The 55,800-nt window shown below is 72.0% G+C and carries 41 protein-coding genes and 2 pseudogenes; 31 read left to right on the top strand and 12 right to left on the bottom strand.

Features of this window, described 5'->3' with window-relative positions; all coding sequences use genetic code 11:
* Positions 1 to 144: 144 nt before the first annotated feature.
* Positions 145 to 1,185 (bottom strand): class II fructose-bisphosphatase, encoded by a 1,041-nt coding sequence (glpX, locus tag ACFC1F_RS04120; RefSeq protein ID WP_148643103.1) that lies wholly within the window; start codon positions 1,183 to 1,185, stop codon positions 145 to 147.
* 197 nt (positions 1,186 to 1,382) lie between these two features.
* Between glpX and ACFC1F_RS04115 the strand changes: the two genes are divergently transcribed.
* Entirely contained in the window at positions 1,383 to 1,937 is a 555-nt protein-coding gene (locus tag ACFC1F_RS04115; protein WP_376155506.1) for a DUF4245 domain-containing protein, read from the top strand.
* A gap of 70 nt (positions 1,938 to 2,007) precedes the next feature.
* Here ACFC1F_RS04115 and ACFC1F_RS04110 read toward each other — a convergent pair whose 3' ends face one another.
* The 4 genes from ACFC1F_RS04110 to ACFC1F_RS04095 form a co-directional block, all read right to left on the bottom strand.
* Positions 2,008 to 2,610 carry a malonic semialdehyde reductase gene (locus tag ACFC1F_RS04110; protein ID WP_376155504.1) on the bottom strand — a complete coding sequence of 201 codons (603 nt, stop codon included), beginning with the start codon at positions 2,608 to 2,610 and terminating at the stop codon, positions 2,008 to 2,010.
* Between the two features lie 168 nt (positions 2,611 to 2,778).
* A complete protein-coding gene (locus ACFC1F_RS04105; RefSeq protein WP_148643100.1) occupies positions 2,779 to 3,030 on the bottom strand; it encodes an exodeoxyribonuclease VII small subunit in 252 nt (83 codons plus the stop codon).
* Positions 3,031 to 3,331: 301 nt separating this feature from the next.
* Positions 3,332 to 4,612 (bottom strand): exodeoxyribonuclease VII large subunit, encoded by a 1,281-nt coding sequence (xseA, locus tag ACFC1F_RS04100; RefSeq protein WP_376155502.1) that lies wholly within the window; start codon positions 4,610 to 4,612, stop codon positions 3,332 to 3,334.
* 67 nt (positions 4,613 to 4,679) lie between these two features.
* The gene (locus tag ACFC1F_RS04095) at positions 4,680 to 6,023 is read right to left on the bottom strand and encodes an APC family permease (RefSeq protein ID WP_376155500.1); all 1,344 of its coding nucleotides are present in this window, start codon (positions 6,021 to 6,023) and stop codon (positions 4,680 to 4,682) included.
* 87 nt (positions 6,024 to 6,110) lie between these two features.
* Between ACFC1F_RS04095 and ACFC1F_RS04090 the strand changes: the two genes are divergently transcribed.
* Complete coding sequence (locus tag ACFC1F_RS04090; RefSeq protein WP_148643097.1) at positions 6,111 to 7,085, top strand: 4-hydroxy-3-methylbut-2-enyl diphosphate reductase; 975 nt, start codon at positions 6,111 to 6,113, stop codon at positions 7,083 to 7,085.
* Positions 7,086 to 7,243: 158 nt separating this feature from the next.
* Positions 7,244 to 7,990 carry a polyphosphate--glucose phosphotransferase gene (gene ppgK, locus ACFC1F_RS04085; protein WP_209417172.1) on the top strand — a complete coding sequence of 249 codons (747 nt, stop codon included), beginning with the start codon at positions 7,244 to 7,246 and terminating at the stop codon, positions 7,988 to 7,990.
* 55 nt (positions 7,991 to 8,045) lie between these two features.
* On the opposite strand, the gene ACFC1F_RS04080 is transcribed toward ppgK, so the two are convergent.
* Positions 8,046 to 8,615 carry a DUF6542 domain-containing protein gene (locus ACFC1F_RS04080; protein ID WP_376155498.1) on the bottom strand — a complete coding sequence of 190 codons (570 nt, stop codon included), beginning with the start codon at positions 8,613 to 8,615 and terminating at the stop codon, positions 8,046 to 8,048.
* Positions 8,616 to 8,880: 265 nt separating this feature from the next.
* Here ACFC1F_RS04080 and ACFC1F_RS04075 point away from each other — a divergent pair, with 265 nt between their 5' ends.
* Both ACFC1F_RS04075 and ychF read left to right on the top strand, forming a co-directional pair.
* Positions 8,881 to 9,273 carry a glyoxalase gene (locus ACFC1F_RS04075; protein WP_376155496.1) on the top strand — a complete coding sequence of 131 codons (393 nt, stop codon included), beginning with the start codon at positions 8,881 to 8,883 and terminating at the stop codon, positions 9,271 to 9,273.
* A gap of 75 nt (positions 9,274 to 9,348) precedes the next feature.
* A complete protein-coding gene (gene ychF, locus ACFC1F_RS04070) occupies positions 9,349 to 10,422 on the top strand; it encodes a redox-regulated ATPase YchF (protein WP_209417170.1) in 1,074 nt (357 codons plus the stop codon).
* 185 nt (positions 10,423 to 10,607) lie between these two features.
* Here the strand turns inward: ychF and ACFC1F_RS04065 are convergent, their stop codons facing one another.
* Together ACFC1F_RS04065 and ACFC1F_RS04060 are read right to left on the bottom strand one after the other, a co-directional pair.
* Positions 10,608 to 10,868 (bottom strand): Txe/YoeB family addiction module toxin, encoded by a 261-nt coding sequence (locus tag ACFC1F_RS04065; RefSeq protein WP_376155494.1) that lies wholly within the window; start codon positions 10,866 to 10,868, stop codon positions 10,608 to 10,610.
* The gene (locus ACFC1F_RS04060; protein ID WP_376155492.1) at positions 10,865 to 11,122 is read right to left on the bottom strand and encodes a type II toxin-antitoxin system Phd/YefM family antitoxin; all 258 of its coding nucleotides are present in this window, start codon (positions 11,120 to 11,122) and stop codon (positions 10,865 to 10,867) included. The genes ACFC1F_RS04065 and ACFC1F_RS04060 overlap by 4 nt, the downstream gene beginning before the upstream one ends.
* Positions 11,123 to 11,345: 223 nt before the next feature.
* On the opposite strand from ACFC1F_RS04060, the gene ACFC1F_RS04055 reads away from it, so the two are divergent.
* Positions 11,346 to 14,237, top strand: a complete 2,892-nt coding sequence (locus ACFC1F_RS04055) for an SCO7613 C-terminal domain-containing membrane protein (RefSeq protein ID WP_376155490.1) — start codon at positions 11,346 to 11,348, stop codon at positions 14,235 to 14,237.
* Between the two features lie 120 nt (positions 14,238 to 14,357).
* Here the strand turns inward: ACFC1F_RS04055 and ACFC1F_RS04050 are convergent, their stop codons facing one another.
* Entirely contained in the window at positions 14,358 to 15,524 is a 1,167-nt protein-coding gene (locus tag ACFC1F_RS04050) for a serine hydrolase domain-containing protein (protein ID WP_376155488.1), read from the bottom strand.
* Positions 15,525 to 15,940: 416 nt separating this feature from the next.
* On the opposite strand from ACFC1F_RS04050, the gene ACFC1F_RS04045 reads away from it, so the two are divergent.
* Together ACFC1F_RS04045 and ACFC1F_RS04040 are read left to right on the top strand one after the other, a co-directional pair.
* Positions 15,941 to 17,308: a M20 family metallopeptidase gene (locus ACFC1F_RS04045; protein ID WP_376155486.1), complete on the top strand. Its 1,368-nt coding sequence runs from the start codon at positions 15,941 to 15,943 to the stop codon at positions 17,306 to 17,308.
* Positions 17,309 to 17,312: 4 nt separating this feature from the next.
* Positions 17,313 to 18,224, top strand: a pseudogene (locus ACFC1F_RS04040) (IS5 family transposase).
* A gap of 117 nt (positions 18,225 to 18,341) precedes the next feature.
* Here ACFC1F_RS04040 and ACFC1F_RS04035 read toward each other — a convergent pair.
* Entirely contained in the window at positions 18,342 to 18,983 is a 642-nt protein-coding gene (locus tag ACFC1F_RS04035; protein ID WP_376155577.1) for an HAD-IA family hydrolase, read from the bottom strand.
* Between the two features lie 131 nt (positions 18,984 to 19,114).
* Positions 19,115 to 20,253 (bottom strand): annotated as a pseudogene (locus ACFC1F_RS04030) (dihydrofolate reductase family protein).
* Positions 20,254 to 20,423: 170 nt separating this feature from the next.
* Between ACFC1F_RS04030 and ACFC1F_RS04025 the strand changes: the two are divergent.
* From ACFC1F_RS04025 to ACFC1F_RS03915, 23 genes are all read left to right on the top strand, one after another.
* Complete coding sequence (locus tag ACFC1F_RS04025; RefSeq protein WP_376155484.1) at positions 20,424 to 21,806, top strand: hypothetical protein; 1,383 nt, start codon at positions 20,424 to 20,426, stop codon at positions 21,804 to 21,806.
* 154 nt (positions 21,807 to 21,960) lie between these two features.
* Complete coding sequence (locus tag ACFC1F_RS04020) at positions 21,961 to 22,779, top strand: methyltransferase domain-containing protein (RefSeq protein WP_376155483.1); 819 nt, start codon at positions 21,961 to 21,963, stop codon at positions 22,777 to 22,779.
* A 294-nt stretch (positions 22,780 to 23,073) separates the two neighbouring features.
* A complete protein-coding gene (locus ACFC1F_RS04015; protein ID WP_376155481.1) occupies positions 23,074 to 24,642 on the top strand; it encodes a DUF4190 domain-containing protein in 1,569 nt (522 codons plus the stop codon).
* Between the two features lie 381 nt (positions 24,643 to 25,023).
* Positions 25,024 to 25,431 carry an NUDIX domain-containing protein gene (locus ACFC1F_RS04010; RefSeq protein ID WP_209417192.1) on the top strand — a complete coding sequence of 136 codons (408 nt, stop codon included), beginning with the start codon at positions 25,024 to 25,026 and terminating at the stop codon, positions 25,429 to 25,431.
* 278 nt (positions 25,432 to 25,709) lie between these two features.
* Positions 25,710 to 28,454, top strand: coding sequence for a SpoIIE family protein phosphatase (locus ACFC1F_RS04005; RefSeq protein ID WP_376155479.1), 2,745 nt, complete (start codon positions 25,710 to 25,712; stop codon positions 28,452 to 28,454).
* A gap of 308 nt (positions 28,455 to 28,762) precedes the next feature.
* Positions 28,763 to 31,375: a SpoIIE family protein phosphatase gene (locus ACFC1F_RS04000; protein WP_376155477.1), complete on the top strand. Its 2,613-nt coding sequence runs from the start codon at positions 28,763 to 28,765 to the stop codon at positions 31,373 to 31,375.
* Positions 31,376 to 31,468: 93 nt separating this feature from the next.
* Positions 31,469 to 33,250: an ABC transporter family substrate-binding protein gene (locus ACFC1F_RS03995; RefSeq protein ID WP_376155476.1), complete on the top strand. Its 1,782-nt coding sequence runs from the start codon at positions 31,469 to 31,471 to the stop codon at positions 33,248 to 33,250.
* A gap of 286 nt (positions 33,251 to 33,536) precedes the next feature.
* Positions 33,537 to 35,405, top strand: a complete 1,869-nt coding sequence (gene typA / locus ACFC1F_RS03990) for a translational GTPase TypA (RefSeq protein WP_376155474.1) — start codon at positions 33,537 to 33,539, stop codon at positions 35,403 to 35,405.
* 429 nt (positions 35,406 to 35,834) lie between these two features.
* Positions 35,835 to 37,469 (top strand): ABC transporter substrate-binding protein, encoded by a 1,635-nt coding sequence (locus ACFC1F_RS03985; RefSeq protein ID WP_376155473.1) that lies wholly within the window; start codon positions 35,835 to 35,837, stop codon positions 37,467 to 37,469.
* Between the two features lie 89 nt (positions 37,470 to 37,558).
* Positions 37,559 to 38,503, top strand: a complete 945-nt coding sequence (locus ACFC1F_RS03980) for an ABC transporter permease (protein WP_209411120.1) — start codon at positions 37,559 to 37,561, stop codon at positions 38,501 to 38,503.
* The gene (locus ACFC1F_RS03975) at positions 38,496 to 39,437 is read left to right on the top strand and encodes an ABC transporter permease (protein WP_209411121.1); all 942 of its coding nucleotides are present in this window, start codon (positions 38,496 to 38,498) and stop codon (positions 39,435 to 39,437) included. Before ACFC1F_RS03980 ends, ACFC1F_RS03975 begins: the two co-directional genes overlap by 8 nt.
* A gap of 19 nt (positions 39,438 to 39,456) precedes the next feature.
* Positions 39,457 to 40,506 (top strand): ABC transporter ATP-binding protein, encoded by a 1,050-nt coding sequence (locus ACFC1F_RS03970; RefSeq protein ID WP_209411122.1) that lies wholly within the window; start codon positions 39,457 to 39,459, stop codon positions 40,504 to 40,506.
* Positions 40,499 to 41,518: an ABC transporter ATP-binding protein gene (locus ACFC1F_RS03965; protein WP_148643076.1), complete on the top strand. Its 1,020-nt coding sequence runs from the start codon at positions 40,499 to 40,501 to the stop codon at positions 41,516 to 41,518. Before ACFC1F_RS03970 ends, ACFC1F_RS03965 begins: the two co-directional genes overlap by 8 nt.
* A gap of 172 nt (positions 41,519 to 41,690) precedes the next feature.
* Positions 41,691 to 43,310 carry an ABC transporter substrate-binding protein gene (locus tag ACFC1F_RS03960; protein ID WP_376155471.1) on the top strand — a complete coding sequence of 540 codons (1,620 nt, stop codon included), beginning with the start codon at positions 41,691 to 41,693 and terminating at the stop codon, positions 43,308 to 43,310.
* 139 nt (positions 43,311 to 43,449) lie between these two features.
* A complete protein-coding gene (locus ACFC1F_RS03955) occupies positions 43,450 to 44,376 on the top strand; it encodes an ABC transporter permease (protein WP_209411125.1) in 927 nt (308 codons plus the stop codon).
* Positions 44,377 to 44,452: 76 nt separating this feature from the next.
* Complete coding sequence (locus tag ACFC1F_RS03950) at positions 44,453 to 45,367, top strand: ABC transporter permease (protein ID WP_376155575.1); 915 nt, start codon at positions 44,453 to 44,455, stop codon at positions 45,365 to 45,367.
* Between the two features lie 15 nt (positions 45,368 to 45,382).
* The gene (locus tag ACFC1F_RS03945) at positions 45,383 to 46,435 is read left to right on the top strand and encodes an ABC transporter ATP-binding protein (protein WP_209411127.1); all 1,053 of its coding nucleotides are present in this window, start codon (positions 45,383 to 45,385) and stop codon (positions 46,433 to 46,435) included.
* On the top strand, positions 46,425 to 47,621 hold the full coding sequence (locus ACFC1F_RS03940; RefSeq protein WP_376155469.1) for an ABC transporter ATP-binding protein: 1,197 nt from the start codon (positions 46,425 to 46,427) through the stop codon (positions 47,619 to 47,621). The genes ACFC1F_RS03945 and ACFC1F_RS03940 overlap by 11 nt, the downstream gene beginning before the upstream one ends.
* Positions 47,622 to 48,031: 410 nt before the next feature.
* The gene (locus ACFC1F_RS03935) at positions 48,032 to 49,675 is read left to right on the top strand and encodes an ABC transporter substrate-binding protein (protein WP_209411128.1); all 1,644 of its coding nucleotides are present in this window, start codon (positions 48,032 to 48,034) and stop codon (positions 49,673 to 49,675) included.
* A 93-nt stretch (positions 49,676 to 49,768) separates the two neighbouring features.
* Positions 49,769 to 50,713: an ABC transporter permease gene (locus ACFC1F_RS03930; RefSeq protein WP_209411129.1), complete on the top strand. Its 945-nt coding sequence runs from the start codon at positions 49,769 to 49,771 to the stop codon at positions 50,711 to 50,713.
* Positions 50,706 to 51,713: an ABC transporter permease gene (locus ACFC1F_RS03925; RefSeq protein WP_376155466.1), complete on the top strand. Its 1,008-nt coding sequence runs from the start codon at positions 50,706 to 50,708 to the stop codon at positions 51,711 to 51,713. The genes ACFC1F_RS03930 and ACFC1F_RS03925 overlap by 8 nt, the downstream gene beginning before the upstream one ends.
* Before the next feature lie 15 nt (positions 51,714 to 51,728).
* Positions 51,729 to 52,820, top strand: a complete 1,092-nt coding sequence (locus ACFC1F_RS03920; RefSeq protein ID WP_209411131.1) for an ABC transporter ATP-binding protein — start codon at positions 51,729 to 51,731, stop codon at positions 52,818 to 52,820.
* The gene (locus tag ACFC1F_RS03915) at positions 52,813 to 53,832 is read left to right on the top strand and encodes an ABC transporter ATP-binding protein (RefSeq protein ID WP_376155464.1); all 1,020 of its coding nucleotides are present in this window, start codon (positions 52,813 to 52,815) and stop codon (positions 53,830 to 53,832) included. The genes ACFC1F_RS03920 and ACFC1F_RS03915 overlap by 8 nt, the downstream gene beginning before the upstream one ends.
* 61 nt (positions 53,833 to 53,893) lie before the next feature.
* On the opposite strand, the gene ACFC1F_RS03910 is transcribed toward ACFC1F_RS03915, so the two are convergent.
* Positions 53,894 to 55,603 (bottom strand): ABC transporter family substrate-binding protein, encoded by a 1,710-nt coding sequence (locus tag ACFC1F_RS03910; RefSeq protein WP_376155462.1) that lies wholly within the window; start codon positions 55,601 to 55,603, stop codon positions 53,894 to 53,896.
* Positions 55,604 to 55,800: the final 197 nt, after the last annotated feature.

Raw genomic sequence — 55,800 nt, 5'->3', positions numbered from 1 at the left:
GCCCTGGCACGACCCCCCCCCCACCACCCCGGGCGACCACCCCCCCCGGCGCGCCCACCCCCCCGCCGCCCCCCCCCCCCCGGGCCGCGCGCTGGGGGGTTTGCCCCGCGCCCGCGGGCGTGGCCGTCGCGGGTGCGTCCGGGGTCAGTTGGCGCGGTCGAAGTCGATCGCGCTGTAGGCCCGCAGCTTGGACAGCTTGTGGGTGGAGTGGATCTCCCGGATGGTGCCGCTCTTGGAGCGCATGACCAGCGAGCTGGTGGTGGCGGTCTCCTGGCGGTAGTGGACGCCGCGCAGCAGCTCGCCGTCGGTGATGCCGGTGGCGACGAAGAACACGTTCTCGCCGCTGACCAGGTCGTCGGTGGTGAGGACGCGGTCCAGGTCGTGGCCGGCGTCGAGGGCCTTCTGGCGCTCGGCCTCGTCCTTGGGCCAGAGGCGGCCCTGGATGACGCCGCCCATGCACTTCATCGCGCAGGCGGCGATGATGCCCTCGGGGGTGCCGCCGACGCCCATCAGCAGGTCGACGCCGGTGCCCTCGCGGGCGGCCATGATGGCGCCGGCGACGTCGCCGTCGGAGATGAACTTGATCCGGGCGCCGGCCTCGCGGATCTCCTTGACCAGGCCCTCGTGGCGCGGGCGGTCCAGGATGACGACGGTGACGTCCTCCACGGCGCTGCCCTTGGCCTTGGCGACGCGACGGATGTTCACGGCGGCCGGGGCGGTGATGTCGACGAACTCGGCGGCCTCCGGGCCGGCGACGAGCTTGTCCATGTAGAAGACCGCGCTGGGGTCGAACATGGTGCCGCGGTCGGCCACGGCGAGCACCGCGACGGCGTTGTTCATGCCCTTGGCGGTCAGGGTGGTCCCGTCGACCGGGTCCACCGCGACGTCGCACTCGGCGCCCGTGCCGTCGCCGACCCGCTCGCCGTTGTAGAGCATCGGGGCTTCGTCCTTCTCGCCCTCGCCGATGACGACGACACCGTTCATGGAGACGGTGGAGACGAGCGTGCGCATGGCCTTGACGGCGGCGCCGTCGGCGCCGTTCTTGTCGCCACGGCCGACCCAGCGGCCGGCCGCCATGGCGGCGGCCTCGGTGACCCGGACGAGTTCGAGCGCGAGGTTCCGGTCGGGAGCCTCGGGCGCGACCTCCAGGGCGCTGGGGAGGTTGTGCGGGTACTGCGTGGTCATCGTCGTTACCTCTCTGTACGCGACGGCCAGTGAGCGCCCGACTACTGCCAGGTCGAACGCCGTGGTGAGGGTCCTGCGATCGTATCTGCCCACGAGATGACTGTCTGTGGCGCGGGTCGCCGCCCCCTGTCGGAAACATCGGCTTTGCCCCCGTTCACCCGTACGTGGCCACCCCGGGTGTCGGTGGCCGGGACCGGATGAGTCACCATGTGGGGGTGGCTGGAGAGAGCAGAGGCATGAGGGGCCGGCAGACGGTACGGGACATGGTCCTGTCGATGCTGGCGGTCGGCGCCGTGGTCTGGATCGGGTACCTGTTCCTGCCGCACGACGCGAGCGGTGACGGGGTCCACACGAAGGAGTACCGGGTGGCCGCGGCCTCGGCGAAGCGCGCCGCGCCGTACACCCTGCTCGTCCCGGAGGGCCTCTCCGACAAGTGGCGGGCCACCTCGGTGACCTACGACCCGGCGTCGCTGGGCAAGGGCAAGGGCAACGCCTGGCACCTGGGCTTCGTGACCCCGGCCGGCCAGTACGCGGCGATCGAGCAGAGCGACGTCGCCCGCGACATCCTGCTCGACGCGACGGTGGCCGGCGGCAAGCCGGACGGCACCTCCGAGGTGGCCGGGCAGTCCTGGGAGCGCCTCCAGGGCCCCAAGGAGCGCGCCCTCACGATCCAGACCGGCGGCGCCACCACGGTGCTCACCGGCACCGCCTCCTACGAGGAGCTGGCCGAGCTGGCGCAGGCCCTCAAGTAGCCCCGGACGTACGAGAAGGGCCCCGCACCGGACGGAACCGGTGCGGGGCCCTTCTGTACGCGTCACCGCATCAGACGGTGGTGACGACCTCGTCGTAGGCCAGGCGCGGCGAACGCGGGAACCAGGCGTCCTCGCCCGCCTTGCCGATGTTGACCACGGCCAGCACCGAGTGCTCGCCGTCGCCGAAGAACTCCTTGTTGATGGCGGCGGCGTCGTAGCCGGTCATCGGGCCGGCGGCCAGGCCGGCGGCGCGCACGCCGATGATGAAGTAGCCGGCCTGGAGGGCGCCGTTCATCGACGCGGAGGCCTCGCGGACCGGGCGCTCGGTGAAGAACATGTCCTTGGCCTGCGGGAAGTGCGGCAGCTGGGTCGGCAGCTCCTCGTGGAACTCGTTGTCCACGGCCAGGATGGCGACCAGCGGGGCGGCGGCGGTCTTGGCCTTGTTGCCGTCCGCCATGTGCTGCACGAGGCGCTCGCGGCCCTCGGCGGAGCGGACCAGGACGACGCGCAGCGGCTGCTGGTTGAAGGCGGTCGGGCCGAACTTGACCAGGTTGTAGATGGCCTGGATCTGCTCGTCGGAGACCGGCTCGTCGGTGAAGGTGTTGGCGGTGCGGGCCTCGCGGAAGAGCAGGTCCTGAGCGGCGGCGTCGAGTACCAGGGCGTCGGTGGTCATGCTTGTCTGCACCTCATGCGTCATTCGGGACGGGGTTCGTCTGGGCGACCGGCCGGGGCCGATCACAGGTTCCCAACATGTGTGAACATTCAACTGTTCCCTACGGAAATGTGATGTGCATCACTTGTCCGGCGCCCGACCCGCCCGTCCGGCGCCCGTCGGCCCGCTCTACTCGCCGGCGGGCCCGTCCTCCTCGGCCGCCAGCGCGGCGTCCAGCCGGGCCCGGGCGCCGTCCAGCCAGCGCTGGCAGACCTTCGCCAGCTGCTCACCGCGCTCCCAGAGCGCCAGCGACTCCTCCAGCGACGTGCCGCCGTTCTCCAGCTGCCGGACCACCTCCAGCAGCGCGTCCCGGGCGTGCTCGTACCCCAGCGCGTCGTCCGGCGTTGCGGGAACGGCCTGTTCCTCCTGCTGATCTGCCATTTCTCTCCTTACGGTGGGCCGCGCCTTCAGGTCGCGAGGAAAAGCATCGTTCGCCCCCGAGGGCCGTGGAACGGCGCGTCAGGCCGTGACCCCGCCCTCGGGCCGCGGGTCAGGGCCCGGCCGTCACGAGGCTCTCCGGAGCCGGGTGGGAGGCCGCCCCGTCCACGGGGTGGAGGAGCCACGGGAGCCAGCGTAGGGGCTGGCACCAACAGCCGGCCGCCCGCCGGGCGGATCCGCCCCGCACCCCGGCAAGGGCGGCGGGAAGCTCGGCCGCCGGCGCTCGCACCGCGTGCCGGAGCTCCTACCGGTCCGGGTCCTGAGCCCCCGCCGGGTCCTGAGCCCCCGCCGGGTCCTGAGCCCCCGCCGGGTCCTGAGCCCCGGCCACCGTCACGCCGAAGCCGCCGCCCGCCACCCGGGCGTGCAGCGCGTCGCCGGCCGCCACCTGTGCCGGGTCGGTCACCACGGTGCCGTCGGCCCGCTGGAGCACCGCGTAGCCGCGCTCCAGGGTGGCCGACGGGGAGAGCGCGACCACCCGGGCCAGCGTGTGCCCGAGGTCGCTCTGCGCGTGGTCCAGCCGGTGCCCGAGGGTGCGCCGGGCCCGCTCCAGCAGGGCCGCCACCTCCTGGCCGCGCCCGTCCAGCATCCGGTGCGGCACGGCGAGCGCCGGGCGGCTGCGGACGCCGTCCAGCCCGTGCTGCTCCCGGTCGACCCGGCCGAGGACGTGCCGCCGGGCCCGGTCCCGCAGGTTCCGGACCTTGGCCAGCTCCTCGCCGACGTCCGGGACCACCCGTTTGGCGGCGTCGGTCGGGGTGGAGGCGCGCAGGTCGGCGACGAAGTCCAGCAGCGGCTGGTCGGGCTCGTGGCCGATCGCGCTGACCACCGGCGTCCGGGCCGCCGCGACCAGCCGCACCAGCCCCTCGTCCGAGAACGGCAGCAGGTCCTCGACGCTGCCGCCGCCGCGGGCCACGATGATCACGTCGACCTCGGGGTGCTCGTCCAGCTCCCGCACCGCCGCGCTCACCCGCTCGACCGCGCTGACGCCCTGCACGGGCACGTTGCGCACCTCGAAGCGGACGGCGGGCCAGCGCCGCCGGGCGTTCTCCAGGACGTCCCGCTCGGCCGCCGAGCCGCGCCCGGTGACCAGCCCGACGCACTGCGGCAGGAACGGCAGCGGCCGCTTCCGGTCGGCCGCGAACAGGCCCTCCCCGGCGAGCCGCCGCTTCAGCTGCTCCAGCCGGGCCAGCAGCTCGCCCAGCCCGACCAGCCGGATCTCCGCCGCCCGCAGCGAGAGCTGGCCGCGTGCCGCGTACCACTCCGGCTTGGCGTGCACGACGACCCGCGAGCCCTCCTGCACCACGTCCGCGACCTGGTCGAAGACCGAGCGGAAGCACGTGACCGTCAGCGAGACGTCGGCCTGCGGGTCGCGCAGCGTCAGGAACACCACGCCCGCGCCCGGACGCCGGCTCAGCTGGGTGATCTGCCCCTCCACCCAGACCGCGCCGAGCCGGTCGATCCAGCCGCCGATCAGGGCGGAGACCTTGCCGACCGGGAGCGGGGCTTCGGGGGAGCTGGTGTTGGCCATGCGTACGAGGCTAGCGGCGCGCGCCGACACCGCCAGACCCGCGGCCGCGCTCCCCGGCGCCGTCGCCCTACCGGCGGATTCCCACGGCGGAGGTGCCCTGCACGACGAGGACGAGCAGCCCCACGCCCAGCCAGACGGCGCCCGTGATCTGCGCCGTCCGGGAGGCCTCGTAGACCACCGCCCCGATCACCGCGATGCCCAGCACCGGCACCACCACGTGCCGCAGCCAGTCCCGCGAGCCGTGCTTCACCGCGTACCAGCCGATGACCGAGGCCTGCAGCAGGGCGAAGCCGGTCAGCGCGCCGACGTTCACCACCGAGGTCAGCTGGTCCAGGCCGTCGTCCCGGTTGGCCGCCCAGACCGCCGCCCCCATCGTGATCACCGCCGCCACCAGCAGCGCCCGGCGCGGCACCGCGGTGGCCGGGTCCACCGTGCCGAGGGCCCGCGGCAGCCGCCCGTCCCGGCCCATCGCGTAGACCAGCCGCCCGGCCGCCGCCTGCCCGGCCAGGGCCGCGAACGCCGCGCCGACCGCCTTGCTCGTGGCGACCAGGACGTGCAGCCAGTGCCCGACACCGCTCTCCACCGTGTCGTAGAAGGCCGAGCCCTGGGCGGCCGGGTCGGCGGCCAGTTGCTGCGGGGTGACCGGCTCCAGCAGCGCCGCCAGGTAGGTCTGCGCCACGAACAGGACGCCGGCCAGCACCAGGCACCAGAGCAGGGCCCGGGCCACCGCCGCCGAGGCGCCGACCGCCTCCTCCACGAAGGTCGCGATCGCGTCGAAGCCCAGGTAGGAGAGCACCGCCACCGAGACCGCGGAGACCACCGCGGTCAGCGAGAAGCCGCCGACCGCGGTGAGCGGCGTGTCCCAGCCGCGCTGCGCGCCGTCCCGGACCAGCACCACCGTGGCCGCCACCAGGAACACCGCGAGCACCGCGACCTCCATCGCCAGCACGGCGAGGCCGGCCACCGCCGCCGTCCGCACCCCGGCCAGGTTGAGCGCGGTGGTCACCACGACGGCCAGCGCCGTCCACACCCAGCGGGACACGTCCGGCACCAGCGAGTGCAGCGCGATGCCGGAGAACAGGTACGCCACCGCCGGGATCAGCAGGTAGTCGAGCATCACCATCCAGCCGGCGATGAACCCGGGCGCCTCGCCCAGGCCGGCCCGCGCGTACGCGAACACCGAGCCGGTCTGCGGCACCGCCCGCACCATCTGGGCGTACGAGAAGGCGGTGAAGCCCATCGCGACGGTCGCCACCAGGTAGACCGCGGCCACCGCGCCGTGGCTCTTGACGTCCAGCACGCCGAACACGCCGACCGGTGCCATCGGGGCGATGAACAGCAGCCCGTACACCATCAGGTCGCGGACACCCAGGCTGCGCCGCAGGCCGCCGGCTTCGACTCGCTCGCTCATAACCTCCACATTTGAGCATCGGCGGCCGTTTCCGGTCCGAACGCGGCGCCCGTCGGCGCGGCTCGCCTCCGCCCGTACGATGGAGCCATGTCCAACACCGCGCAGCGCCGTGTCCTGCTCGCCGCCCCCCGGGGCTACTGCGCGGGCGTCGACCGCGCCGTGATCGCCGTGGAGAAGGCCCTGGAGCAGTACGGGGCGCCGATCTACGTCCGCAAGCAGATCGTCCACAACAAGTACGTGGTGCAGACCCTGGAGAAGCAGGGCGCGATCTTCGTCGACGAGACGGAGGAGGTGCCGGAGGGTTCGATCGTGGTGTTCTCCGCGCACGGAGTCGCGCCGTCCGTCCACGACGAGGCCAAGGCCGGCAAGCTCGCCACCATCGACGCCACCTGCCCGCTGGTCACCAAGGTGCACAAGGAGGCCGTCCGCTTCGCCGACGAGGGCTTCGACATCCTGCTGGTGGGCCACGAGGGCCACGAGGAGGTCGTCGGCACCATGGGCGAGGCCCCGGACCGGATCCACCTGGTGGACGGCGCCGAGGACGTCGCCAACGTGGAGGTCCGCGACGAGTCCAAGGTCGTCTGGCTCTCCCAGACCACGCTCTCGGTGGACGAGACCATGGCCACCGTCGGCGAGCTGAAGAAGCGCTTCCCGCTGCTGGTCAGCCCGCCCAGCGACGACATCTGCTACGCCACCCAGAACCGCCAGGTCGCCGTCAAGCAGATGGCGCCCGAGACGGACCTGCTGATCGTGGTCGGCTCGAAGAACTCCTCCAACTCCGTCCGCCTGGTCGAGGTCGGCCTGGAGTACGGCGCCAAGGCCGCCCACCTGGTGGACTTCGCCGAGGAGATCCAGGAGTCCTGGCTGGAGGGCGTCACCACGGTCGGCCTCACCAGCGGCGCCTCGGTGCCGGAGATCCTGGTCGAGGGCGTCCTGGACTGGCTGGCCGCCCGCGGCTACGGCGACGTGTCGACCGTCAAGACCGCCGAGGAACACCTGACCTTCTCGCTGCCCAAGGAGCTCCGCCGCGACCTGCGGTCCGAGGCCGCCGGCAAGCTGTAGACCCGACCCTCCGGAGAGCCCGGCGCCCTGTGGGTGCCGGGCTCTCCGCTGTGCGCGGCCGGGTGGGCTCTCGTAGTTTTGTGCCCAGGTGTGCACAGGCTGTGGAAAACCCCGGCCCGTGCGCGAACGGCTTCGGGTTGCGGCGGAGGGCGGTCGTCATGACGGCGGTATTCGGTGTGGACATCGGCGGTTCGGGCATCAAGGGCGCCCCCGTCGACCTCGGCCGGGGCGTGCTCGCCCAGGAGCGGCACAAGGTCCTCACCCCGCGGCCGTCCGCACCGGAGGCCGTGGTCGCCGCGGTCCGGGAGGTGGTCAGGCAGTTCGGCCACCGGGGCCCGGTCGGGCTGACCTTCCCCGGTGTGGTGGTGAACGGGCAGACCAGAACGGCGGCCAACGTCGACAAGGGCTGGATCGGCCTGGACGCCGCCGGCCTGTTCCGCGAGGCGCTCGACCTGCCGGCCACCGTCCTCAACGACGCCGACGCGGCCGGCTACGCCGAGCTCACCCACGGCGCCGGGCGCGACCAGGCGGGCGTGGTGCTGGTCCTCACCTTCGGCACCGGGATCGGCAGCGCCCTCTTCGTGGACGGCGTGCTGGTGCCCAACACCGAACTGGGCCACCTGGAACTGCGCGGCAAGGACGCCGAGCGGCGCGCCTCCTCGGCGGCCAAGGAGCGGCACGGGCTGAACTGGGAGCAGTGGGCGGGCCGGGTCGACGAGTACCTCGACCTGGTGGAGATGCTGTTCTCGCCGCAGCTGATCGTGATCGGCGGAGGGGTGAGCCGCAAGCACGAGAAGTTCATGCCGCTGCTGCGCGAGCGCGGGGCCAGGGTCGTCCCCGCGGAGCTGCGCAACGACGCGGGGATCGTCGGGGCGGCCATGGCGGCGGCGCGCGCCTGCGCCTGACCCTTCGCACCGCCCGGCCGGTCGTGCTGACGGGGGTGGCGGTCGGGCGCCCCCGTCAGCGGGCCCGGTGGATCCGGCGCTGGGCCACGAACCGGGCGAGGACGATCACGGCCGCCAGACCGGTGCCGGAGAACAGCCAGCCCGCCCGCAGGGCCAGGCCCGTCGCCAACGCCACCACGTGCGCGGTCACCCCCGAGGAGGCGATCGGGCCGAGCATCAGCAGCGAGACGGCGAAGGCGATCGGCCCGCTGATCGGCGCGGCCAGCAGGTCGGCGAAGCGGACCCGGACGGCCAGCTGGAAGCAGACCACCAGGTAGCCGATGCCGAACAGCACCCCGAGCCCGCCGAAGACCAGCCGGTCCAGGCCGGCCACCGCGACGGTGGCGACCAGGGCGGCCACGCCGGTGCCGACCGCGGTCAGCCGGGTCGGCCGTCCGGTGCGCCGGCGCCCGTAGAGGCGGCCGTTCGGGCGGCCGTCACCGCGGGCGCCGGTGCGTTCGGCCCCCTGTCCGTCGGTGCGCCCGCCCGCCCGTTCCCCGGTCCGGTCGCCGGGGTGCGGACCGAACGACAGGCGCAGCCGGGACCGGGCCCCGCCGGGGCGGGCGCGGTCGGGCGTGCCGGCCACGGGGCGTAGCCGGGAGGCGGGGGCCGCGGGGTCTCCGGCCGCCCCGGTGGTCTCGGGGGCCCGCCCGGGCCCGGGGACGGCGGCCCCGGCCGCGCCGTTCGGCGGACGGCGTCTGGGCCCTGGCGGCTGGGTTCGGATGCTCTGCTCCACCCGCCCAACGTACGGTCCGATCATCGCCACACTGTGTAATGGCCCCCCGGGCCTTGATCCGTGTCTTCGAACGGAGTACTGGTGTGATCATTGCCCGACCACTTCAGGGGGACGCGTGACCAGGGAATTCGCCTTCGAACGGCTGCACCACGTCCAGCTCGACATCCCGGCCGGCGCGGAGGACGACTGCCGCGCGTTCTGGCACGGCGTGCTCGGCATGACGGAGCTGGCCAAGCCCCCGGTGCTGGCCGCCCGCGGCGGCTGCTGGTTCCGCGGCGGCGGGGTCGAGGTGCACCTGGGCGTGGTGCCGGAGTTCCGGCCCTCCCGCAAGGGGCACCCGGGCATCCAGGTGCAGGCGCTGGACGCGCTCGCCGAGCGGCTGGCCGCCCGTGGTCACGAGGTCGTCTGGGACGACAACCTGCCCGGCCACCGCCGCTTCCACTCCAGTGACGGCCTCGGCAACCGCCTGGAGTTCCTGGAGCCGCTACCGGCGGACGCCGACGTCTGACCGGCTGCCCGTAGACTGGGCGATCGGCCCGCACGGTGCCGACCCAACTCCTCCAAGCCCACGGGACTGCGCTTCATGTCGCTCACGATCGGAATCGTCGGCCTGCCGAACGTCGGCAAGTCGACCCTGTTCAACGCCCTGACCAAGAACGACGTGCTGGCGGCCAACTACCCGTTCGCCACCATCGAGCCGAACGTCGGCGTCGTCGGCGTCCCGGACGAGCGGCTGGCCAAGCTGGCCGAGATCTTCGGCTCGCAGCGCATCCTCCCGGCCACCGTCGACTTCGTCGACATCGCGGGCATCGTGCGCGGCGCCAGCGAGGGCGAGGGCCTAGGCAACAAGTTCCTCGCCAACATCCGCGAGTCGGACGCGATCTGCCAGGTCGTGCGCGCCTTCACCGACCCGGACGTGGTGCACGTGGACGGCAAGGTGTCGCCCAAGGACGACATCGAGACCATCCACACCGAGCTGATCCTGGCCGACCTCCAGACCATCGAGAAGGTGCTGCCCCGGCTCCAGAAGGAGGCGCGCCTGAAGAAGGACACCGCCCCCGTCCTGGCCGCCGCCGAGGCCGCCCAGGCGGTCCTGGAGACCGGCAAGACCCTCTTCGAGGCCGGCTTCGACACCGCCCCGATCCGCGAGCTGCACCTGCTGACCGCCAAGCCCTTCCTCTACGTCTTCAACGTGGACGAGGACGAGCTGGGCGACGAGGACTTCAAGAACGCCCAGCGCGAGCTGGTCGCCCCGGCCGAGGCGATCTTCCTCAACGCCAAGATCGAGTCCGAGCTGATCGAGCTGGACGACGCCGAGGCCCTGGAGCTGCTCCAGTCGATGGGCCAGGACGAGCCCGGCCTCGCCACCCTCGCCCGCGTCGGCTTCAACACCCTCGGCCTGCAGACCTACCTCACGGCCGGTCCGAAGGAAACCCGCGCCTGGACCATCAAGAAGGGCGCCACCGCCCCCGAGGCGGCCGGTGTGATCCACACCGACTTCCAGAAGGGCTTCATCAAGGCCGAGGTCATCTCCTTCGCCGACCTGGTCGAGACCGGCTCCATCGCCGAGGCCCGCTCGAAGGGCAAGGCCCGCATCGAGGGCAAGGAGTACGTCATGCAGGACGGCGACGTGGTGGAGTTCCGCTTCAACGTGTGATGGACCGTCGGGGACTTCGCCCGGCCTTCGCGCAAGCGGGCCTGGCGTCGTTTCCGGTCCGCGCGGGCGGAACGCCGCGGCGGCCGTAGCGGCGCACCGTCCTGGGGTGGCAAACGGGAGGCGCCCCGGGCATCGGCCTGGGGCGCCTCCCGTCCTCGTCGTGGTCGACGACTCGCGTCGCCGGCTCAGCTCTCGTAGTGGTAGCGGCACTGGGCGATCAGGATCGAATCGTCGGTGACCTTGTAGATCAAGCGGTGCTCGTCATTGATCCGACGTGACCAGTACCCCTGGAACCCGTGCTTGAGCGGTTCCGGTTTGCCGATTCCCTCGTTGCCGTTGCGCGCGACGTCGGCAACGAGCGTGTTGATCCGTTTGAGGATCTTGCGGTCCTGGACCTGCCACCACAGGTAGTCCTCCCAGGCCCGGGAGGCGAAGGTGATCTTCACTCCGGGTCCGCCAGATCCCGTACGACCCCTCCGCCGTTCTCCAGCTCCTCGATGGAGGCCAGGAGGCGGCGGGCGTTCGCAGGGCTGCGCAGCAGGTAGGCGGTCTCCTTGAGGGACTGGTAGTCCTCCAGCGAGACTATGACCACCGGTTCGTGCCCGGCGCGAGTGATCACGATCTCCTCGCGGTCGTCCGTCACCGCGTTCAGTACCTCGGCGTAGCGTGCGCGGGACTCCGAGTAGGTCATCGTCTTCATGGCGCGGCTCCTCCGATAGGTACAGGAAATTGTACGTCCGGGCTTCAGTGGCGACAAGGGTGCCGGCGCCGCTGCGCCCTCCAGGACCCGCCCCTTCCGCTGCGCCGCCCCGGCCTCTTTTCCGTGCGGGCCCCGGCCCGGAGTGTCCCCCGGGCCGGGCGGCGGGGCAGATGAGTACGCGTACTCATGTGCGCGGCGGGTGCCGCTCGGCAGACTCCGTGACATGGAGAGCCAGCCTTCGGACCGCCCCGCACCGCCCGGTGACGGGCCGTCACGCCCTTGGGAGCCCGGCGGGGCGTCCCGCTGCCCCGACTGCGGGGCCGAGCTCGGCGAGCGGCCGCCTGCGCGGTGCCTCTCGTGCCGGCTGCCGCTGCGCGGTGACGTCGCGGCGCGGCTCTGGCGGGTCGAGCAGGGCCTGGCGGCGGTCGAGGAGCGTCGGGGGCAGTTGCTGGCCCAGCGGGAGGAACTGCTCGTCGCACTCCGCGCGCTCAGGTACGCCCCGGACCCGGCGCCCGTGCCGGGGGCCGGGTCGGTGTGGGCCGGCCCGCAGGGCGGGCGGCAGGCCGAGGTCTCCGGGCGGTCCGCGCAGACCGCGCTGCTGGTGCTCGGCGGTGCCCTCGTGGTGGTCGCCGCGCTGGTGTTCACCGTCGTCAGCTGGGGCCACCTGGGGATCGGCGGCCGTGCCGCCGTCCTGTTCGCGCTGACCGGATGCGCCCTCGCCGCGCCGCTCCCGCTGCGCCGCAGGGGACTCGCGGCCACCGCGGAGACCTGCGCCACCATCGGACTCGTCCTGGTGCTGCTGGACTGCTACGCCATGCGCGCCGGGGGCCTGGCCGGCGCGGGCGCCGTCGGGGCGCCCGGCTACTGGGCGGCGTGCACCGCCCTGGTCGCCGCCGGTTCGGCGGTGTACGGCGGTGCGACGCGGATGCGGGCGCCGCTGGTGGCGGGCTTCCTGCTCGGCCGGCTGCCCGCACTGCTCGCCGTCCACGCGGTCGGGCTGGGCGGTCTCCTCGGCAACGCCACCGCGCTGGCCGCCACGACGGCCGCGGACTACGGGGTGCTCCGCTGGGCGTCCGCCCGCGACGGGCTGCGCGGCCGGCTCCGTCTCGACGGGCTGCTGCCGCCGGCCGGCGCGATCGCCGCGTTGTGGGGCCTGGCGGGCGGCGCGCTCGCCGTGGAGGCGTCGCTGGTGGCCGTGGTGCGCCGGACGGCGGCCGCCGTGGACGGCGGGACGATGGCGCCGGTCTGGGCCTGGCTTCCGCTCGGCGTACTCGCGCTGGTGGCGCTGGCCGTGGCGCGGCCGTACCCGGGGCCCGGGATTCCCGGGCTGACCGTCGGCGCCCGGGGGCTGGCGGCCGCTGTGGCCGGGGCGGCCGTCCTGGCGGCCGCGGGGGGACCGCTCGGCGCGCTCCTGCCGGCCGACTGGTGTGCGGTCGGCTACATGGTGCCGGCCGCGCTGCTCGCCGTCGGCGCGGGCGCGGCGCTCTCCCCGCGGGGCGCGCGTCCGTCCGGTGGGCCGGGAGCGGGCACCCCGGGCGTCGTCCCGACCGGACTGTTCCGGGCGGCGGGGCTGGTCCTGCTGGCCGGGTCGTTCCTGCCGCTCACCCGGCTGGTGCCCGCCCTCTTCGAGCCGCTCGCGCACCTCGCCGCCGCCTGGACAGCCCCGGCCCCGGCCGCACCCGCCTGGGCCTGGAAGGTCCCGGCGGCCGGGCTGACCGGCTACTGGCTGCTGATCGGGACCCTCGCAGCCCTCCGGGCGCTCGACGCCGAGGTCCTCCGGCCCGTGAGGCCCGAGCAGTCCGTGCAGTCCGTGCAGTCCGAGCACCCTGAGCACCCTGAGCAGTCCGCCAAGCCTGAGCTCCCCGTGCAGCCCGCGAAGTCCGAGCGGCCCGGGGCGCCCGGGGCCACGGCCCGGCCGGAGGGGCCGCCGGCCTGGACGGACCCGGTCCTCGCGGTGGCCGCAGTCCCCGGGCTGGCCCTGCTGCCGGTGGCGTTCGGGCTGCCGTACGGCGCGGCGGCCGGCACCGCTGCCGCGCTGGCCGTCGCCGCCGCCGGGTGTGCGGTGCTCCGCCCGGCCAGGCCGGCCGGACCGGCCGCGCTGGTGGTGGCCGCCGCCCTCGCCCTGCTCTGGGCGCTCGCCGACCGCCCGGCCACGATCCTCGTGCTCGCCCTGGGCGCCGTCCTCGCCACGGCCCTGACGGTGACCCTGGCATCGACCAGGATCTCGGCCCGCATCTCGGCATGGATCACGGCCCGCAACCCGGCGGCGGGGGCGGCGCGCGCCACCACGGCAGGCGGGCTGCGGGCCGACGTCACGGCGGTCTGCGCCGTGCTGGCGCTGGGCGGGGAGGCGGTGGCCGCCGGGGCGACGGCGGGGCTCGCGCTCCCCGACATCGTGCTCGCCCTGCTCGCGGTCGCCGTCGGCTCGGCCCCGGTCGCGGCCCGGATCTCACCGCGACAGGTCTCCCGGGCGGTCGAGGGCACCGGCTACCTCCTGGCGGCCGTCGCCTGCACGCTGACGGCCGGCCACCCCGAGCGGCTCGCCCTCGTGCTGACCGTGGCCGGGGTGGCCGGGCTCGGGGTCGCGCTGCGCGCCGACCGCCGCCGGGCGGCCACCGTCACGGCGGTCGTCCTGCTGATCGCCGCCTCCTGGCTGCGGCTGGCGCTCTGGGACGTGCGGACGCCCGAGGCCTACAGCCTGACGGTGGCGTCGGCGGCCCTGGTGCTCGGCGTGCTCCGGCGCCGGCGTGATGCCGGTGCCAACTCCTGGGCGGCGTACGGTCCGGGGCTGGTGCTCGGGCTGGCGCCCAGCCTGGTCGCGGTCTGGGCCGACGGGCACTGGCTGCGTCCGCTGCTGCTGGGCGGCGCGGCCGCCCTGGTGACCGTGCTGGGGGTCAGGCACCGGTTGCAGGGCCCGCTGCTGCTGGGCGGTGCGGTGCTGCTGCTCGTCGGCGTGCACGAGTTGGCGCCCACGGTCGTCCAGGTGCTCGGCCTGGTGCCGCGCTGGGTGCCGCTGGCCGCCGTCGGACTCCTGCTGCTCGCCCTGGGGGCGACGTACGAGCAGCGGCTGCGGGACGCCCGCCGCCTGCGGGCGGCGCTCGGCCGGCTGGGCTGACGGGGACTCCCCGCCCACGGGACGAACGGCGGACGGGCCGGGACGGAGCAGGTGCTGCCGTCCCGGCCCGCCGGCCCGCCGGCCTCGTGCGGAGGGTGCGGTGCGGAGGGTGCGGTCGGCTCAGCGGTCGCAGAGGGCGGTGGTGACGAGGCGGGTCATCGCGTCGCCGGCCGCCGCGGGAAGGGTGACGCTGGCGTTGACGGCCAGGGTGAGCTGCCGGCGTCCGTCCTTCGAGGTGAAGCTGAAGGTCGTGTAGCCGGCGACGCTGCCGGTGTGGCCGACCACGCGGCTGCCGTCCGCGCAGGCGGGGCGGGCCTCCAGGCCGAGCCCGTAGGTGCGGTGGTCGTCCCGGTCGGTCTGCTGCATCTCCTGCATCGCGCGCAGCTGCTCCGGCGGCAGCAGCTCGCCGCCGAACAGGGCCCGGTAGAACCGGTTCAGGTCGGAGGTGGTGGAGACGATCCCGCCGGCCGCCCAGTAGACGGAGGGGTTGAAGGCGGTGAGGTCGACCGGCGCGGCGCCCGGTCCGGCGAGCCACTCGTAGCCGTGCAGCTGCGGGCCGGGGAGCCGGTCGGAGCCGGGCAGCGACGTGTTTCTCAGGTGCAGCGGGTGCAGGATCCGCCGGGTGATCTCCTGGCTCAGGGAGCGGCCGGTGGTGTGCTCGACCAGCAGGCCGAGGACGAAGTAGTTGGTGTTGGAGTAGCCCCAGGAGGTGCCCGGCGCGAACTTCGGGCCGTGCTGCACGGCCAGGCCGATCAGCTGCTCCGGGGTGTAGGTGGTGTGCTGGGCGGCCTGCACGGCGCCGGGATCGGCCAGCAGCAGCTCGATGAAGTCGGTGAGCCCGGCGGTGTGGTTGAGCAGCCGGCGGACGGTGATGTGGTCGCCGTTCGGCAGCAGGCCGGGAAGGTGGCGCTCGATCGGGTCGTCCAGCCCGATCCGGCCCTCGGCCACCAGCTGGAGCACCACGGTGGAGGTGAAGCTCTTGGTCACGCTGCCGGCGCGGAACCTGTCCGAGGCCTGCGGGCGCTGCCGGCCGGCCAGGTCGGCGTATCCGCTGACGCCCTGCCAGGTGCCGCGCTCGTCCCGGATCTCGGCGATCGCGCCGGGAGCCCCGCCGGCCACCGCCGCGTCGAGCGCCTGCTGGAGCGCGGCCCGGTCGGCGGCCCGATCGGCGGGGCGGCCCTGCGCGACGGCGGAGCCGCCGAGCGGCGCGGCGACGGCCGGTGCGGCGGCGGGGACGAGGACGGCGGCGGCTATGAGCGCCGCGAGTGCCGCGGACTTGCGGTTCATCTGGGACCCCCCGTGGTCGTTGTCGGTACGGCACCAACGTAGGGCACCGGGGGCCGCCCGAGGATCATGGAAGGAGGAGCCGCGGGCCTGGTTTCCCCCTGATACGGGGTCATGGTTCCGTCAGGGGTGGCCCTGATGGTCCAGGCCGGAGCGGGTGGCCGGGGCGCGGATGTCGCCGGCCGCCGGCCGCCCCGGTGACGGGTGGAAATCGGAATGTCGTCTCTTACTTCTCCTGCGCCGTAGGCGAGTTGATCAATCCGTGTGACCATGTCGCTGGCTGCCGATCATCGACTCGGGGGCGGACGCACGGCCGTGACCACGCCGGCGTCGTCACCCCGGCCGGCGGCCTCCGTATCTCCGCCGCCCGTCGCAGCGATGCGCGGGCGCGTACTCCGCGCGATCACAGGGGGAATTTCATGACTCGTCCGAACAGGCCTGCCCTGAGCCGCCGCACACTCCTGGGCGGCACCGCGGCGGCCGGGGTCGGCGCCGTCCTGGCGTCCGGCACCGCTGCCGCGGCGGACTCGGAGCGTCGGCGCAACCCGATCGACCAGGCCGCGGTCGACGCCGTCGCAGCCCGGCTCGACGGCGACCTGATCGCGCTGCGGCGCGACCTCCACCAGCACCCGGAGACGACGGGGAAGGAGACGTACACCGCGGCCGCGGTGGCCGCGCGGCTGCGCGCCGCGGGCCTCGACGTGACCACCGGGGTGGGCCGCACGGTGAAGGACGGCAAGGAGGTGCCCGGCACCGGGGTGGTCGCGGTCCTGAGGGGCTCGCGCCCCGGGCGGACGGTGGCGTACCGGGCCGACATGGACGCGGTGCCCGGTGACGGGATCGTGCCCAAGGTGCCGGGTCCTCCGGCGCCGAACCAGCCGCCGGCGCACGCCTGCGGGCACGACCTCCACACCACGGTGGGCGTCGGCGTCGCCCAGACGCTGGCGCAGCTGCGGCACCGGTTGAGCGGCACGGTCGTGTTCTTCTTCCAGCCGGGCGAGGAAGGCCTGGTGGGCGCCCGGGCGATGATCGACGACGGGGTGCTGGAGACCACCGGCGCGGAGGAGATCCACGCCCTGCACTGCGGGCCGTACCCGGTGGGGCAGTTCGCCGTGACGCCGGGCAGCGGGCTGCCGGGCCAGGACTGGGCCGCCGTCACGCTGGCCGGGCCGGACGCGACCGCGGCGGCGGGCCGGCTGAAGGCCGAGATCGGCCGGCTCAGCACGGTCGCCCTGCCGCAGGGGCCCGCGGACCTGGAGAAGATGGTCGCGGACGTGCAGACGCCGGACGGGCCGCTGGCCCGGTTCGTGGTGACCGGGGGTAGGGTCAACGACCCGGATGCCGAGGGTCGGGTCAGGCTCGACGTGAAGTTCCGCTGCTGGCCGCAGGAGCGCAACGTCGAGATCCGGGAGAGGATCCGCCAGCTGGCGCAGTCGTACCCGGGGGCGGTGGTCACGTATCCGCGGGATCCGTTCCCGGCCCTGGTCTGCCCCGAGGACGACGCCAACGCCCTGGCCCGGCACCTGCGCCGGACGCTCGGCTCCGGCGGGGTGACGGTGAACCACGCCGCCTTCCCGTTCAACGGGGAGGACTACGCGCTGTTCATGGAGCGCATCCCGGGGACCTACACCTTCCTCGGGGTCCGCACGCCGGGCAGCGGGATCGAGACGAGCTACCCGCACTACGAGACGTTCGCCCCGGACGAGCGGGCCATCGGCGTCGGCGTCCGGGCGATGGCCGGCTGGCTCGCCACCCGCACCCGTCGCTACGGCGTGTCTGATAATTGATCTTGTGGCAGGTCGAGGCGAGTTGACGGATGCGGCGTGGGAGCGGATAGCGCCCTTGTTGCCGCAGGTGGACGGGCGTGGCCGTCCGTGGCGTGATCACCGGCAGGTGGTCAACGGTGTGCTGTGGCGGCTGCGGACCGGGGCGCCGTGGCGCGATCTCCCGGAGCGGTACGGGCCGTGGCAGACCGTCTACGAGCGTTTCGCCCGCTGGGAGGCGGACGGCACGTGGGCGAAGCTGCTGGAGCACGTCCAGGTCCGCGACGACGCGGTGGGCCGGGTGGAGTGGACCGTCGCCGTCGACTCCACGGTTAACCGAGCCCACCAGCACGCCGCCGGCGCCCGCAAAAAGGGGCCGCAGACGGGGACGAACTGGAAGATCCGGGCCGCTCGCAGACGCGCCAGGCCCTCGGCCGGTCCCGAGGAGGGCTGACCACCAAAGTCCACCTCGCCGTCGACGGCCGCGGACTGCCGCTGTCGATCGTGCTCACACCGGGCAACATCAACGACGCCACCGCGTTCGGCCGGGTCCTCGACGGGATCCGTGTCCCGCGCGCCGGCACGGGCCGCCCGCGCACGAGACCGGAGCGCGTGCTGGGCGACAAGGCCTACTCGAGTCGGGCGATCCGCCACCTGCTGCGGCGCCGGGGCATCGCCGTCACGATCCCCGAGCGCCGCGACCAGGTGGACAACCGCCGACGGCGCGGAGCCCTCGGCGGCCGGCCGCACACCTTCGACCGGGTCCTCTACCGCGACCGCAACGTGGTCGAACGGTGCTTCGCCCGCCTCAAGCAGTTCCGCGCGATCGCCACGCGCTTCGACAAACTCGCCGACCGCTACCGCGCCGGAGTCGTCCTGGCCTCACTGATCCTCTGGCTCCGCGAACCAGGCAGATGATCATTTGTCAGACACGCCTTAGGGGCCCGTCCCCGGGCTCCCGTCGGCCGGGCGCTTGAACTCCCGCATGCCGGGCGCTTGAAGACGGCACCCGGGCTCCGCAGGGCCGGCGCCCGGGTGCCGGCCCCGCGGGTGGGCGTCAGGCGATGTGGACGGTCAGGGTGCCGTCGCCGGCGGCCGTGACGGTCACGCCCTCCAGGGTGGCGGCGTGTGCGGTCGGGTGGTGGGCGGCGGCGCGGGGGCCGATGCCGACGACGGGGATGCCGGCGGCCTTGGCGGCGGCGATGCCGGCCTCGGAGTCCTCGAAGGCGAGGCAGTCGGCGGGGGAGAGGCCGAGGGCGGCCGCGCCCTTCAGGAAGCCCTCGGGGTCGGGCTTGCCCGCGCCGACCGATTCGGCGGTGATCAGGACCGGCGGGAGCGGGAGGCCGGCGGCGGCCATCCGGACCTCGGCGAGCGGCTCGTCGGCGGAGGTGACCAGGGCGTGCGGGAGGCCGGCCAGCGCGGCGAGGAACGCGGCGGCGCCGGGGACGGGTACGACGCCCTCGGTGTCGGCCCGCTCCTCGGCGAGCATGCGGCGGTTCTCGGCGAGGTTGACGTCGGCCGGGCGCCCGGGAAGCAGGACGGCCATGGTGGTGTGGCCCTGGCGGCCGTGGGCGATGCGGAGCACCTCGATCGGGTCGAGGCCGTGCTCCCGGGCCCAGCGGCGCCAGCAGCGTTCGACGACGGCGTCGGAGTTGACCAGGGTGCCGTCCATGTCCAGCAGGAGGGCGCGGGTGGCCATCGGCAGGCCGGGGGTGGCGGGGCCGGGGCCGGAGGCGGTGGCGAGCGCGGGGGTGGCGGTGGGCATGGGGCGGCTCCTCGCGGGCGGGGCCCAGAGAGTGCGAGTCGATTGTTCAGCCAGGATACAAAAGATCAGCCCAGCAGGTGGGCGTTGACCGCGCGGGCCTCCTCGGCCAGCTCCGGCAGCTCCACCACCTCGACCCCGGCCGCCTCCAGCAGCGCCGTCCCCTGGGTCTCGGCGACGAAGGTGGCCGGCTCGCTCCAGGCGACCACCACGCGCGGGACGCCCGCGGCGACCAGCAGCCGGGCGCAGGGGTGCGGCCGCGAGGCGCGCTGGCCGCAGGGCTCCAGCGAGCTGTAGACGGTCGCGCCGCGCAGCCGGGGGTCGCCGGCCGGGAGCTTGGCCAGGGCCGCCTCCTCGGCGTGGTCGTGCGGGTCGCTCTCCCGGCTCCAGCCCTCGGCGAGCACCTCGCCGTCCGCGCCGACGATCACCGCGCCGACCGAGAACGCGGTCGTGGACGGCGGGCAGCGGCGGGAGAGCTCGACGGCCCGCCGCAGGAAGCGGAGGTCGGACGGGTCGGTGGTCACGGGGCGGGCTCCTTCGGGGCGTACCTGAGCAGGACGACGTCGCCCACCGTACGTGCCTCCAGCAGTCGCATCCGGCGGGCCGGACCGCCGGGGAAGGCCGCCGGGTGGACGAAGCGCGGCGCGTCCGCCTGACCGACCAGCAGCGGGGCGACGACCAGCTGGAGTTCGTCGGCCAGCCCCAGGGCGAGGAACTGGGTGTGCACGCTGCCGCCGCCCTCGACCATCAGCCGGCGCACCCCGCGGGCGCCGAGGTCGTCCAGCACCGCCTCCAACCCGACCGCCGTGCCCAGTGCCACCACCTCGGCCAGCCCGTCCAGGGCGGGCCGCAGCACGGCGGCGCCCGCGTCCGTCGAGTAGGCCAGCCGTTCGCCGCCGGTGTGCCAGAAGCGCAGCGACCGGTCGAGGGCGCCGCTCGCGCTGAGCGTGACCTTCAGCGGGTACTCGGGCCGGCCGGCGGCGAGCCGGGCGGCCCGCCGGGCGGGGTCGTTGACCAGCAGCCGGGGGTTGTCCGCGCGCAGCGTATTGCCGCCCACCAGGATCGCGTCGCTGGCAGCACGCTCCTCGTCCACCCGGTCGAAGTCGGCCGGGTTGGAGAGCAGCAGCCGCTCGGGGGAGGCGTCGTCGAGGTGCCCGTCGAGTGACATCGCGGCACTCAACAGGACGAAGGGGCGGCGGCCGGGCATGGTGGGAACCGTTCTCTCGGGTGCCCGTCCACCGTACGGCCCGGCCGTGTGCGCCGGACGCGCGAGGGCTGCTGTTCGTCCGGTGGCCCGGTCCCGGAGGGGCGGCGTTCGCCGGGGGGCTCCACCCTGGTTCGGACCTCGCACCGCCCCCACGTCGAAGGGTCGTCCCCGTGTCCCGTCTCTCCCGCGGTCTGCTGCCGCTGGCCGTCGCCGTCGCCGCACTGCCGGTCCTCGCACTGCCCGCCGGCTCCGCCGCCGCCGTGACGTACGGAACCCCCGTGATCACCCTCTCGGCCGGGTACCTCTCCGGCGCGGTCGGCGCCACCGGTGACCCGACCGTCACCGTCACCGTCTCGCAGAGCGGCGCGGCGGCCTCCGCGCTGACGGTGGCCGCCTCGGCGACCACCCGCAGCTCGGTCGCCCGGACCGGCGACGTCACCGTCACGGGCACCGCGGGCACCCGCACCCTCGCGGTGGCCGCCCAGGGCGTCGGCTACACCGACCTCACCGTCAAGGTCACCGGTCTCGGCGGCAGGACCGCGACGAAGACGCTGCACTACGCGGCCTCGGCCGCCGTGCAGCACGCGGCCGACAGCCGCTACCTGACCGGCTCCAGCGACGCCTCGGCGGCGGTGGACGCGGGCGGCGGCTACATCGTGGTGGCCGACGACGAGTCCAACGTGCTGCGGCTCTACGACCGCAACGCCTCCGGCGCGCCGGTGCGCACCTGGGACTTCAGCTCGGCACTCGGCGTCTCCAAGGAGATCGACATCGAGGGCGCCACCCGGGTCGGCAACACGATCTACTGGACCGGCTCGCTGGGGAACAACAAGGACGGCGTGGTCAAGCCCGACCGGCACACCGTCTTCGCCACCACCGTCAGCGGCTCGGGCGCGGACACGCAGCTGGCGCTCGCGGGCAGGTACACCGGCCTGCGCGACGACCTGATCGCCTGGGACCGTGCCAACGGCAACCGCTACGGCTTCGCGGCCGGCGCGGCGGACGGCCAGGTGCCCAAGCAGATCGACGGGTTCAACGTCGAGGGCCTGGAGTTCGCGCCGGGCAGCTCCACCACCGCGTACGTGGGCTTCCGCGCGCCGCTCGCCCCGGCGGTCACCGGCGGCCGGGCGCTGATCGTGCCGGTCACCAACTTCTCGTCGCTGCCGGGCGGTTCGGCGCACGCCGCGTTCGGCGCCCCGATCGAGCTGGACCTCGGCGGGCTCTCCGTCCGCGACCTGCGCCGCAACGCGCTCGGCCAGTACCTGATCGTGGCCGGCTCCTGGGCGGCGGACGACAACTCCGACCCCTACGCGCTCTACCGCTGGGACGGGCGGCCCGGTTCGCAGCCGGTCAAGGTGCTGGACCTGCCGACCAGCGACGCCGGCGGGTGGGAGGCCGTGCCGGACGTCCCGGACCTCACCGCCCCCGGCGCCCGGGTGCAGCTGATCACCGACGACGGCTCGGCCGACCTGTACGGCGACGGGACCGCGGCCAAGGACCTCACTCACCCGGAGTGGAAGAAGTCCCGCACCACCTGGTTCACCGTCAACTAGGCGCAGGAGAGCCACGGAAGCCCCCGACCGCAGGCCGGTCGGGGGCTTCCGCGCATTCCGGAGTGATCGAAATATGAGACGAATCTTCTCGCCATGCGGGACGAGGAGTAGCGTCGGAGGCGTCGGAGAACCGAGACCGCCTCAGGGGGACGCCATGACCGGACCGCAGCCCGCCACCGCCTACACGCACGGCCACCAGGAGTCGGTGCTGCGCTCGCACCGCTCCCGCACCGCCGCCGACTCGGCCGCCTACCTGGTGCCCCACCTGCGACCCGGACAGGCCGTGCTGGACGTCGGCTGCGGCCCCGGCACCATCACCGCCGACCTGGCCGAACTGGTCGGCCCCACCGGGCGGGTGGTGGCCGTGGACACCTCGGCCGAGGTGCTGGAGGCGGCGGCCCGTCACGCCGCGGGGCGGGGCCTGTCCAACGTGGTCTTCGAGGTCGCCGACGTGCACGGACTGCCCTACGCGGACGGGGAGTTCGACGTGGTCCACGCCCACCAGGTACTGCAGCACGTGGGCGATCCGGTGGCCGCGCTGCGGGAGATGCGCCGGGTGACGGCGCCGGATGGCGTGGTCGCGGCCCGGGACGTCGACTACGCGAGCATGACCTGGTACCCGGAGGTGCCCGAACTGGACCGCTGGCTGGACCTGTACCGCCGGATCGCCCGTGCCAACGGCGGCGAGCCGGACGCCGGGCGGCGGCTGATGTCCTGGGCCGGGGAAGCGGGCTTCGCCGAGGTCACCGCCTCGTCCAGCACTTGGACGTTCGCGACGCCCGAGCGCCGGGAGTGGTGGGGCGGCATGTGGGCCGACCGGACGGTGGCCTCCAGCACGGCCGGGACGGCGGTGGCGGAGGGGCTGGCGGACCGGGCGGAGCTGGAGCGGATCGCGGGCGGCTGGCGGGAGTGGGCGAAGGCGGAGGACGGCTGGTTCGCGATGCTGCACGGGGAGGTGCTGGCGCGCGGGTAGGCAGGGGCCGGCGGGCAGGGAAAAGAACGGGAGGGTGTTCGGCAAGATCGGGTAAAGTCGCGCGTCCGTTCCCATCGCAGCAGTGTGCTCCGCCTGCGGAACGTTCGAGTCGAACCGCAGAGCTGATGCCCGTGACCGGCGGGCGGGGGAGTCCACGTGTCCAAGCCCGAGCCCGACGCGCCCGTTCCCGCGCCGGACGTTCCCGCGTCGGACGTTCCCGCGTCGGACGTTCCCGCGTCGGACGTTCCCGTGACGGAGGTTCCCGCGGCCGGTGGCCCGGTGACGGACGTTCCGGTGACGGGGGTCCCGGCCGCGGACGCCCCCGCACCGGACGCCCCCGCACCGGACGCCCCCGCACCGGACGCCCCCGCACCGGACGCCCCTGCACCGGAGGCCGCTCCGGCCGGCCGCGTGGAGCTGACCAAGCCGGCCGCAACGGACACCGAGCCGCCGGTCCCGGCCCTGCCCGCACCGGACGCCGCCCCGGCACCGGACGCCGCCCCGGCACCGGACGCCGCCCCGGCACCGGACGCCGCCCCGGCCCCGGACGCCGCCCCGGCCGGGGACGCGCCCGCGGCGGACGCCCCGCCGGTCCCGGACACCCCGCCCGTCCCGCCCGCCGAGCCCGTCGACCCGTGGGCCGTCCCCGGCCCCACCGCGACCGGTGCGCCCGCCGGCGCCCCGGTGCCCCCGGCCTTCGGGCCGCCCGTCGGTCCTCCGCCCACCGGTACGGGCTGGGCCGCCGTCCCGCCCGGCTCGATGTCCGGTTTCCAGCCCGGACACCCCTACCTGCCGGCCTCCGAGGCCACCAACGGCTTCGCCGTCGCCTCGCTGGTCACCGGCCTGCTCTGCACGTGGCCGCTGGCCATCGCCTTCGGCATCGTCGCGCTGGTCCAGATCCACAAGCGCAACGAGCGCGGCCGCGGCATGGCCGTGACCGGCTTGGTCTTCGGCTCGCTCGGGGCGCTCGCCGTCCTGTTCGGCGTCATCGCCGTACTCGTCGCCGGCGTCGAGGCGCGCGACGACGCCGCCGACCGGCCGGCCCGCACCCCGAAGGCGCCGGCGGGCTCCGTGCTCTGGTCCTCGCTCAAGTCCGGCGACTGCTACAACCCGCCGGGGGACCAGGCCGGCTCCGACCCCTCGGAGGTCGACCAGACGGTCTTCTGGGTGATGAAGGTGCCGTGCATGCTCCCGCACCACGGCGAGGTGGCCGGCACCGCCCGGATCCCGGAGAGCGACGGCCCGGCCTACCCGGGCGAGACCCACGTCCGCGACCGCGCCGCCACGCTCTGCGGCCCGGTGCTCGACGAGTACGCCCTCGACTACTGGGCCGTGCCGGACGGCATGGACGAGGTCTACCTCTACCCGAGCCGCGCCAACTGGAAGTCCGGCGAGCGCTACGTCACCTGCACCTACGAGGACCGCGACGCCCAGCACCGCGGCAGCGTCCGGACCGACCGCGCCGTCCTGAACCCGGCCCAGCTCGCCTACCTGGAGGCCGCCCGGGCCTTCAACAACGCGTACTGGAACGAGCCGCAGACCGAGATCGCCGAGTCGCACTCCGCGTACTCGGCGTGGGCCCGGCAGATGGCGGACGCCTCCCGCAAGGAGGCCGAGGACCTCTCCAAGGGGTCGACACCCTGGCCGGAGGGCGCCAAGGCCAAGGTGGCCGAGCTGGTGGCCGCCCAGCGGGAGGCCGCCACGGCCTGGGACACCGCGGCCAGGTCGGCCGACGACACCGCGCTCGAACGCGAGGTGCGGCGGGCGAAGACGCTGGTGACCAAGTCGGCCAGGCTGACCGTCGAGATCCGCCGCAGCCTCGGCCTCTCGACTGGCGAGCAGGTCGGCGAGATCCAGACCTGACCACCCGTCCGGGCCTGCCCTGTCCGGCCCGGCCGGCCCCGGTGCGGGGCCGGCGCCGGCGGTCACGTCTTACCGGCCGTTAACAGGGCCCGTACCTGCCGGTAGCGGGCCGGGCGTAGCGTCCGGTGGACGCCGCCCCCCGGCCCGACCCCCACGCGGGCCGGGGGCGTTCCCGCGGCCACCCGTCGGACACCCCCTACGCTCGCAGGCATGGACACCTTTCGGGTGATGCGGCAGGACGACAACGGCAACCGCTTCCTGGTCGCCGGCGGGCTGGAGCGGGCCGGGGCCGAGCGGCTGGCCGCCGAGTTCGAGGCGCGCGGCCACAAGCAGCTGTACTGGGTGGAGGGCGGGGCGCCCGGGGGTTCTAAGGTCGGGGCCATGGAGAACCGGATCGTCGTCGGCGGCGCCCTCGTCCACCGTGGCCGGGTGCTGGCCGCCCGTCGTAGTGCACCGGCCGAGGTGGCGGGGCGCTGGGAGTTCCCGGGCGGCAAGGCCGAGCCCGGCGAGACCGAGGAGCAGGCCCTGGAGCGGGAGCTGCTGGAGGAGCTGGGCGTCCGGGCACGGGCGGTGGAGCGGCTGCCCGGAGCGTGGCTGGTCCGGCCGGGCCTGGAGCTGCACATCTGGGGGGCCGAGCTGCTCTCGGGCGACCCCCGGCCGCTGGAGGACCACGACGAGCTGCGCTGGCTCGGCCCGCAGGAGCTGGACGACGTCGACTGGCTGGACCACGACCGGGCCGTCCTCCCGGACGTCGCCCGGCTGCTCGACGCGGCGCACACCGCCCCCTGAGCGTCGCACCGCCCCCTGGCCCGTGACCGTCGCACCGCCCCCCGGCGCGCACCCCTCCGCCGCCTTCCGCCGCCCGTCCGCACCCGCGGAGGCGGGGGGGCGGAACAGTCGTGGCCGCGACGCGCAATACGCCAGGTAGGTCAATCGGAAAAGCCGACCCAGAAGCCGGGATAGCCTGGGTTCTGCTGGGTATGTCACTTTTCGGCACTATTCGTCACCATCGGTGAGCCGCCCCCAGCCGGCGCCGCCGATCCCGACCAGAGCCGGAGGCCCCGTCGGTGTCGAGTACCGGTAACGGCGGCGGGGGAGCGCGACGCGCGGGCAGCGGGGGGAGCGCGGCCGCCCGCGCCCGGCTGCGCCGCGGCCCGCGCCCGGCCCAGCCGCAGCCGCCGGCCGGCCGTCGCCGCGGGGAGGCCCCCGCCCCCGACGCCCCGCCGCCGGACCAGGCCGCGCCGCCCCTGGTGGTCGTCGACGCGGCCCCGCCGGCGGGCATCCGCAGCCGCCCCGGCCGGCCCTTCCCCGGCGGCCCCGGCCCGGAGCCGGGCGCCCCGGGCGACCACAACGAGGGCAACCTGCTCGACGTGGTCAGGGTCGCCATCGCGATCCTCGACACCGCGGGCCGGGTGGTCCTCTGGAGCCCGGCCGCCGAGGAACTGCTCGGCTGGCCGAGCGAGCTGCTGGTCGGCCGCCGGATCGACGAGCTGATCCCGGACGAGGAGCAGGTCGGCCGGATCCGCGCGGCGATCCAGGACACCCTGCGGCACGGCCGCTGGGCCGGCCCCGCCGAACTGCGCGACCGCGACGGCGCACCCGTCGCCCTCGACGCCCGGATCTCCCTGCTGGTGGACGGCGACGGCACCCCGTTCCTCCAGGTCAACCTGGCCGAGGCGGGCGCCGTCCGGGCCGTCGAGCGGGACCTCGCCGTCCGCGACGCGCTGTTCGAGCAGTCCCCCCTGGGCATCGCCATCCTCGACACCGACCTGCGCTACACCGCGGTGAACCAGACCCTGGCCGAGATGAACGGCATGGCCACCGAGGACCACGTGGGGCTCACCACCGGCGAGACCCTGCCCGAGCGGGCCGCCGACGAGATCACCGCGATCCAGCGCCAGGTGCTGGCCACCGGCGAGCCGGTCATCGACGTCACCCTCGCCTCGCCGGTCACCGCCCGTTCCGGCTACCGCTCGATCTCCTACAGCCGGATGACCGACCGGGCCGGCCGGGTGCTCGGGATCTCGGGCACCGTGATGGACGTGACCGAGCGCTACCGGGCGGTGGCCAAGGTCGAGCACGCCCGGCGCAGGCTCTCGCTGCTGAACGAGTTCGGCTCCCGGGTCGGCGACCTCCTGGACGCCTCCCGGATCGCCCAGGAGCTGGCCGGTGCCGTCGTCCCCCGGCTCACCGACCACTCCGCGGTGATCCTGCTCCAGGCCGTCGCGCACGGGGACGACCTGCCCCGGCACGGCCACGACCGGCGCACCTCGCTGCTCCAGCTGGGCACCGCCTCCGTCCAGGACGGCCCCGAGGTCGAGGTGATGCTGCGCCGCGGCGCCCGGATCACCTTCGCCGAGGACTCCGCCTGCGGCCGGGTGCTGCGCACGGGCGTCCCGGAGCTGCTCTCCGGCGCCGACCAGCTGGACGACGTCACCTACCCGGGCGACCCCAAGATGCAGGCCGCCCACGACCTGGGCGTCCACTCGATGCTGGTGGTGCCGCTGCGCGCCCGCGGCATCGTGATCGGCCTGCTGCTGGTCAGCCGGGCCGGCTACCGCGAGGGCTTCGACCGCGACGACCTCGCCTTCACCGTCGAGCTGGCCGACCGGGCCGGCAGCTCGCTGGACAACGCCCGGCTCTACGCCCGCGAGCGGACCGCCGCACTGACGCTGCAGCGCACCCTGCTCCCGCAGCAGGTCCCGCAGCCGACCGGCGTGGAGGTCGCCTACCGGTACGTGCCCGGCAGCAGCGGCACCGAGGTCGGCGGCGACTGGTTCGACGTCATCCCGCTGCCCGGGGACCGCACCGCGCTGGTGGTCGGCGACGTGATGGGGCACGGCCTGCGGGCCGCCGCCACGATGGGCCGGCTGCGGACCGCCGTGCGCGTCCTGGCGGCCCTGGACCTGCCGCCGGACGTGCTGCTGCGGCACGTCCACGAGCTGGCCGACGACCTCGCCCAGGGGCCGGACGAGGCCCTGCTGGCGACCTGCGTCTACGCGGTGTTCGACCCGGCCACCGCCCGGCTGACGGTCGCCAAGGCCGGCCACATCCCACCCGTGCTGATCGTGCCGGGCGAGGGGGCCGAGGAGCCGACCCGCAACGGCGGCCCGCTGCCCGGTGGCGCCGGGCGGATCCTCGACCTGCCCTCCGGCGCCCCGCTCGGCGTCGGCGGCGTCCCGTTCGAGGCGGTCGAACTGAAGATCCCCGAGGGCAGCCTGCTCGCCCTCTGCACGGACGGCCTGGTGGAGTCCCGGGACAAGGACCTCGACGTCGGCCTCGGCCGGCTGGTCACCGTCCTCCAGCAGCCCCACGCCTCGATCCAGGCCGCCTGCGAGGCGGTGCTGGACACCATGGAGCAGGGCCGCGAGCCGGACGACGTCGCGCTGCTGCTGGCCAGGCTCGGCCACGGCCAGGCCGGCACCCCGACGGCCGGCTGGACGCTGCCCGCGGAGCCGACAGCCGTTTCCCGGGCCCGCCGGCTGGTCCGCGCCACGCTCGCCGAGTGGGGCGTCGAGGCGCTGACGGACACCGCGGAGCTGCTGGTCAGCGAGCTGGTCACCAACTCGGTCCGCTATGCGAGCGCACCCATCGGCGTACGGTTGACGCTGGGCGAGACGCTGCTGGTCGAGATCTCGGACCCGCTGCCCGACCCGCCCCGCGAACGCCACGCGGCCGAGGCCGACGAGGGCGGCCGGGGCCTGGAACTCGTCCGCCGGCTCGCGCTCCGCTGGGGCGCCCGGGCGGAGGGCATGGGCAAGGTCGTCTGGTTCGAGCAGCCACTGCCGGGTAATGAGCCCGACGAGCCGTGAGCGAACGCGGCGAGCCAACCGTCAAGAGGTGCGCGCGGGCGGACGTCCTCCGCCGGGCGCAGCCGGGCGGGTACCGGGGCCGAGCAGGACGCGAGTAGAACGGAGCCGCATATGCCAACGGGAGGCCGGGGGGAGCGCGCGCTCCGGAAGGGGGCGCGAGCGTGGCATTGTGGTTGCGCGGGCGGTAGGACAAAAACCTTCGCCCGATCTGATGTTGTGATGTTGAGGGCGTGTGAACGTACCCCTCGATGATGAATACTCGGTCTTCTCGACATCCGGACGGTCGCGGGTTTGGAGGGGTCGGTCCGTTGAACAGCACCCCGGCGCGTAGTGCGCCGAGCAGCAGCGGTCATGCCGCTGTGCCCGGGCAGGCCGGTTCCCCACACCTGCCCGCCCTGGCGGCCTCCCAGGCCGCACCCCCCGGGCAGGGCCAGGCCGCCCGCCCGGCGGCCGGCACCGGCCAGTGGGGCGCCGGGGACCCGGGCTCGATCTACGACTACATCCGGGTCGCCACCTTCGCGATCGGCCCGGACGGCCGGATCAGCCAGTGGAGCGACCGCGCCGCGGAGTTCTTCGGCCTGCCCGCCGTCGAGGCGGTCGGCTCGGACCCGATCACCACCTTCGTGCCGCGCGAGCTCTGGCAGCGCGGCCGCGCCCGGCTGGAACGCACCCTGGCCGGCGAGGAGTGGGTCGGCACCGCGCCCTACCGTGACGCCACCGGCGGCGAGGGCCTCGCCGAGCTCTACCTGATGCCCGACACCGCGCTGCCCACCGCGGGCGCCACCTGTCTCGCCGTCGACCTCGGCCGGCTGCGCCGGATCGAGACCGACCTGGCGGCCTCCGAGGCCGTCTTCGGCCAGACGCCCACCGGCTTCATCCTCTTCGACGACCGGCTCCGGCTCCAGCGCGTCAACGACGCCTTCGCCTCCGGGATGGGCCTCGCCCCCACCGACCTCGAAGGCCTCACCGCGCACGACCTCTTCCCCAGCTCCGAGGCCGACCGGCTGACCGCCGCGCTGCGCAAGGTGCTCGCCACCGGCCAGCCCGTCTTCGACCTGCGCTTCCACTCGGCCGTCCCGACCCGCGAGGGCAACCGGCTCTGGGCCGTCTCGCTCTACCGGCTCGACGGCTCGGCCGGCCGGCCGATGGGCGTCGCCGGGCAGGTCTCGGACGTCACCAGCCGGCACGTGGCCGAGCGCGAGGCCGACGGCGTGCGCCGCAACCTGGCGCTGCTCAACGAGGCCAGCGCCCACATCGGCTCCACGCTCGACCTGGAGACCACCGCCAAGGAGCTGCTGGACGTCGTCGTCCCGCCGTTCTGCGACCTCGCCACGGTCGACCTCTACACCGCGCTGCTCTCCGGCGAGACCGTCCCCAGCGCCGGCCGCTACGGCGACGGCGTGCTCACCGACGGCAGCGGCGAACTGCGCCGGGTCGCCGTCTCCAGCGTGGTCGGCGGAGCCTCCTCGGTGCTCGGGTCGGTCACCGGCCTGCCGATCGCCGAAGCCGGCGGCACCCTCTGCTACCCGCGCCGCTCCCCGCACGCGCGGGCGCTGCGCACCGGCCGCAGCGTCGTCCCCGAGCCCGGGCCCGACCCGCTGCTGCGCTCCACGCTGATCGTCCCGCTGGTCGCCCGCGACCAGGTGCTCGGTCTGGTCCAGCTCTCCCGGGCGATCGGCAGCGAGCCCTTCGACGCCCGCGACGTCGCCATCGCCGAGGAGCTGGTCGCCCGGGCCGCCGTCTGCATCGACAACGCCCGGCTCTACCGACGCGAGCACGAGCGCGCCCTGATCCTCCAGCGCAGCCTGCTGCCCCCGGGCAACCCGGCCGCCAGCGGCCTGGAGATCGCCTGCCGCTACCTGCCCAGCAACAACAACACCGAGGTCGGCGGCGACTGGTTCGACGTCATCCCGCTGCCCGGCAACCGCACCGCCCTGGTCATCGGCGACGTGATGGGCCGCGGCCTGCGCGCCGCCGTCGCCATGGGCCAGCTGCGCACCGCCGTCCGCACCCTGGCCATGCTCGACCTCGACCCCGCCGAGGTGCTGACCGCCCTCGACGAGATCGCCCGCGGCCTCGGCGACGACACCGCGCCCGCGGCGCCGCCCGCCCCGTACGGGCGGCTCACCTCGACCGCCGACGAGGAGGCCCGCGAGGTCTACCTCGCGACCTGCGTCTACGCGGTGTACGACGCCGTCACCCGCCGCTGCACCTTCGCCAACGCCGGCCACCTGCCGCCCGTCCTGCTCAGCCCCGGCGAACCCGCCCGGATGCTCGACGTGCCGCCCGGCCTGCCGCTCGGCGTGGGCGGCGAGCCGTTCGAGGAGGTCGAGCTGACCCTGCCGGACGGCGCCGTGCTCGGCCTCTACACCGACGGCCTGGTGGAGAGCCGCAAACACCAGCTCGACGAGGGCCTGCGCGCCTTCCGCACCGCGCTGTCGGCCGACGGCAAGGGCCTGGAGGAGCTCTGCGACCACGTCCTCGGCGAGCTCAACCCGCACCACGGCGAGGACGACATCGCCCTGCTGATGGCCAAGGTGCACGCCTTCCCCGAGGACGCCGTCGGCCAGTGGTTCCTGCCGCCCGAGCCCACCTCCGTCGCCAAGGCCCGCGAGCAGGCCTGCAGCTGGCTGCTGGCGCGCGGCCTGGACGAGCTGGTGGACACCACCGAGCTGCTGGTCAGCGAGCTCGTCACCAACGCGCTGCGGCACGGCAGGGGCGAGATCCGGCTCCGGCTGCTGCGCGACAGCTCCATGGTCTGCGAGGTCTGGGACGACGGCTACGCCCAGCCGCGCCAGCGGCGTGCCCAGGAGACCGACGAGGGCGGCCGCGGGCTCCAGCTGGTCAGCCTGCTGGCCGAGCGCTGGGGCAGCAGGCGCACGCCCAAGGGCAAGATCGTCTGGTTCGAGCTGTCGCTCTGACCCGGACGGGCTGTCCGCCGTCCGGGTGCAGTCGCCCGCCGGCCCGCCGTGTCGGCGGGCCGGGCCGCGGCCCGGCGGCGTTCGATGGCCGCCATGCGCGTCCGCCAGCCCACCGCAGCCGCCGTCGCCGCGCTGCTGCTCGCCACCGGGACCGTGGCCGGCTGCTCCGGAGCCCCGGCCCCGGCCCGCACCCCGGCGCCCGTCCCGTCCTCCGCCGCCCCCACCGCCGTCACCGGTGACGTCCGCCCGTACGACCGGGCCGGGGTCCGGGACGGCGGCACGCTGCGCTGGGCGCTGGACGCCGTCCCCACCACGCTGAACCTCTACCAGTCCGCGGCGACCGCCGACTCGGCGCTGCTCGCGCACGCCCTCTACCCCGCGCTGTTCCGGCCGGACGAGCACGGCCGGGTCGTCCCCGACCCGGACTACCTGCTCGGCGCCGAGTCCACCCCGCCCGGGCGGCTGCCGCAGGTCGTCACCTACCGGCTCAACCCGCACGCCGTCTGGAGCGACGGCACCCCGCTCTCGGCCGCCGACTTCACCGCCCAGCGGGCCGCCCTCTCCGGCCTCGACCCCGCCTACACGGGCACCCGCCCGGCCGGCTACGACGCGATCGACTCGATCACCCAGGGCGCGGACCCCGCCGAGGTCAAGGTCACCTTCCGGCAGCCCTGCGCCGAGTGGCGGGCGCTCTTCGGGCCGCTCTACCCCGCCGCCGTGACCGCCTCCCCGGCGGCCTTCAACCGGCCGCTGGCCGGCGGTCCGCAGCCGACGGCCGGGCCGTTCGTGCTCTCCGGGCAGGACGGGTACGACCCGGCGGGCGGGCGGGTCACCCTGGTCCGCAACCCGCTCTGGTGGGGGGACCAGCCCAAGGCCGACCGGATCGACTTCCTCGCCACCCCGCCCGAACGCCGGCTCGACGCGCTCGACCAGGACCGGCTGGACATCGCACCGATCACCGCGGCCGTCGACCGGGCCCAGGCGGCGCCCGGCACCTCGGCCGACCGCGCCGAGGCCGCCACCCAGGCGTTGCGCCGGGCCGAGGCGCTGCCCGGCGTCACCGTGCACCGGGCCGCCGCGGCCTCGCTCACCCAGCTCACCCTCAACGCCGCCCGCGCCCCGCTCACCGACCCGGCCGTCCGGCAGGCCGTCGCCCGGGCCGTCGACCGACGGCGGATCGCCGACGCCGCCCTCACCCCGCTCGGCCTCGCCCCCGCCCCGCTCGGCAGCCACCTGTTCGCCGGCGACCAGGACGGCTACCGGGACAACGCGGACGCCCTCGGCCCGGCGGACGCAGGCAGACTGCTGGACGCGGCCGGCTGGAAGCGGCCCAAGGGCGGTGGCACCCGGACCAAGGACGGCCGACAGCTCTCGCTCACCCTGCTGATCCCCTCGGACTCCGCGACCGCCCGCCGCACCGCCGACGCGCTGGCGGCCGGCCTCGCCGGGGCGGGCATCGCCGTCCGCCCGCAGGCGGTGCCCGCCGAGACCTTCGTCCGGACCGGCCTCGCCACCGGCGGTTACGACCTCGCCCTCTTCTCCTGGCCGGCCGGCCCCACCCCCGCCGTCGACCAGCGCCCCGTCTACGCCAAGCCCCGCCCCGGTCCGGACGGCGCCCTGGAGACCGGCACCAACTACGGCCGCTCGGGGACGGAGGAGATCGACCGCCTCTTCGACCGCGCCACCGCCGAACTCGACCCGGCCGCCCACCTCGCCCTCCTCCAGGAGGCGGACACCCGGATCTGGCAGCTCGGCCACTCGGTGCCGCTGTTCCAGCGCCCGGAGCTGGTCGCCGTCCGGACCGGCATCGCCGGCGCGGGCGCCTGGGGCTACGGCTGGCCCCGCTTCCAGGACGTCGGTCTGCTCACCGGCTGACCGGGGCCGCCCGGGCGCCCGCGGAGGCCCGCGCCCGGACGGAGGGAGTGAGGCGTCTGCCGGGTGAACGGGACGTGATCCACCTGTGATCTTGATCCCGCCCGACCTGCTCGTTTCGGCCCACCTGGGCGGTTCCCCGTACGATAGGAGGAAGCCGTGGCATGTCCTGCCCGGCGGGTGGACCGGTAGTAGCAGGCGGAACGGGCGGCGGCGATCGACAGGGATCGCCGGTCGGCGTCACGCAGCCGGGCGCCGTAACCCACGATTCCGGGAGAATCCGCTCAGCATGCCCACGCGCAATGACATCCGCAACGTTGCCATCGTCGCCCACGTCGACCACGGCAAGACCACGCTGGTCGACGCCATGCTGAAGCAGGCCGGCGCCTTCGCCGCCCACCAGCACCTCGACGACCGGATGATGGACTCCAACGACCTGGAGCGCGAGAAGGGCATCACCATTCTCGCGAAGAACACCGCCGTGAAGTACCACCCCAAGGAGGGTGGCGCGCCGATCACGATCAACATCATCGACACCCCCGGCCACGCCGACTTCGGTGGCGAGGTCGAGCGCGGCCTGTCGATGGTCGACGCGGTCGTGCTGCTGGTCGACGCCTCCGAGGGCCCGCTGCCGCAGACCCGCTTCGTGCTCCGCAAGGCGCTGACGGCCAAGCTGCCGGTCATCCTCTGCATCAACAAGACCGACCGTCCGGACTCCCGGATCGACGAGGTCATCAACGAGACCTACGACCTCTTCCTGGACCTCGACGCCACCGAGGACCAGATCGAGTTCCCGATCGTCTACGCCTGTGCGCGTGACGGCGTCGCCTCGATGACCAAGCCGGAGAACGGCACCGTTCCCGCGGACAGCGAGAACCTGGAGCCGTTCTTCTCCACCATCCTGGAGCACGTCCCGGCACCGACCTACGACGAGGACGCGCCGCTCCAGGCCCACGTCACCAACCTGGACGCCGACAACTTCCTCGGCCGTATCGCGCTCTGCCGGGTCGAGCAGGGCGAGCTGCGCAAGGGCCAGCAGGTCGCGTGGATGAAGCGCGACGGCTCGGTCCAGCAGGTCAAGATCACCGAGCTGCTGATGACCGAGGCGCTCACCCGCAAGCCGGCCGAGGTGGCCGGCCCCGGCGACATCTGCGCCGTCGCGGGCATCCCGGAGATCATGATCGGCGAGACCCTGGCCGACCTGGAGAACCCGGTCGCGCTGCCGCTCATCACGGTGGACGAGCCGGCCATCTCGATGGTCATCGGCACCAACACCTCGCCGCTGGTCGGCAAGGGCGGCAAGGGCCACAAGGTCACCGCCCGCATGGTGAAGGACCGCCTGGACCGCGAGCTGATCGGTAACGTCTCGCTCCGCGTGCTGCCGACCGAGCGTCCGGACGCCTGGGAGGTCCAGGGCCGTGGCGAGCTGGCGCTGGCCATCCTGGTCGAGACCATGCGTCGGGAGCTGTTCGAGCTGACCGTCGGCAAGCCGCAGGTCGTCACCAAGGTCATCAACGGCAAGACCCACGAGCCGGTCGAGCGGATGACCATCGACAGCCCCGAGGAGTACCTCGGTGCGATCACCCAGCTGATGGCGACCCGCAAGGGCCGCATGGAGACCATGACGAACCACGGCTCCGGCTGGGTCCGCATGGAGTTCATCGTCCCGTCGCGCGGCCTGATCGGCTTCCGGACCCAGTTCCTGACCGACACCCGCGGTACCGGCATCGCGCACAGCATCTTCGAGGGCCACGAGCCGTGGTTCGGCGAGCTGCGGATGCGCAACAACGGTTCGCTCGTGGCGGACCGCGCGGGCGTCGTGACGCCGTTCGCGATGATGGGCATCCAGGAGCGCGGCACGCTCTTCGTCGAGCCCACCACCGAGGTGTACGAGGGCATGATCGTCGGCGAGAACTCGCGCCAGGACGACATGGACATCAACATCACCAAGGAGAAGAAGCTCACCAACATGCGTGCCGCTTCCTCCGACACCACCGAGAACCTGGTGCCGCCGCGCAAGCTCTCGCTGGAGCAGTCGCTGGAGTTCTGCCGCGAGGACGAGTGCATCGAGGTGACCCCGGAGACCGTGCGTATCCGCAAGGTCGTCCTGGACCAGAAGGAGCGCGGCCGTTCCGCTTCGCGCGCCAAGAAGGCCTGACGACCGGGTTTAGCCGGCCTTTGGCCTGAATCGTTCGCCCCCCTTTCCAGTGGAGAGGGGGGCGAACTTTTTCACTACTCCAAGTTGTCGACGCGCGTATAAACGGAATAGCGCTTACCACGGCAGGGTGTCCGCTGAGCGAACGTGACAGTCCGTCATTCATGACGACTGTCCGTTTAATGCCTGTCTGGGTATGCCTCATATGTCCGATTTTCGAAACTTACCGACCGTTCATGTGACCTAATTGAGATCGGCAGTGGTCACTTTCGTGTCCGTGCGTGACACATAGTGGGTGCAGTCAGGCTCGGGTCAAGGGTTAACGCGCAGGGGTGCGCGCCGAAACCACGAGCGCGGACGGCACAACGGAAGCGGCGTCAGCCGCCCGCGGTGCTCTCCTCGTTGGAAAGTCGATTTCAGGAGGCATCCCCCATGCGCGGTGCAACCCAGACCAAGTGGATCGTCGCGGCGACCGCTATCGCCCTCGCGGCTACCGCTTGCAGCACCAGCTCGAAGAGCGAAGACAAGGCTTCTTCTGGCGGTGGCAGCATCGCCGTCCAGCTCGGTGAGCCGCAGCACGGTCTGGTTCCGCAGAACACCGCGGAGTCGGAGGGCACCGAGGTCGAGAACGCCCTCTTTGCCGGCCTGGTCGACTACGACTTCAAGACCAACGCCCCGACCCTGCGCGTGGCCGAGTCGATCGAGACCGCCGACAGCAAGGTCTGGACGATCAAGCTGAAGGACGGCTACACCTTCCACAACGGCGAGAAGGTCACCGCCAAGTCCTTCGTCAAGGCGTGGAACTGGGGCGCCAACCAGGACAACGCCGCCGAGGGCCTCCCCTTCTTCGCGAAGATCGAGGGCTCCGAGGAGCTGGCCCCGGGCAAGGACAAGAAGCCCACCGCCACCGAGCTCAAGGGCCTGAAGGTCGTCGACGACAAGACCTTCACCGTCACCCTGTCGGCGCCGTTCTCGCAGTTCAAGACCATGCTCGGGTACAACCCGTTCTACCCGCTGCCGGAGGCGTTCTACGCCGACCCGAAGGCCTTCGGCGACAAGCCGATCGGCAACGGCCCGTTCGAGATGGACGGCAGCTGGGAGCACAACAAGCAGATCAAGGTCAAGCGCTACGAGAACTTCCCGGCCTCGGACGGCAAGGCGAAGCTCCAGGGCGTCACCTTCAAGATCTACGACAACCTGGACACCGCGTACAACGACCTGCGCGCCGACAACATCCAGGCCACCGACAAGCTCCCGATCTCGGCCCTGGCGACCGTCAAGAGCGAGTTCGGCGACCGCTACATCTACAAGCCGGAGTCCGGCGTCGGCTACATCGGCTTCCCGATCGCCAGCAACCCGGCCGCCTACGGCAAGCCGGAGATCCGCAAGGCGATCTCGATGGCGATCGACCGCGAGGCGATCACCAAGACCATCTTCTCGGGCACCCGCGTCCCGGCCGACGACTTCGTCAACCCGCTGATCCCGGGCTACCGCAAGGGCGCCATGGGCGACGCGGCGAAGTACGACCCGGCCAAGGCCAAGGAGCTGTGGACCACCGCCGGCGGTGTCCCGAACAACACGATCGAGCTCGGCTACAACGCTGACGGCGGCCACAAGGAGTGGGTCGAGGCCGTCGGCAACCAGCTGAAGAAGAACCTCGGCGTCGAGGTCACCTTCAAGCCGTTCGAGAAGTTCGGCAAGATCCTGGACGCGCTGGGCGCGAAGCAGTACCAGGGTGCCTTCCGCATGGCCTGGTCGATGGACTACCCGTCGATCGAGGACTACCTGCGCCCGATCTTCTCCAAGGTCGCGATCGAGAACGGCTCGAACTACGGCGGTTACGTCAACGACAAGTTCGAGGCGCTGCTGGACCAGGCCGACCAGGCCAAGACGGACGACGAGGCCATGAAGCTGTACCAGCAGGCCGACGACATCCTGGTCCAGGACCTGCCGTACATCCCGGTGTACACCTACATGTCCTCCGCGGCGTACAGCAAGAAGATCAAGAACTTCGACACCGACGCTCAGGGCCGCATGAACCTGGCCGACGTCGAGCTCGCCGGCTGATCCGGTAGTCAGACGAACGGGGGCGGGAGGACCGGACCACAGTCCGAGTCCTCCCGCCTCCCTTCCTTGTCCGAAAGTGTGGAGGTCTGATGGGCCGCTATGTCATCCGCCGACTGATACAGGCGATCCCTGTCCTGCTCGGTGCGACGCTGCTGATCTATGCGTTGGTCCACTATCTGCCCGGTGACCCGGTGCAGGCGCTGGCCGGCGAGAAGCGAGCCGACCCGATCGTGGCGGAGATGATCCGCCAGAAGTACCACCTGAACGACCCCTTCCTGGTCCAGTACTGGAACTACATCTCGGGGGTCTTCCAGGGGGATCTCGGTGAAAGCCTGACCGGTCGCGCTGTGACCGACATGATCAGTGAGGCGTTCCCGTACACCGTCAACCTCGCCCTGGTCGCCTTCATCATGGAAGCGGTCATGGGCGTGCTGGCGGGTGTCATGGCGGCCCTGCGCAAGGGCAAGTTCATCGACCAGCTGGTGCTCATCAGCACGCTGTTCGTGATCTCGATCCCGGTCTTCGTCACCGGCTTCATCCTCCAGCTGGTGCTGGGCGTGAAGCTGAAGAACGACTACGGCATCGACTTCTTCCCGGTCTCCTTCAACGAGGAGGACGGCCTGCGGGCCTACCTGCTGCCGGCCTTCGTCCTGGCGTCCACCTCGCTGGCGTACGTCGCCCGTCTGACCCGCACCAGCCTGATGGAGACCATGCGCGCGGACTACGTCCGCACCGCGGTCGCCAAGGGCCTGAAGCGCCGTCGGGTGATCGGCCGTCACGCGCTGCGCAACGCGCTGATCCCGATCGTCACCTTCCTCGGTGCCGACCTGGGCGGCCTGATGGGTGGCGCGGTCATCACCGAGAAGATCTTCAACATGCACGGCATCGGCGGCCTGCTCGCCCAGTCCGTGTACCAGAAGCAGGGCACGGTGATCGTCGGCATGGTCACCCTGCTGGTGATGATCTACCTCATCACCACCCTGCTCGTGGACCTGCTGTACGCCGTGCTCGACCCGAGGATCCGCTATGAGTGACACGATCACGAAGGGCCCCGAGGCCCAGCCCGAGGACAACAGCCCGAAGGCCGACCCGGCGAAGAACCAGAAGCCGGAGCGCGTCGCCAGTCTCTGGTCGGACGCGCTGGGCGACCTGCGCCGCAACCCGGTCTTCATCATCGGCGCCGTGCTGGTGTTCTTCCTCCTGGTCATCTCCGCGGTGCCCGGGTGGTTCACCGACGGCAGCCCGTTCGACGGCGGCGCCTGCGACCTCGCCAACTCCCTGAAGCGCCCGAGCGCCGAGCACTGGTTCGGCTACGACGTGCAGGGCTGCGACGTCTACACCCGCACGGTGTGGGGCGCGCGCAACTCGATCATCGTCGGTGTCCTGACCACGCTGCTGGTCACCGTCGCCGGTTCCCTCCTCGGCCTGCTGGCCGGCTGGAAGGGCGGCATCGTCGACAGCATCCTGTCGCGCTTCACCGAGATCTTCTTCTCCATCCCGCTGCTCCTCGGCGGCATGCTGATCATGTCGATGCTCGGCAAGGGCAACGCCTACACCGTCTCGCTGGTGATGGCGATCCTCGGCTGGCCGCAGATCTTCCGCATCATGCGGGCCTCGGTGCTGTCCAACAAGCACAACGACTACGTGATGGCGGCCCGTGCGCTGGGCGCCAGCAGCAGCCGGATCACCTTCCGGCACATCGTGCCGAACGCCATCGCTCCGGTCATCGTGATCTCCGCGATCAGCCTGGGCGTCTACATCGGCGCCGAGGCGGCGCTGTCCTACCTCGGCATCGGCGTGCAGTCCCCGGAGATCTCCTGGGGCCTGATGATCAGCGACGCGTCGGTCCGCTTCCTGGCGGCCCCGCACGTCCTGCTCTTCCCGTCGGCCGCGCTGAGCGTCACCGTGCTGGCCTTCATCATGCTCGGCGACGCGGTCCGCGACGCCCTCGACCCGAAGCTCCGCTGAGAGAAGAGGTGACGACCCGATGACCACCGTGATCGAGAAGAACCAGAAGAGCGGCCGCCTTGAGGTTGGCACCCCGCTGCTGGAGGTCAAGGACCTCCACGTGGAGTTCCACACCCGGGACGGCGTCGCCAAGGCCGTGAACGGCGTCAACTACTCCGTGTCCGCCGGTGAGACCCTGGCGGTGCTCGGCGAGTCCGGCTCCGGCAAGTCGGTGACCGCCCAGACCATCATGGGCATCCTCGACATGCCCCCCGGCAAGATCAGCCAGGGCCAGATCCTCTTCCGCGGGCAGGACATGCTCGCGATGAAGGAGGAGGAGCGCCGGCTGATCCGCGGCCAGAAGATCGCGATGATCTTCCAGGACGCGCTCTCCTCGCTGAACCCGGTGATGACCGTCGGTGCCCAGCTCGGCGAGATGTTCCGGGTGCACCGCGGCGCCTCCAAGAAGGAGGCGCGGGAGAAGGCCATCGAGCTGATGGAGCGGGTGCGCATCCCCGCCGCCAAGCAGCGCGTGGGCGACTACCCGCACCAGTTCTCCGGCGGCATGCGCCAGCGCATCATGATCGCCATGGCGCTCTCCATGGAGCCCGACCTGATCATCGCCGACGAGCCCACCACCGCCCTGGACGTCACCGTCCAGGCCCAGGTGATGGACCTGCTCGCCGAGCTCCAGGCCGAGTACAACATGGGCCTGATCCTGATCACCCACGACCTCGGCGTGGTCGCCGACGTCGCGGACAAGATCGCCGTCATGTACGCGGGCCGGATCGTCGAGACCGCCCCGGTGCGCGACCTGTACGCCAACCCGGCGCACCCCTACACCAAGGGCCTGCTCCGCTCCATCCCGCGCCTGGACCAGAAGGGCCAGGAGCTGTACGCGATCAAGGGCCTTCCCCCGAACCTGCTGAAGGTTCCGGCCGGCTGCGCGTTCAACCCCCGCTGTGACTTCGCCACCGACCTGTGCCGCACGGAGATCCCGAAGCTGCACCAGGTGTCCGACAAGGACGGCAAGGAGCTCACCGGCCGCCGCAGCGCGTGCCACCTCTGGAAGGAGACCCTCCATGGCTGAGCCCATCCTGGAGGTCAAGGACCTGGTCAAGCACTACCCGCTGACCCAGGGCATCCTCTTCAAGAAGCAGGTCGGCGCGGTCAAGGCGGTCGACGGCATCTCGTTCGACCTGATGAAGGGCGAGACGCTCGGCATCGTCGGCGAGTCCGGCTGTGGCAAGTCCACGCTGGCCAAGGTGCTGATGAACCTGGAGCGGGCCACCTCCGGCCAGGTCCTGTTCAAGGGCGAGGACATCTCCAAGCTGTCCGGCGCGGCCCTCAAGGCCGTCCGCCGGAACATCCAGATGGTGTTCCAGGACCCGTACACCTCGCTGAACCCGCGCATGACGGTCGGCGACATCATCGGGGAGCCGTTCGAGATCCACCCCGAGGTGGCTCCGAAGGGCGACCGCCGCAAGGCCGTCCAGGACCTGCTGGACGTCGTCGGCCTGAACCCGGAGTACATCAACCGGTACCCGCACCAGTTCTCCGGCGGCCAGCGCCAGCGCATCGGCATCGCCCGCGGCCTCGCGCTCAAGCCCGAGATCATCATCTGCGACGAGCCGGTCTCCGCCCTGGACGTCTCCGTCCAGGCGCAGGTCATCAACCTGCTCGACCAGCTGCAGAGCGAGTTCGAGCTGTCGTACATGTTCATCGCGCACGACCTCTCCATCGTCCGGCACATCTCCGACCGCGTCGGCGTGATGTACCTCGGCAAGATGGTCGAGATCGGCACCGACGAGGAGATCTACGACAACGCCACGCACCCGTACACCCAGGCGCTGCTCTCCGCGGTGCCGGTGCCGGACCCGACGGCGCGCGAGAGCCGTGACCGGATCATCCTGACCGGCGACATCCCCTCGCCGGCCAACCCGCCGTCCGGCTGCCGCTTCCGCACCCGCTGCTGGAAGGCGGAGGACCGCTGCTCCACCGAGGTCCCGCTGCTGGCGGTGCCGGAGGTGCTGAGCGGCCCGGCCAAGCACCAGTCGGCGTGCCACTTCGCCGAGGTGCGGGAGACGGCCGCCGCCGTCTGATCCCGAGCGTTCCCCGGAAGGGCCCGCGGCCGTCGTGCCGCGGGCCCTTCCGGCGTTCCGTCAACTCCTGGTGGGGTCCGTTGCACCCGTCCGGGGGTACCCGACTCGCGCCGCCGCCGGGGCGAGCTTCTCATGGGGTGTGATGCGACACACACCTTGAGGAGGGACCTCCATGCCCGCAGCCACTCGTGCTCGATGGGTCCTCGCCGGCGCGACATCCGTGGCCCTGGTGGCCAGTGGGTGCAGCAGCAGCGGAGGCGGCGGCAGTTCGTCGGACAGCAGCAAGACCTTCAGCTACCAGAGCAGTGAGCCGCAGAACCCGTTGCAGCCGGCGAACGCCAACGAGACCGGTGGCGGTCGCATCATCCAGAACCTCTTCAAGGGGCTGGTGGACTACGACCCCAGCAACGCCACGATCCGGATGCAGGTCGCGGACAGCATCAACACCAGCGACTCGCAGACGTTCAACGTCACGCTGAAGAGCGGCTGGACCTTCCACGACGGCACGCCGGTCAAGTCGAACAACTTCGTGGACGCCTGGAACTGGGCCGCGACCACCACCAACAACCAGATCAACAGCTCCTGGTTCTCCGACATCGAGGGCTACCAGGACGTCCACCCCGCCAGTGGCCAGCCGACCACGACCAAGATGTCCGGCCTGACCGTCGTCGACGACACGCACTTCACCATCAAGCTGAAGAACAAGGTCTCGTACTTCGAGTACAAGCTCGGGTACATCGCCTTCTCCCCGCTGCCGGACGCCTTCTTCAGCGACCCGACCGGGTACGGGCAGAAGCCGGTGGGCAACGGCCCCTACCAGTTCGTCAGCTGGGACCACAACCAGCAGGTGGTGACCAAGACCTACCCGAACTACCAGGGCGTCGACAAGCCGAAGAACGGCGGCGTCGTCTTCAAGATGTACAGCACCGCCGAGGCCGCCTACGCGGACCTGCAGTCCAACAACCTGGACGTGATGGACCAGGTCCCGCCGTCCGCGCTGGCGACGTACAAGAACGACCTCGGCGACCGGGCGATCGACTCCCCGCAGGGTGCCATCCAGAACGTCGGCTTCACGCTGTACCAGGCGGACTGGGCCGCACCGGAGAAGGCCCAGGTCCGTCAGGGCATCTCGATGGCGATCGACCGCGACACCATCACCAAGACGGTGCTCCAGGGGTCGCGCGCGCCCGCCAGCGCCTGGGTCGCCGAAGGAGTCGAGGGGTACAAGGCGGGCCAGTGCGGCGAGTTCTGCACGTTCAACCCGGACAAGGCCAAGCAGCTGATCGCGCAGGGCGGCGGCGTCCCGGGCAACAAGCTGGCCATCACCTACAACGCGGACGGCGGCCACAAGGAGTGGGTCGACGCGGTCTGCAACTCGATCCGGCAGAGCACCGGCGTGGACTGCGTCGGTGACCCGAAGCCCGACTTCAAGACCGCCCGTGCGGCGATCACCGGCCACCAGATCGACGGCATGTTCCGGACCGGCTGGGTGCAGGACTACCCGCTGAACGCCAACTTCCTCGCCGACGTCTACCGCACCGGCGCCGCGTCCAACGACTTCGGCTACAGCAGCGCGCAGTTCGACAAGCTGTCCACCCAGGCGGACCAGGCGGACAGCGTCCAGGGCTCGGTGACCGGCTACCAGCAGGCCGAGGCCGTGCTGGCCACCGACATGCCGGCGATCCCGCTCTGGTACTACCGCACCAACTCGGGCTACTCCAGCAACGTCCAGAACGTGGCGTTCGACTCCTTCGGGAACCCGGCCTGGACCCAGGTCGAGGTCAAGGGCTGACAGTCACCCGTGCCGGCCCCGCCCTCCCCGCACGGGGGGCGGGGCCCGGGCACTAGGTCCGACGGCCCGCCGCCCCCGGTCGCGGGCCGACCAGTCACCCAGTCACCCAGTCACCTAGTCACCTAGGAAGGAGGCTCGGATGGGAAGTTACGTGCTGCGGCGGGTGCTGCAGATGATCCCGGTGTTCTTCGGCTCCACATTCCTGATCTTCCTGATGGTCTACACGCTGCCGGGCGACCCGGTCGCGGCGCTGTTCGGGGACAAGGCGGCCGACCCGGCGGTGGTGGCCAACCTGAAGCACCGGTACTACCTCGACCAGCCGCTGTGGAAGCAGTACCTGCACTACATGGGCAACCTGTTCCAGGGCGACTTCGGGACGAGCTTCACCGGACGGTCGGTCACCGACATCATGGCGGACGCCTTCCCGGTCACCATCCGGCTGGCCCTGATGGCCTTCGCCTTCGAGCTGATCGTGGGGCTGGCGCTGGGCCTGGTCTCCGGCCTCAGGCGGGGCAGCATCCAGGACACCCTGGTGCTGGTCCTGACCCTGGTGGTGATCTCGATCCCGGTGTTCGTGCTCGCGTACATCGCCCAGACGATCTTCGCGACCAACCTGGGCTGGGTCACTCCGACCGTCCAGAACTCCAAGGACCTCTCCCAGCTGATCCTGCCCGCGATCGTGCTGGGCTCGCTCTCCCTCGCGTTCGTCGCCCGGCTCACCCGGACGTCGATCGGGGAGAACCTGCGGGCGGACTACATGCGCACCGCGGTCGCCAAGGGCCTGCCCCGGCGGACCATCATCTCCCGGCACCTGCTGCGCAACTCGCTGATCCCGGTGGTCACCTTCCTGGGCACCGACCTCGGCGCGCTCATGGGCGGCGCGATCGTGACCGAGGGGATCTTCAACGTGCAGGGCATCGGCAACGTCCTGTACCGGGCGATCAACCAGAAGGAGGGGCCCACCGTGGTCGGCATCGTGACCGTCCTGGTGATCGTCTACCTCGTCGCCTCCCTGATCGTCGACCTGCTCTACGCGGTCCTGGACCCGAGGATCCGCTATGCCTGACGTGCACGACGAGAGCTCGTACGAGCGGCACCCCAAGCCCGGCGTCGACCACCTGGACTTCGCCGGCGAGCAGGGCATGGCGGTCGAGCTGGAGACCCTGGTGGAGGGGGACCCGGTCAAACGGGAGGAGGCCCGCAGCCTCTGGGGTGACGCCTGGCGGGACCTCCGGCGGCGCCCGATCTTCCTGATCTCGGCACTGCTGATCGTGCTCCTGATCCTGATGTCGATCTTCCCCTGGGCCTTCACGGACGCCAACCCCCGGAAGTCCGACCTGATCCACGACTTCCTCAAGCGTCCGGACTGGACCGACTTCTTCGGCGCCGGCTGGTTCGGCTACGACGGCCAGGGCCGGTCCATCTACGCCCGGGTGATCTACGGGGCCCGGGCGTCGATCACCGTCGGCATCTTCGTGACCCTGGGGGTCACCCTGCTCGGCGGGCTGACCGGCATGATCGCCGGGTACTTCGGCGGCGCGGTGGATGCCGTGATCTCCCGCATCATCGACATCTTCTTCGGCATTCCGCTGCTGCTCGGCGCGCTGGTCCTGCTGGGGGCCTTCTCCGCCCGCACGGTGTGGAGCGTGGTCATCGCCCTGGCGGTCCTCGGCTGGACGCAGATCGCGCGCGTCATGCGCGGTGCCGTCCTGACCGTCAAACAGGCCGACTACGTGGTGGCCGGGCGGGCGCTCGGCGCGGGCACCGGGCGACTGATGTTCCGGCACATCCTGCCGAACGCGCTCGCCCCGGTGATCGTCGTCGCCACCATCGCCCTGGGCGGCTACATCGCGACCGAGGCCACCCTGAGCTTCCTCGGCATCGGGCTGCAGGACCCGACCATCTCCTGGGGCATCGACATCGCCTCCGCGCAGAAGGTGATCCGGACCGCCCCGTACGTGCTCTTCTTCCCGGCCGCGGCGCTCTCCATCACCGTGCTGGCCTTCATCATGCTGGGCGACGCGGTCCGCGACGCCCTCGACCCGAAGCTTCGCTGAGCGAGGGGACTCATCGTGACCACAGCTGTCGACACCGGCAAGCCGAACCGGGAGGCGCCCTACGAGGGGCCGCTGCTGGACGTCCGCGACCTGCACGTCGAGTTCGTCACCCGGGACGGGGTGGCCAGGGCGGTCAACGGGGTCAACTACAGCGTCCGGGCGGGGGAGACGCTCGCGGTGCTCGGCGAGTCCGGTTCGGGCAAGTCGGTGACCGCGCAGGCGATCATGGGCATCCTGGACATGCCGCCCGCCCGGATCCCCCGGGGCGAGATCCGGTTCCGCGGCCAGGACATGCTCAAGATGGGGAGGGAGGAGCGGCGGAAGGTCCGCGGGCAGAAGATCGCGATGATCTTCCAGGACGCGCTCTCCTCGCTCAACCCCGTGCTCACCGTGGGGTTCCAGCTCGGCGAGATGTTCCGCGCCCACCACAACGCCTCGCGGAAGGAGGCCAAGGAGAAGGCCGTCGAGCTGATGGACCGGGTCCGCATCCCCGCCGCCAAGCAGCGGGTCAACGACTACCCGCACCAGTTCTCGGGCGGCATGCGCCAGCGCATCATGATCGCGATGGCGCTGGCACTGGAGCCGGATCTGATCATCGCCGACGAGCCCACCACCGCCCTGGACGTCACCGTCCAGGCCCAGGTGATGGACCTGCTGGCCGAGCTCCAGGCCGAGTACCACATGGGCCTGATCCTGATCACCCACGACCTCGGCGTGGTCGCCGACGTCGCCGACAAGATCGCCGTCATGTACGCCGGCCGGATCGTCGAGACGGCGCCCGTGCACGAGCTGTACGCGCGGCCCGCCCACCCGTACACCCGCGGCCTGCTGGACTCCATCCCGCGCCTGGACCAGAAGGGCCAGGAGCTGTACGCGATCAAGGGCCTGCCACCCAACCTGCTGCGGATCCCGCCGGGTTGTGCCTTCAACCCGCGCTGCCCGCGGGCCCAGGAGATCTGCCGCGGCCAGGTGCCGGAGCTCTTCCCGGTCACCGAGGACGACGGCAGGGAGATGGCCGGGCGGGGCAGTGCCTGCTTCTTCTGGAAGGAGACCCTCCATGACCGCTAACGGGGCCAGCGCGCTGGGGCCGGTGGTGCCGGAGGAGGTCGCGTTCGCGCAGGAGGTGCCGCCGGGCGAGCCGATCCTCGAAGTCCGGGACCTGGTCAAGCACTTCCCGCTCACCAAGGGCATCCTCTTCAAGAAGCAGGTCGGCGCGGTGAAGGCGGTGGACGGCGTCTCCTTCGACCTCGTCCAGGGCGAGACGCTCGGCATCGTGGGGGAGTCGGGCTGCGGCAAGTCCACGCTGGCCAAGGTGCTGATGAACCTGGAGCCGGCCACCGGCGGGTCGGTGCGCTACAAGGGGGAGGAGATCTCCCACCTCTCCGGGGCGGCCCTCAAGGCCGTCCGCCGGAACATCCAGATGGTGTTCCAGGACCCGTACACCTCGCTGAACCCGCGCATGACGGTCGGCGACATCATCGGGGAGCCGTTCGAGATCCACCCCGAGGTGGCTCCGAAGGGCGACCGCCGCAAGGCCGTCCAGGACCTGCTGGACGTCGTCGGCCTGAACCCGGAGTACATCAACCGGTACCCGCACCAGTTCTCCGGCGGCCAGCGCCAGCGCATCGGCATCGCCCGGGGGCTGGCGCTGAAGCCGGAGATCATCATCTGCGACGAGCCGGTCTCCGCGCTGGACGTCTCCGTCCAGGCGCAGGTGATCAACCTGCTGGAGCAGCTCCAGGGCGAGTTCAACCTCTCGTACATGTTCATCGCGCACGACCTCTCGATCGTCCGGCACATCTCCGACCGCGTCGGCGTGATGTACCTGGGGAAGATGGTCGAGATCGGCACCGACCTGGAGATCTACGACCACGCGACCCACCCGTACACTCAGGCGCTGCTCTCCGCGGTGCCGGTGCCGGACCCGACGGCGCGCGAGAGCCGTGACCGGATCGTGCTGACCGGGGACGTGCCGTCGCCGGCCAACCCGCCGTCCGGCTGCCGCTTCCGCACCCGCTGCTGGAAGGCGCAGGAGCGCTGCGCGGTGGAGGTGCCGCTGCTGGCCGGGCCCGTGTGGCTGGACGGGCTCGCCCGGCACGACTCGGCGTGTCACTTCGCGGCGGAGCGCGAAAATGAGCAGAGCGCGGCGGAGCGCGAGAGCGGGCCGGGTACCGCCGAGCGCGAGAGCGGGCCGGGCGCCGCCGAGAGTGAGAACGGTGGGGGGTCCGCCCCGCCGCCGCCGGAAACCGGTTGACACGGTCGTCCGGATCCCGAACCAGGGCGCGTCCTCCCATCGGAGGGCGCGCCCTCGCGTTGTCCTGCGGAAACACGGAATTCCCCGACCGAATTTGATCATTACGCTCCGTAAAGCATCGAATACCGGAGAATATTGTTCGTTATCCGGAATCCGGAGTACCGGCCTCCGTGCGCGATATGCAGGAATTTGGCGAGCATTGTCACGACTTGGTCTGAGCATGTAATTGAAAAGAGATGTGACGTGGATTCCGCCGGAGGGGTCGGGTGATCGATAGTTGCTCTGCGCGTATCAGTGGTCACCTCGCCAACTGTGCGGATCGGCCCTGAGATGTCGATCCTCGCCATGCCCGGCACACCGAGTGGCGGGGCGCCGTTCGTTCGTAAGCCCCTAAATCGAGGAGCAGTTGAATGAGGCTCACCAAGACGATGCGTTGGACCGCGCTGGCGGCCTGCACCGCGCTTGCGATCTCCGCGTGCAGCACCGGCAGCGACAAGAAGTCCTCGGACCAGGCGAACGGCGGGGGCAAGAAGGGCGGCTCGATCAGCATCGAGTCGGGTGAGCCGCAGCACGGCCTGGTGCCGCAGAACACGGCGGAGTCCGAGGGTGCCCAGGTCCTCTCGGCGCTCTTCGCCGGCCTCGTCGACTACGACCACAAGGACAACTCGCCGAAGCTGCGGGCCGCCGAGTCCATCGAGACCAGCGACGCCACGACCTGGACGATCAAGCTCAAGGACGGCTACACCTTCCACAACGGCGAGAAGGTCATCGCGCAGAACTTCGTCGACGCCTGGAACTACGGGGCGAACCAGGACAACGCGCAGGAGGGGCTGCCGTTCTTCGACAAGATCCTCGGCTCCGACGAGCTGGCGCCGGGCAAGGACAAGAAGCCCGCCACCGACAAGCTCAAGGGCCTCAAGGTCGTCGACGACAAGACCTTCACGGTCACCCTCAAGGCGCCGTTCTCCCAGTTCAAGACCATGCTCGGCTACACCGCGTTCTACCCGCTGCCGAAGGCGTTCTTCACCGACCCGAAGGCCTTCGAGGACGCGCCGATCGGCAACGGCCCGTTCCAGATGGACGGCAAGTGGGAGCACAACAAGCAGATCAAGGTGAAGCGGTACGAGAACTTCCCGGCGGCCGACGGAAAGGCCAAGCTGGATTCCGTCACCTTCAAGATTTACGACAAGCTGGATACCGCGTACAACGACCTGCGCGCGGACAACATCCAGATCACCAACAAGCTCCCGATCTCGGCGATGTCGACGGTCGCCCAGGAGTTCGGTGAGCGCTACATCTACAAGCCGGAATCCGGGGTCGGCTACATCGGATTCCCGATCTCGACCAATCCGGCGTTCGGGAAGCCCGAGCTGCGCAAGGCGATCTCGATGGCGATCGACCGCGAGGCGATCACCAAGACCATCTTCTCGGGCACCCGCAAGCCCGCCGACGACTTCATCAGCCCGATCATTCCGGGCTACCGCCAGGGTGCGCTCGGCGACGCCGCCAAGTACAACCCGGCGAAGGCGAAGGAGCTCTTCACCCAGGCCGGCGGTCTGCCCGGGAACACCCTGGAGATCGGCTACAACGCGGACGGCGGCCACAAGGAGTGGATCGAGGCGGTCGGCAACCAGCTGAAGAACAACCTCGGCATCGAGGTCACCTTCAAGCCGTTCGAGAAGTTCGGCGCGATCCTCACCGCGTTGGGCGACCACAAGTACTCCGGCGCCTTCCGGATGGCCTGGCAGATGGACTACCCGTCGATCGAGAACTACCTGCGGCCGATCTTCTCCAAGATCGCGATCGACAACGGCTCCAACTACGGCGGCTACGTCAACGAGGACTTCGAGGCCCTGCTGGCCAAGGCCGACAGCGCGAAGAGCGACACCGAGGGCATCAAGCTCTACCAGCAGGCCGACGACATCCTGATCAAGGAACTGCCGTACATCCCGGTGTACACGTACATGACCTCCGGCGCCTACACCAAGGCCGTGAAGAACGTGATCATCGACGCCCAGAACCGCATCGACCTCGCCAACGTCGAACTGGCCTGACCGCGACCCAGCCGACCGGCACGACCTGACGGGTGGCGCGGGTGATCCCCGCGCCATCCGGCAGCGGCGTGCCCCGAGCCACGAGGAGGCCGCATGGGCCGCTATGTGGTCCGCCGGATCATCCAGGCCATACCGGTGATTCTCGGCGCGACGTTCCTGATCTACGCACTGGTCTTCCTGCTGCCTGGCGATCCCATCACGGCACTGGCCGGTGAGAAGCGGCAGGACCCCGCTGTCGTGGCGGTCCTGCGCGACCGCTACCACCTGGACGATCCGTTCTTCGTCCAGTACTGGGACTACCTGGTCGGCCTGTTCAAGGGCGACTTCGGTGAGGACTACCGCGGCAACCAGGTCGTGGACGTCATGAAGACCGCCTTCCCCTACACCATCAACCTGGCGGTCACCGCCCTAGTGATCGAGATGGCGGTGGGCGTCACCGCGGGTGTGATCGCCGCCCTGCGGCGCGGCAGGTTCATCGACAACGTGGTGCTGATCTCGACCCTGATGGTCATCTCGATCCCGGTCTTCGTGATCGGCTTCGTGCTCCAGCTGATCCTCGGGGTGAAGCTCAACACCGACTACGGCATCGACTTTTTCCCGGTCTCGTTCAACGAGGACGCGGGCTTCCGGTCCTACCTGCTGCCGGCCTACGTCCTCGCCTCCACCTCGCTGGCGTACGTCGCCCGGCTCACCCGGACCAGCCTGATCGAGGTGATGCGAGCGGACTACGTCCGGACGGCGGTCGCCAAGGGGCTCTCACCGCTGCGGGTGGTGGTCCGGCACGGGCTGCGCAACGCGCTGATCCCGATCGTCACCTTCCTCGGCATGGACCTCGGCGGGCTGATGGGCGGGGCGGTGATCACCGAGGGCATCTTCAACATCCCCGGGGTCGGGCACCAGCTCTTCCAGTCCGTCTACCTGCGCGAACGCACCATCGTGGTGGGCATCGTGAGTGCCCTGGTGCTGGTGTACCTGCTCGCCAACCTGGTGGTCGACCTGATGTACGCCGTCCTGGACCCGAGGATCCGCTATGAGTGAGCCGACGAAGAGCGAGAACACGAGGGCGGCGATCCCGGGGCAGCCCGGCTCCGGGTCCGCCACGGGCGGGCCGGCCGCCGAGGCCGCCACGGCCACCAAGGACGGCAAGGACGGCAAGGGCGGGAGCGGCGGCAAGGGCGGCGAGCGGGTCGCCAGCCTCTGGACCGACGCCTGGTACGACCTGCGGCGCAACCCGCTGTTCCTGATCGGCGGGTTCCTGGTGCTGTTCATGGTGGCGCTGGCCGTCGCCCCGCAGCTGTTCACCGACGCGGACCCGAGGGCGGGGGGCTTCTGCAACCTGGCCGACTCGCTGAAGCGGCCCAGCGCGGACCACTGGTTCGGCTTCGACGTCCAGGGCTGCGACATCTACACCCGCACGATCTGGGGCGCCCGCAACTCGATCATCGTCGGCATCCTGACCACGACCCTCGTGGTCGCGGTCGGCGGTGCGCTCGGGCTCTGGGCCGGCTGGACCGGCGGGCTCTGGGACAGCTCGCTCTCCCGGCTCACCGAGATCTTCTTCGCCATCCCGCTGCTGCTCGGCGGCATGCTGATCATGTCCACCTGGGGCAAGGGCAACGCCTGGACGGTCTCCGCCGTGATGGCCGTGCTCGGCTGGCCGCAGATCTACCGGCTGATGCGCTCGGCGGTGATCTCCAACAAGCACAACGACTACGTGGTCGCGGCCAAGGCGCTCGGCGCCGGCACCGGACGGATCGTCACCCGGCACATCCTGCCGAACGCGGTCGCCCCGGTCATCGTGGTCTCGACGATCAACCTGGGCGTCTACATCGGTGCCGAGGCCGCGCTCTCGTACCTCGGCATCGGCATCCAGTCCCCGGCGATCTCCTGGGGCCTGATGATCAGCGACGCGCAGTCCCGCTTCCTGACCGCCCCCCATGTGCTGCTCTTCCCGGCCGCCGTGCTGAGCATCACCGTGCTGGCGTTCATCATGCTCGGCGACGCGGTCCGCGACGCCCTCGACCCGAAGCTGCGCTGAGGAGGGCCACGGACGATGAGTGACACGACGAGGCTGTCGAAGGACGCGGTACCGCGCCAGAACACGGTGGAGGTGACCGGCGGCGGCAGGGAGAGCCTGGTGCCCGGCACCCCGCTGCTGGAGGTCGACGACCTGCACATCGAGTTCCACACCCGGGACGGCGTGGCCAGGGCCGTCAACGGCGTGAGCTACGCGGTGTCGGCCGGGGAGACGCTCGCGGTGCTCGGCGAGTCCGGTTCGGGCAAGTCGGTGACCGCGCAGGCGATCATGGGCATCCTGGACATGCCGCCCGGGAGGATCACCGCCGGCTCGATCCGGTTCCGCGGCGAGGACCTGCTCACCATGAGCCCCAAGGAGCGCCGGGCGGTGCGCGGCCGGAAGATCGCGATGATCTTCCAGGACGCGCTCTCCTCGCTCAATCCGGTGCTCAGCGTGGGCTACCAGCTCGGCGAGATGTTCCGGGTGCATCAGGGCGCCTCGCGCAAGGAGGCGAAGGAGAAGGCCGTCGAGCTGATGGAGCGGGTGCGCATCCCCGCCGCCAGGCAGCGCGTGGGCGACTACCCGCACCAGTTCTCCGGCGGCATGCGCCAGCGCATCATGATCGCGATGGCACTGGCGCTGGAGCCGGACCTGATCATCGCGGACGAGCCCACCACCGCCCTGGACGTCACCGTCCAGGCCCAGGTGATGGACCTGCTGGCCGAGCTCCAGGCCGAGTTCAACATGGGCCTGATCCTGATCACCCACGACCTCGGCGTGGTCGCCGACGTCGCGGACAAGATCGCCGTCATGTACGCGGGCCGGATCGTCGAGACCGCCCCGGTGCACGAGCTGTACGCGCGGCCCGCCCACCCGTACACCCGCGGCCTGCTCAACTCGATCCCGCGGCTGGACCAGAAGGGCCAGAACCTCTACGCCATCCAGGGTCTGCCGCCGAGCCTGCTGCGGATCCCCGACGGCTGCGCGTTCAACCCCCGCTGCGACCGGGCGGCGGACCGCTGCCGCACCGAACTCCCGCGGCTGGTACCGGTGCTGGACGCCGACGGGGCCGACCTGCCGGGCCGCCGCAGCGCCTGCCACTTCTGGAAGGAGACCCTCCATGGCTGAGCCCATCCTGGAGGTCAGGGACCTGGTCAAGTACTACCCGCTGACCCAGGGCATCGTCTTCAAGCGGCAGGTCGGCGCGGTGAAGGCGGTGGACGGCGTCTCCTTCGGCCTGGAGAAGGGCGAGACGCTCGGCGTCGTCGGCGAGTCCGGCTGCGGCAAGTCCACGCTGGCCAAGGTGCTGATGAACCTGGAGCGGGCCACCGCCGGCGAGGTCCGGTTCAAGGGCGAGGACATCACCCGGCTCTCCGGGGCGGGGCTGAAGGCGGTGCGGCGGAACATCCAGATGGTGTTCCAGGACCCGTACACCTCGCTGAACCCGCGGATGACGGTCGGCGACATCATCGGGGAGCCGTTCGAGATCCACCCCGAGGTGGCGCCGAAGGGCGACCGCCGCAAGGCCGTCCAGGACCTGCTGGACGTCGTGGGGCTCAATCCGGAGTACATCAACCGGTACCCGCACCAGTTCTCCGGCGGGCAGCGCCAGCGCATCGGCATCGCCCGGGGGCTGGCGCTGAAGCCGGAGGTGATCATCTGTGACGAGCCGGTCTCCGCGTTGGACGTCTCGGTGCAGGCGCAGGTGATCAACCTGCTGGAGCAGCTCCAGAGCGAGTTCGGGCTGTCGTACATGTTCATCGCGCACGACCTCTCCATCGTCCGGCACATCTCGGACCGGGTCGGCGTGATGTACCTCGGCAAGCTGGTCGAGATCGGGACGGAGGACCAGATCTACTCCCACCCGACCCACCCGTACACCCAGGCGCTGCTCTCCGCGGTGCCGGTCCCGGACCCGACCGGGCGCGAGCAGCGCGAGCGCATCCTGCTCAGCGGCGACCTGCCGTCGCCGGCCAACCCGCCGTCCGGCTGCCGGTTCCGCACCCGCTGCTGGAAGGCCGAGGAGCGCTGCTCCACCGAGGTCCCGCTGCTGGCGGTGCCCTCCGCGCTGACCGGGCCGGCCGCGCACGAGTCGGCGTGCCACTTCGCCGAGGTGCGGGACGTGATCGGCGCGGGCTGAGCCGTCCGCCCGGCCGGACCGGGCCGGGCACGGGGGTCCGCCGACTCCGGTGCCCGGCCCCCTACTTGGTGAAGCCGACGTTCTCCCAGACGATGTCGGAGAGTCCCTGTGCACCGATGTTGGCGAGGTCGGCGCGGGCGCCGTACAGCTGCGGGCGCTGGTAGAGCGGCAGGATGCCGGCCACCTTCCACAGCTCGCCGTCGGCCTGGTTGATGGCCTCGAAGGCGGTGGCGGCGTCGGTCGCCGCCGAGGCCCGGTCGAGGGCGGAGTCGACGGCGGGACTGCCGGCCTGGGACTGGTTGGTGCCGCCGTTCTGGGCGAAGTTGGCCCGGTTGCCGCTGGCCGGGAACGGCGTGCCGAGCAGCGAGTACGCGGCGATGTCGAAGTCGTGCCGGTTGACGTACTTGTCGAAGAAGTCGTTGGCCTTCGCGGGGACGACGGTGACCCTGATCCCGACGTCCCTGAGCATCCGGACGGTGGCGTTGGCCTCGTTCTGGGCCTGGGTGACGCCGGCGGGGATGACCATCCGCAGGCTGAGCTCCTTGCCGTCCTTCCTCCGGACGTCGCCGTCGAGCTTCCAGCCGGCCGCGTCGAGCTTGCGGACGGCGTCGGAGGGGTCGTAGCGGCTGAGGCCGAGGGAGTTGTCCCGGTAGGCGTTCTGGTTGGCCACCAGCAGGTGGCTGTTGAGGGTGACGGCCGGCCAGTCGAGCCCGGCGAGGTCGGTGCGGGTGATGACGTCCCGGTTGATCGCCTGGAACACGGCCTGGCGGACGGTCGGGTCGGTGAGCGCGGGGCTCTTGCTGTTCAGGGTGAACTGGCGGAAGTCGGGCCCGCCGGCGCGGCGCACGGCGGCGCCCTTGGTGCTCTTGATCAGCTGGTAACCGGTCACGTCCGGACCGTTGTTGAAGAAGTCGACCGTGCCGTCGCCGAAGGCCCGGGCCATGGTGTTGGGGAGCATGGCGTGGAAGACGATCCGGTCCAGCATCGGCTTGTCGCCCCACCAGGCCGGGTCGGCGGCCAGGGTGACGGTCTGCGCCGCCTTGTCCAGCTTCTCGACCTTGAAGGGTCCGGCGGTGACCGGGATCGCGTCCGCGTAGGCGGTGTTGAACAGCTCCGGGGTGGCGACCCTGCTCGCGGGCAGCAGCGGGGCGTTGGCGGCGCCGTTGAACATGGACTGCCACTCGGAAAACGGCCGCTCGAAGGTCATCACGGCCTGGAACTCGTCCTTGCCCTTCTCGACCGCCGTGACCAGCTCGAAGCCGGTGCTGCTGGAGGCCTTGTAGGCCGGGTCGGTCCCGTTCAGCGCCCGCCAGTTGGCCTCGATGTCGCGCCAGGTGATCGGGGTGCCGTCGGACCACCGGGCCTTCGGGTTGAGCGTCCAGGTGACGACCTGGCGGCCGTCCCGCACCTCGGCGTGGGCGTCCTGCAGGTAGGCCGGGTTGACGGTCTGGGTGCCGGCCGCGTCGGAGCGGAAGAAGGTCGGCAGCAGCGGCTTGGTGACGGTGATGGTCGAGGACTCGCTGCCGTCGGCGTGGACCGGCGACCACTGGCTGGAGAACTGGGCGATCGCGACGTTCAGGGTGCCGCCCTGGCGCAGGTCGGCGCGGTCGTGCGGGTTGACGTCCACGGCGGTGAGCTTGGGCGTCTCCAGCGTGCTCGGGAGGGCCGCGGAGCCCTGGTCGCCGCTGCAGGCGCAGAGCGTCAACGAGAGCGAGACGGCGGTGAGACAGGCGACCAGGGCCGTGCGGCGTGACAGGTGGCGGCGGCCCATGGTGGTTCTCCCGATGCAGATGTGACAGGCGGCGTGCGTGGTGCGGCGTCACATCTTGCTGACCGGGGAGCGGAGTTGTCGAGGGGCGGGGCCCGGTGGGGGCCCCCCCCCCGGGAAAAGGGGGAGGCGACGGTGGAAATGTTTGTGCGGTGCGTGTAGGCCGGGTTGTGCGGTGGGATAAAAACAAAAAAAGGGTG

The organism is Kitasatospora sp. NPDC056181 (assembly GCF_042266225.1).
Taxonomy (GTDB): domain Bacteria; phylum Actinomycetota; class Actinomycetes; order Streptomycetales; family Streptomycetaceae; genus Kitasatospora.
This window is presented reverse-complemented; position numbering and strand designations above follow the sequence as displayed.

Bases quoted from the DNA above. Each gene is read 5' to 3' on its own strand.
- glpX (WP_148643103.1), bottom strand. From the start codon at position 1,185: ATGACCACGCAGTACCCGCACAACCTCCCCAGCGCCCTGGAGGTCGCG.
- ACFC1F_RS04115 (WP_376155506.1), top strand. From the start codon at position 1,383: ATGAGTCACCATGTGGGGGTGGCTGGAGAGAGCAGAGGCATGAGGGGC.
- ACFC1F_RS04110 (WP_376155504.1), bottom strand. From the start codon at position 2,610: ATGACCACCGACGCCCTGGTACTCGACGCCGCCGCTCAGGACCTGCTC.
- ACFC1F_RS04105 (WP_148643100.1), bottom strand. From the start codon at position 3,030: ATGGCAGATCAGCAGGAGGAACAGGCCGTTCCCGCAACGCCGGACGAC.
- xseA (WP_376155502.1), bottom strand. From the start codon at position 4,612: ATGGCCAACACCAGCTCCCCCGAAGCCCCGCTCCCGGTCGGCAAGGTC.
- ACFC1F_RS04095 (WP_376155500.1), bottom strand. From the start codon at position 6,023: ATGAGCGAGCGAGTCGAAGCCGGCGGCCTGCGGCGCAGCCTGGGTGTC.
- ACFC1F_RS04090 (WP_148643097.1), top strand. From the start codon at position 6,111: ATGTCCAACACCGCGCAGCGCCGTGTCCTGCTCGCCGCCCCCCGGGGC.
- ppgK (WP_209417172.1), top strand. From the start codon at position 7,244: ATGACGGCGGTATTCGGTGTGGACATCGGCGGTTCGGGCATCAAGGGC.
- ychF (WP_209417170.1), top strand. From the start codon at position 9,349: ATGTCGCTCACGATCGGAATCGTCGGCCTGCCGAACGTCGGCAAGTCG.
- ACFC1F_RS04060 (WP_376155492.1), bottom strand. From the start codon at position 11,122: ATGAAGACGATGACCTACTCGGAGTCCCGCGCACGCTACGCCGAGGTA.
- ACFC1F_RS04055 (WP_376155490.1), top strand. From the start codon at position 11,346: ATGGAGAGCCAGCCTTCGGACCGCCCCGCACCGCCCGGTGACGGGCCG.
- ACFC1F_RS04050 (WP_376155488.1), bottom strand. From the start codon at position 15,524: ATGAACCGCAAGTCCGCGGCACTCGCGGCGCTCATAGCCGCCGCCGTC.
- ACFC1F_RS04045 (WP_376155486.1), top strand. From the start codon at position 15,941: ATGACTCGTCCGAACAGGCCTGCCCTGAGCCGCCGCACACTCCTGGGC.
- ACFC1F_RS04035 (WP_376155577.1), bottom strand. From the start codon at position 18,983: ATGGCCACCCGCGCCCTCCTGCTGGACATGGACGGCACCCTGGTCAAC.
- ACFC1F_RS04020 (WP_376155483.1), top strand. From the start codon at position 21,961: ATGACCGGACCGCAGCCCGCCACCGCCTACACGCACGGCCACCAGGAG.
- ACFC1F_RS04010 (WP_209417192.1), top strand. From the start codon at position 25,024: ATGGAGAACCGGATCGTCGTCGGCGGCGCCCTCGTCCACCGTGGCCGG.
- ACFC1F_RS03995 (WP_376155476.1), top strand. From the start codon at position 31,469: ATGCGCGTCCGCCAGCCCACCGCAGCCGCCGTCGCCGCGCTGCTGCTC.
- typA (WP_376155474.1), top strand. From the start codon at position 33,537: ATGCCCACGCGCAATGACATCCGCAACGTTGCCATCGTCGCCCACGTC.
- ACFC1F_RS03985 (WP_376155473.1), top strand. From the start codon at position 35,835: ATGCGCGGTGCAACCCAGACCAAGTGGATCGTCGCGGCGACCGCTATC.
- ACFC1F_RS03980 (WP_209411120.1), top strand. From the start codon at position 37,559: ATGGGCCGCTATGTCATCCGCCGACTGATACAGGCGATCCCTGTCCTG.
- ACFC1F_RS03975 (WP_209411121.1), top strand. From the start codon at position 38,496: ATGAGTGACACGATCACGAAGGGCCCCGAGGCCCAGCCCGAGGACAAC.
- ACFC1F_RS03970 (WP_209411122.1), top strand. From the start codon at position 39,457: ATGACCACCGTGATCGAGAAGAACCAGAAGAGCGGCCGCCTTGAGGTT.
- ACFC1F_RS03965 (WP_148643076.1), top strand. From the start codon at position 40,499: ATGGCTGAGCCCATCCTGGAGGTCAAGGACCTGGTCAAGCACTACCCG.
- ACFC1F_RS03960 (WP_376155471.1), top strand. From the start codon at position 41,691: ATGCCCGCAGCCACTCGTGCTCGATGGGTCCTCGCCGGCGCGACATCC.
- ACFC1F_RS03955 (WP_209411125.1), top strand. From the start codon at position 43,450: ATGGGAAGTTACGTGCTGCGGCGGGTGCTGCAGATGATCCCGGTGTTC.
- ACFC1F_RS03950 (WP_376155575.1), top strand. From the start codon at position 44,453: ATGGCGGTCGAGCTGGAGACCCTGGTGGAGGGGGACCCGGTCAAACGG.
- ACFC1F_RS03940 (WP_376155469.1), top strand. From the start codon at position 46,425: ATGACCGCTAACGGGGCCAGCGCGCTGGGGCCGGTGGTGCCGGAGGAG.
- ACFC1F_RS03935 (WP_209411128.1), top strand. From the start codon at position 48,032: ATGAGGCTCACCAAGACGATGCGTTGGACCGCGCTGGCGGCCTGCACC.
- ACFC1F_RS03930 (WP_209411129.1), top strand. From the start codon at position 49,769: ATGGGCCGCTATGTGGTCCGCCGGATCATCCAGGCCATACCGGTGATT.
- ACFC1F_RS03925 (WP_376155466.1), top strand. From the start codon at position 50,706: ATGAGTGAGCCGACGAAGAGCGAGAACACGAGGGCGGCGATCCCGGGG.
- ACFC1F_RS03920 (WP_209411131.1), top strand. From the start codon at position 51,729: ATGAGTGACACGACGAGGCTGTCGAAGGACGCGGTACCGCGCCAGAAC.
- ACFC1F_RS03915 (WP_376155464.1), top strand. From the start codon at position 52,813: ATGGCTGAGCCCATCCTGGAGGTCAGGGACCTGGTCAAGTACTACCCG.
- ACFC1F_RS03910 (WP_376155462.1), bottom strand. From the start codon at position 55,603: ATGGGCCGCCGCCACCTGTCACGCCGCACGGCCCTGGTCGCCTGTCTC.